The sequence below is a fragment of the Enterobacter sp. RIT418 genome, assembly GCF_003057745.1.
GTDB lineage: Bacteria > Pseudomonadota > Gammaproteobacteria > Enterobacterales > Enterobacteriaceae > Enterobacter.
This window is the reverse complement of sequence record NZ_QBJD02000023.1, coordinates 1-55130: the sequence shown is the minus strand read 5'-3', so window position 1 is coordinate 55130 and position 55130 is coordinate 1. Positions and strand designations below refer to the sequence as shown.

56 protein-coding genes, 1 other RNA gene and 1 other annotated feature are annotated in these 55130 nt (G+C 56.5%); of the genes, 40 read left to right on the top strand and 17 right to left on the bottom strand.

Translation table 11 applies throughout. The features are described 5' to 3' along the window. The 23 genes from DBY73_RS20685 to DBY73_RS20575 all read left to right on the top strand — a co-directional run. The coding region (locus tag DBY73_RS20685; RefSeq protein ID WP_181573267.1) for an AAA family ATPase at window positions 1–686 on the top strand (686 nt) is incomplete at its 5' end. Further along, window positions 683–3061 (top strand): type VI secretion system Vgr family protein, encoded by a 2379-nt coding sequence (gene vgrG, locus DBY73_RS20680; RefSeq protein ID WP_112013087.1) that lies wholly within the window; start codon window positions 683–685, stop codon window positions 3059–3061. The genes DBY73_RS20685 and vgrG, both read left to right, overlap by 4 nt. After that, window positions 3062–3838 carry a DUF4123 domain-containing protein gene (locus DBY73_RS20675; protein WP_112013086.1) on the top strand — a complete coding sequence of 259 codons (777 nt, stop codon included), beginning with the start codon at window positions 3062–3064 and terminating at the stop codon, window positions 3836–3838. It abuts the gene before it with no gap. Window positions 3839–3886: 48 nt separating this feature from the next. After that, window positions 3887–4396, top strand: coding sequence for a DUF3304 domain-containing protein (locus DBY73_RS20670; RefSeq protein ID WP_112013085.1), 510 nt, complete (start codon window positions 3887–3889; stop codon window positions 4394–4396). Between the two features lie 107 nt (window positions 4397–4503). After that, the gene (locus DBY73_RS20665; protein ID WP_112013084.1) at window positions 4504–5010 is read left to right on the top strand and encodes a DUF3304 domain-containing protein; all 507 of its coding nucleotides are present in this window, start codon (window positions 4504–4506) and stop codon (window positions 5008–5010) included. 107 nt (window positions 5011–5117) lie between these two features. Next, complete coding sequence (locus DBY73_RS20660; protein ID WP_112013083.1) at window positions 5118–5624, top strand: DUF3304 domain-containing protein; 507 nt, start codon at window positions 5118–5120, stop codon at window positions 5622–5624. Window positions 5625–5733: 109 nt separating this feature from the next. Continuing rightward, window positions 5734–6243 carry a DUF3304 domain-containing protein gene (locus DBY73_RS20655; RefSeq protein ID WP_112013082.1) on the top strand — a complete coding sequence of 170 codons (510 nt, stop codon included), beginning with the start codon at window positions 5734–5736 and terminating at the stop codon, window positions 6241–6243. Beyond that, window positions 6231–8693 carry a DUF2235 domain-containing protein gene (locus DBY73_RS20650; RefSeq protein ID WP_112013081.1) on the top strand — a complete coding sequence of 821 codons (2463 nt, stop codon included), beginning with the start codon at window positions 6231–6233 and terminating at the stop codon, window positions 8691–8693. The genes DBY73_RS20655 and DBY73_RS20650 overlap by 13 nt, the downstream gene beginning before the upstream one ends. An 18-nt stretch (window positions 8694–8711) precedes the next feature. Continuing rightward, window positions 8712–8969: a PAAR domain-containing protein gene (locus tag DBY73_RS20645; RefSeq protein WP_112013080.1), complete on the top strand. Its 258-nt coding sequence runs from the start codon at window positions 8712–8714 to the stop codon at window positions 8967–8969. Further along, window positions 8966–10105, top strand: coding sequence for a hypothetical protein (locus tag DBY73_RS20640; protein WP_112013079.1), 1140 nt, complete (start codon window positions 8966–8968; stop codon window positions 10103–10105). Before DBY73_RS20645 ends, DBY73_RS20640 begins: the two co-directional genes overlap by 4 nt. Continuing rightward, window positions 10089–13526: an ImcF-related family protein gene (locus DBY73_RS20635; RefSeq protein ID WP_112013078.1), complete on the top strand. Its 3438-nt coding sequence runs from the start codon at window positions 10089–10091 to the stop codon at window positions 13524–13526. Before DBY73_RS20640 ends, DBY73_RS20635 begins: the two co-directional genes overlap by 17 nt. Further along, window positions 13526–15121, top strand: coding sequence for a type VI secretion system protein TssA (gene tssA, locus DBY73_RS20630; protein WP_112013077.1), 1596 nt, complete (start codon window positions 13526–13528; stop codon window positions 15119–15121). Before DBY73_RS20635 ends, tssA begins: the two co-directional genes overlap by 1 nt. Before the next feature lie 45 nt (window positions 15122–15166). Next, the gene (locus DBY73_RS20625) at window positions 15167–15850 is read left to right on the top strand and encodes a CDP-alcohol phosphatidyltransferase family protein (RefSeq protein WP_112013076.1); all 684 of its coding nucleotides are present in this window, start codon (window positions 15167–15169) and stop codon (window positions 15848–15850) included. Then, entirely contained in the window at window positions 15843–16496 is a 654-nt protein-coding gene (locus DBY73_RS20620) for a lysophospholipid acyltransferase family protein (RefSeq protein WP_112013075.1), read from the top strand. Before DBY73_RS20625 ends, DBY73_RS20620 begins: the two co-directional genes overlap by 8 nt. Beyond that, window positions 16493–17428: a phosphatidate cytidylyltransferase gene (locus tag DBY73_RS20615; RefSeq protein ID WP_112013074.1), complete on the top strand. Its 936-nt coding sequence runs from the start codon at window positions 16493–16495 to the stop codon at window positions 17426–17428. Before DBY73_RS20620 ends, DBY73_RS20615 begins: the two co-directional genes overlap by 4 nt. A gap of 35 nt (window positions 17429–17463) precedes the next feature. Continuing rightward, window positions 17464–19218 carry a type VI secretion system baseplate subunit TssF gene (gene tssF, locus DBY73_RS20610; protein ID WP_112013073.1) on the top strand — a complete coding sequence of 585 codons (1755 nt, stop codon included), beginning with the start codon at window positions 17464–17466 and terminating at the stop codon, window positions 19216–19218. After that, complete coding sequence (gene tssG, locus DBY73_RS20605; RefSeq protein ID WP_112013072.1) at window positions 19182–20267, top strand: type VI secretion system baseplate subunit TssG; 1086 nt, start codon at window positions 19182–19184, stop codon at window positions 20265–20267. The genes tssF and tssG overlap by 37 nt, the downstream gene beginning before the upstream one ends. Next, on the top strand, window positions 20245–20790 hold the full coding sequence (gene tssJ / locus DBY73_RS20600) for a type VI secretion system lipoprotein TssJ (RefSeq protein WP_112013071.1): 546 nt from the start codon (window positions 20245–20247) through the stop codon (window positions 20788–20790). Before tssG ends, tssJ begins: the two co-directional genes overlap by 23 nt. Then, entirely contained in the window at window positions 20790–21245 is a 456-nt protein-coding gene (gene tssE, locus DBY73_RS20595) for a type VI secretion system baseplate subunit TssE (RefSeq protein ID WP_112013070.1), read from the top strand. The genes tssJ and tssE overlap by 1 nt, the downstream gene beginning before the upstream one ends. Window positions 21246–21268: 23 nt before the next feature. Continuing rightward, window positions 21269–22594: a VasL domain-containing protein gene (locus DBY73_RS20590; RefSeq protein ID WP_112013069.1), complete on the top strand. Its 1326-nt coding sequence runs from the start codon at window positions 21269–21271 to the stop codon at window positions 22592–22594. A gap of 39 nt (window positions 22595–22633) precedes the next feature. Beyond that, window positions 22634–23122: a hypothetical protein gene (locus DBY73_RS20585; RefSeq protein WP_112013068.1), complete on the top strand. Its 489-nt coding sequence runs from the start codon at window positions 22634–22636 to the stop codon at window positions 23120–23122. A 262-nt stretch (window positions 23123–23384) separates the two neighbouring features. Further along, the gene (locus DBY73_RS20580) at window positions 23385–23612 is read left to right on the top strand and encodes a DUF1272 domain-containing protein (protein WP_112013067.1); all 228 of its coding nucleotides are present in this window, start codon (window positions 23385–23387) and stop codon (window positions 23610–23612) included. A gap of 232 nt (window positions 23613–23844) precedes the next feature. Then, on the top strand, window positions 23845–24528 hold the full coding sequence (locus DBY73_RS20575; protein ID WP_112013066.1) for a hypothetical protein: 684 nt from the start codon (window positions 23845–23847) through the stop codon (window positions 24526–24528). 39 nt (window positions 24529–24567) lie between these two features. Here DBY73_RS20575 and DBY73_RS20570 read toward each other — a convergent pair whose 3' ends face one another. Together DBY73_RS20570 and DBY73_RS20565 are read right to left on the bottom strand one after the other, a co-directional pair. Then, the gene (locus DBY73_RS20570; RefSeq protein ID WP_112013065.1) at window positions 24568–25533 is read right to left on the bottom strand and encodes a helix-turn-helix domain-containing protein; all 966 of its coding nucleotides are present in this window, start codon (window positions 25531–25533) and stop codon (window positions 24568–24570) included. Window positions 25534–25605: 72 nt separating this feature from the next. After that, complete coding sequence (locus DBY73_RS20565; protein WP_112013064.1) at window positions 25606–26382, bottom strand: MBL fold metallo-hydrolase; 777 nt, start codon at window positions 26380–26382, stop codon at window positions 25606–25608. A 345-nt stretch (window positions 26383–26727) separates the two neighbouring features. Between DBY73_RS20565 and DBY73_RS20560 the strand changes: the two genes are divergently transcribed. Beyond that, a complete protein-coding gene (locus tag DBY73_RS20560; RefSeq protein WP_112013063.1) occupies window positions 26728–27504 on the top strand; it encodes an alpha/beta hydrolase in 777 nt (258 codons plus the stop codon). A 278-nt stretch (window positions 27505–27782) separates the two neighbouring features. Here DBY73_RS20560 and ssrA read toward each other — a convergent pair. Together ssrA and smpB are read right to left on the bottom strand one after the other, a co-directional pair. Then, window positions 27783–28146: a transfer-messenger RNA gene (gene ssrA, locus DBY73_RS20555) on the bottom strand. 89 nt (window positions 28147–28235) lie between these two features. Then, entirely contained in the window at window positions 28236–28718 is a 483-nt protein-coding gene (smpB, locus tag DBY73_RS20550; protein ID WP_112013062.1) for an SsrA-binding protein SmpB, read from the bottom strand. Window positions 28719–28874: 156 nt separating this feature from the next. Here smpB and DBY73_RS20545 point away from each other — a divergent pair, with 156 nt between their 5' ends. Then, complete coding sequence (locus DBY73_RS20545) at window positions 28875–29312, top strand: type II toxin-antitoxin system RatA family toxin (RefSeq protein ID WP_220092934.1); 438 nt, start codon at window positions 28875–28877, stop codon at window positions 29310–29312. Then, window positions 29302–29589: an RnfH family protein gene (locus tag DBY73_RS20540; RefSeq protein ID WP_112013060.1), complete on the top strand. Its 288-nt coding sequence runs from the start codon at window positions 29302–29304 to the stop codon at window positions 29587–29589. Before DBY73_RS20545 ends, DBY73_RS20540 begins: the two co-directional genes overlap by 11 nt. A gap of 96 nt (window positions 29590–29685) precedes the next feature. On the opposite strand, the gene bamE is transcribed toward DBY73_RS20540, so the two are convergent. From bamE to nadK, 3 genes are all read right to left on the bottom strand, one after another. Further along, window positions 29686–30024 carry an outer membrane protein assembly factor BamE gene (bamE, locus tag DBY73_RS20535; RefSeq protein ID WP_112013059.1) on the bottom strand — a complete coding sequence of 113 codons (339 nt, stop codon included), beginning with the start codon at window positions 30022–30024 and terminating at the stop codon, window positions 29686–29688. Between the two features lie 138 nt (window positions 30025–30162). Further along, window positions 30163–31824 carry a DNA repair protein RecN gene (gene recN / locus DBY73_RS20530; protein ID WP_112013058.1) on the bottom strand — a complete coding sequence of 554 codons (1662 nt, stop codon included), beginning with the start codon at window positions 31822–31824 and terminating at the stop codon, window positions 30163–30165. An 85-nt stretch (window positions 31825–31909) separates the two neighbouring features. Beyond that, window positions 31910–32788 (bottom strand): NAD(+) kinase, encoded by an 879-nt coding sequence (gene nadK / locus DBY73_RS20525; RefSeq protein ID WP_042717523.1) that lies wholly within the window; start codon window positions 32786–32788, stop codon window positions 31910–31912. A 122-nt stretch (window positions 32789–32910) separates the two neighbouring features. On the opposite strand from nadK, the gene grpE reads away from it, so the two are divergent. Continuing rightward, window positions 32911–33504, top strand: a complete 594-nt coding sequence (grpE, locus tag DBY73_RS20520) for a nucleotide exchange factor GrpE (RefSeq protein ID WP_146745797.1) — start codon at window positions 32911–32913, stop codon at window positions 33502–33504. Between the two features lie 47 nt (window positions 33505–33551). Here the strand turns inward: grpE and DBY73_RS20515 are convergent, their stop codons facing one another. Together DBY73_RS20515 and DBY73_RS20510 are read right to left on the bottom strand one after the other, a co-directional pair. Then, window positions 33552–34838 (bottom strand): HlyC/CorC family transporter, encoded by a 1287-nt coding sequence (locus DBY73_RS20515; protein WP_112013056.1) that lies wholly within the window; start codon window positions 34836–34838, stop codon window positions 33552–33554. Between the two features lie 19 nt (window positions 34839–34857). Beyond that, window positions 34858–35649, bottom strand: coding sequence for an inner membrane protein YpjD (locus DBY73_RS20510; protein ID WP_112013088.1), 792 nt, complete (start codon window positions 35647–35649; stop codon window positions 34858–34860). 166 nt (window positions 35650–35815) lie between these two features. Here DBY73_RS20510 and ffh point away from each other — a divergent pair, with 166 nt between their 5' ends. The 7 genes from ffh (at window position 35816) to DBY73_RS20475 (ending at window position 41366) form a co-directional block, all read left to right on the top strand. Then, entirely contained in the window at window positions 35816–37177 is a 1362-nt protein-coding gene (gene ffh / locus DBY73_RS20505; RefSeq protein WP_112013055.1) for a signal recognition particle protein, read from the top strand. A gap of 249 nt (window positions 37178–37426) precedes the next feature. Next, the gene (gene rpsP / locus DBY73_RS20500) at window positions 37427–37675 is read left to right on the top strand and encodes a 30S ribosomal protein S16 (RefSeq protein ID WP_003863133.1); all 249 of its coding nucleotides are present in this window, start codon (window positions 37427–37429) and stop codon (window positions 37673–37675) included. A gap of 15 nt (window positions 37676–37690) precedes the next feature. Beyond that, complete coding sequence (gene rimM / locus DBY73_RS20495; RefSeq protein WP_112013054.1) at window positions 37691–38230, top strand: ribosome maturation factor RimM; 540 nt, start codon at window positions 37691–37693, stop codon at window positions 38228–38230. A gap of 31 nt (window positions 38231–38261) precedes the next feature. Next, window positions 38262–39029, top strand: coding sequence for a tRNA (guanosine(37)-N1)-methyltransferase TrmD (gene trmD, locus DBY73_RS20490; RefSeq protein ID WP_003863138.1), 768 nt, complete (start codon window positions 38262–38264; stop codon window positions 39027–39029). A gap of 43 nt (window positions 39030–39072) precedes the next feature. Further along, window positions 39073–39420, top strand: coding sequence for a 50S ribosomal protein L19 (gene rplS, locus DBY73_RS20485; RefSeq protein ID WP_002914145.1), 348 nt, complete (start codon window positions 39073–39075; stop codon window positions 39418–39420). Window positions 39421–39553: 133 nt separating this feature from the next. Next, window positions 39554–39958 carry a DUF2946 domain-containing protein gene (locus DBY73_RS20480; RefSeq protein WP_112013053.1) on the top strand — a complete coding sequence of 135 codons (405 nt, stop codon included), beginning with the start codon at window positions 39554–39556 and terminating at the stop codon, window positions 39956–39958. Between the two features lie 40 nt (window positions 39959–39998). Then, window positions 39999–41366 (top strand): PepSY-associated TM helix domain-containing protein, encoded by a 1368-nt coding sequence (locus DBY73_RS20475; RefSeq protein WP_112013052.1) that lies wholly within the window; start codon window positions 39999–40001, stop codon window positions 41364–41366. Window positions 41367–41368: 2 nt separating this feature from the next. On the opposite strand, the gene DBY73_RS20470 is transcribed toward DBY73_RS20475, so the two are convergent. The 4 genes from DBY73_RS20470 to DBY73_RS20455 form a co-directional block, all read right to left on the bottom strand. Next, window positions 41369–41851 carry an OmpA family protein gene (locus tag DBY73_RS20470; protein ID WP_112013051.1) on the bottom strand — a complete coding sequence of 161 codons (483 nt, stop codon included), beginning with the start codon at window positions 41849–41851 and terminating at the stop codon, window positions 41369–41371. Between the two features lie 18 nt (window positions 41852–41869). Beyond that, window positions 41870–43084, bottom strand: a complete 1215-nt coding sequence (gene dgcN, locus DBY73_RS20465) for a diguanylate cyclase DgcN (protein ID WP_112013050.1) — start codon at window positions 43082–43084, stop codon at window positions 41870–41872. Then, window positions 43077–43613 (bottom strand): YfiR family protein, encoded by a 537-nt coding sequence (locus tag DBY73_RS20460; RefSeq protein ID WP_258458756.1) that lies wholly within the window; start codon window positions 43611–43613, stop codon window positions 43077–43079. Before DBY73_RS20460 ends, dgcN begins: the two co-directional genes overlap by 8 nt. A 152-nt stretch (window positions 43614–43765) precedes the next feature. Next, entirely contained in the window at window positions 43766–44140 is a 375-nt protein-coding gene (locus DBY73_RS20455) for a DUF2799 domain-containing protein (protein ID WP_112013047.1), read from the bottom strand. A gap of 213 nt (window positions 44141–44353) precedes the next feature. Between DBY73_RS20455 and aroF the strand changes: the two genes are divergently transcribed. The 3 genes from aroF to DBY73_RS20440 are packed head-to-tail and all read left to right on the top strand — an operon-like array spanning window position 44354 to window position 47488. Next, entirely contained in the window at window positions 44354–45424 is a 1071-nt protein-coding gene (aroF, locus tag DBY73_RS20450; protein ID WP_112013045.1) for a 3-deoxy-7-phosphoheptulonate synthase AroF, read from the top strand. A gap of 10 nt (window positions 45425–45434) precedes the next feature. Next, the gene (tyrA, locus tag DBY73_RS20445; RefSeq protein ID WP_112013043.1) at window positions 45435–46556 is read left to right on the top strand and encodes a bifunctional chorismate mutase/prephenate dehydrogenase; all 1122 of its coding nucleotides are present in this window, start codon (window positions 45435–45437) and stop codon (window positions 46554–46556) included. A 59-nt stretch (window positions 46557–46615) separates the two neighbouring features. Then, window positions 46616–47488 (top strand): SMP-30/gluconolactonase/LRE family protein, encoded by an 873-nt coding sequence (locus DBY73_RS20440; protein WP_112013041.1) that lies wholly within the window; start codon window positions 46616–46618, stop codon window positions 47486–47488. Here the strand turns inward: DBY73_RS20440 and pheA are convergent. The 4 genes from pheA to bamD form a co-directional block, all read right to left on the bottom strand. Further along, window positions 47485–48645 (bottom strand): bifunctional chorismate mutase/prephenate dehydratase, encoded by a 1161-nt coding sequence (gene pheA, locus DBY73_RS20435; protein ID WP_112013038.1) that lies wholly within the window; start codon window positions 48643–48645, stop codon window positions 47485–47487. The genes DBY73_RS20440 and pheA overlap by 4 nt on opposite strands. 29 nt (window positions 48646–48674) lie before the next feature. Next, window positions 48675–48800: a sequence feature (Phe leader region), on the bottom strand. Further along, the gene (gene pheL / locus DBY73_RS22235) at window positions 48752–48799 is read right to left on the bottom strand and encodes a pheA operon leader peptide PheL (protein WP_220092935.1); all 48 of its coding nucleotides are present in this window, start codon (window positions 48797–48799) and stop codon (window positions 48752–48754) included. It overlaps the preceding feature by 48 nt. A gap of 103 nt (window positions 48801–48903) precedes the next feature. Continuing rightward, complete coding sequence (gene raiA / locus DBY73_RS20430) at window positions 48904–49245, bottom strand: ribosome-associated translation inhibitor RaiA (protein ID WP_112013036.1); 342 nt, start codon at window positions 49243–49245, stop codon at window positions 48904–48906. Window positions 49246–49527: 282 nt separating this feature from the next. After that, a complete protein-coding gene (gene bamD, locus DBY73_RS20425) occupies window positions 49528–50265 on the bottom strand; it encodes an outer membrane protein assembly factor BamD (protein WP_112013034.1) in 738 nt (245 codons plus the stop codon). A gap of 131 nt (window positions 50266–50396) precedes the next feature. Between bamD and rluD the strand changes: the two genes are divergently transcribed. From rluD to clpB, 3 genes are all read left to right on the top strand, one after another. Further along, entirely contained in the window at window positions 50397–51377 is a 981-nt protein-coding gene (rluD, locus tag DBY73_RS20420) for a 23S rRNA pseudouridine(1911/1915/1917) synthase RluD (protein WP_112013032.1), read from the top strand. After that, window positions 51374–52105: a purine nucleoside phosphorylase YfiH gene (yfiH, locus tag DBY73_RS20415; RefSeq protein ID WP_112013030.1), complete on the top strand. Its 732-nt coding sequence runs from the start codon at window positions 51374–51376 to the stop codon at window positions 52103–52105. The genes rluD and yfiH overlap by 4 nt, the downstream gene beginning before the upstream one ends. A gap of 129 nt (window positions 52106–52234) precedes the next feature. Further along, window positions 52235–54808 carry an ATP-dependent chaperone ClpB gene (clpB, locus tag DBY73_RS20410; RefSeq protein ID WP_112013028.1) on the top strand — a complete coding sequence of 858 codons (2574 nt, stop codon included), beginning with the start codon at window positions 52235–52237 and terminating at the stop codon, window positions 54806–54808. Window positions 54809–55130 lie beyond the last annotated feature (322 nt).

The window sequence follows — 55130 nt, the reverse complement described above, 5'->3', positions numbered from 1 at the left end:
CGGTTTCCCAGCTGAAGGGTTCCCCGCCGGGCTACGTCGGCTACGGCCAGGGCGGCATCCTCACCGAGGCGGTGCGCAAGCGCCCGTACAGCGTGGTGCTGCTCGATGAGGTCGAGAAGGCGCACCGGGACGTGATGAACCTGTTCTACCAGGTCTTTGACCGCGGGTTTATGCGCGACGGCGAGGGGCGCGAAATCGACTTCCGCAACACGGTAATTCTGATGACCTCCAACCTCGGCAGCGACCACCTGATGCAGCTGCTGGACGAACAGCCTGACGCCAGCGACGGCGACCTGCACGAGCTGCTGCGCCCGATCCTGCGCGACCACTTCCAGCCCGCGCTGCTGGCGCGCTTCCAGACGGTGATTTACCGCCCGCTGGGCCAGGCGGCGATGCGCACTATCGTCGGCATGAAGCTGAACCAGGTGAGCAAACGCCTGGCGCGCCACTACGGCATGAAGACCGCGATCGCCGACGGCCTGATGGACGCGCTGACGGACGCCTGCCTGCTGCCGGACACCGGGGCGCGCAACATCGACAGCCTGCTGAACCAGCAGATCCTGCCGGTGCTGAGCCAGCAGCTGCTGACGCACATGGCGGCGGGGCAGAAGCCTGAGTCGCTGAGCCTGGGCTGGGACGAGGAAGAGGGGATTGTGCTTGAGTTCAGCGCGGGAGAGGCACCATGAGCACAAATCCCGTAACCCGTTTCACCCACAGCCACCACCTGCTTTCGGTAAAGGACTGCCCGTCCACGACGGACGTGCTGGCCTTTACCGGCAGCGACGCGCTGAGCGTGCCGTTCAGCTACCGCATTGAGTTCACCAGCGATAACCACGCCATCGGCCGGGAGATGATGCTGATGAAGCCCGCGTCGCTGACCCTGCAGGCGCCGGTAGACCAGGGCTTCGGCATCAGGATGCAGCAGCCGGTGCGGGTGATTCAGGGGGTGGTGAGCGGGTTCGAGCGGCTCGGCACCTCGAAGGACGAGACGCACTACGCGCTGACCCTGCAGCCGCGCCTAGCGCTGCTGTCGCGCTCGCACCAGAATGCGATTTACCAGGACATGTCGGTGCCGCAGATAGTGGAGAAAATCCTGCGCGAGCGCCACGGCCTGCGCGGGCAGGACTTCCTGTTCTCGCTTTCAAAAGAGTATCCGCGCCGGGAGCAGGTGATGCAGTACGGCGAGGACGACCTGCGCTTCATCACCCGCCTGCTGGGCGAGGTGGGCATCTGGTTCCGCTTCACCACCGACACGCGGCTCAACATCGACGTGGTGGAGTTCTGCGACGGGCGGCAGGGGTATGAGAAGGGGCTGACGCTGCCGTCGGTGCCGCCGTCGGGCCAGCACGCGCAGGGCGCGGACTCGGTGTGGGGCATGCAGTGCCGCCACAGCGTGGTGCAGAAGCAGGTCAGCACGCGGGACTACAACTACCGCCAGGCGAATGAGGACATGAACGCCCTCGCGGACGTGACGGGCGGCGACGCCACCACCTACGGCGAGGCGTACCACTACGCGGACAACTACCTGACGGCGGGCGGGGCGTACGACCGCAGCCCGGCGCCGGAGACGGGGGCGTTTTACGCCCGGCTGCGCCACGAGCGCTACCTGAACGGGCAGACGCGGCTGTCGGGGGTGACCGGCAGCCCGGCGGTGGCGCCGGGCCAGGTGCTGACCGTGACGGGCGGGTTTGAGGTGCCGGAGGCGTTTGCGCGCGGGGCGGTCATCACCGCGACGGAGAGCGAGGCCCGCCGGGACCGGGACTTTGAGGTGCGCTTTACGGGGATACCGGACGGCGCGGAGACGGCCTTCCGCCCGGAGCCGGGAAAACGCCCGGTGATGGCCGGGACGCTGCCGGCGCGGGTGACCAGCACCACGGAAAACGACGCCTACGGGCATATCGACAAGGACGGGCGCTACCGGGTCAACATGCTGTTTGACCGGGACGGCTGGGAGACCGGGTTCGAGAGCCTGTGGGTGCGCCAGTCCCGCCCGTACGCGGGGGACACCTACGGGCTGCATCTGCCGCTGCTGGCGGGTACCGAGGTGGCGATAGGCTTTGAGGACGGCAACCCGGACCGGCCGTACATTGCCGGGGTGCTGCACGACTCGGCGCACGGGGACCACGTCACCATCCGCAACTATAAGCGCAACGTGCTGCGCACGCCGTCGAACAACAAAATCCGCCTCGACGACGAGCGCGGGAAGGAGCACATCAAGGTCAGCACGGAGTACGGCGGCAAGAGCCAGCTGAACCTGGGGCACCTGGTGGACGGCAGCAGGCAGCCGCGCGGGGAGGGCTTCGAGCTCAGGACGGACAGCTGGGGTGCGATACGGGCGCAGAAGGGGCTGTTCATCACGGCGGACGGGCAGGCGAAGGCGCAGGGCGAGGTGCGGGAGATGGCGGCGGCCATCAGCCTGCTGAAGGGGGCGGTTAACCAGGTGAGCGGGTGGGGAAGCATCGCGCAGACGCACCACAACGCGGCCCCGGACGCGGAGCCGCTGAGCGCGCTGGCCTCCGGCGCGGGCGAGCTTAAAGAGCCTGCGCTGCTGATGTCCGCGCCGAAGGGCATTGCCGCGGTGACGCCGGAAACGACGCTGCTGCACAGCGGAAAAGGGCTGTATCTGCAGAGTCTGGGGGAGGTGAACGTCAGCACGGCGCAGCGTTACTCGGTGAACGCGAGCCAGGGGATATCGGTGCTGGCGCACCGGGAGGGGATGCGGCTGGTGTCGGCAAAGGGCCCGCTGGCGGTGGAGTCGCATGCGGACACGCTGTCGCTGACGTCGCTGAAGGACGTAACGGTGCAGTCGACGCAGGGGCATCTTCAGCTGACGGCGAAAAACGGCATCACGCTGGCGTGCGGAGGTGCGTACATTCAGCTGACGCCGGAGGGCGAGGTGAAGGTGCACAGTCCGGGGCTGCTGAGCCTGAAGGGGCAGCACCAGTGGACGAGCCCCGCGAGCCAGGACTATCCGCTGCCGGAGCTGCCCTCGTCGGTGTGTAAAGAGTGTCTGAAGAAGGCGCAGCGGCTCGCGCAAGGCTTTGTGCCGAGGGAGGCATAAATGAACATTACCGGTTGGATAAATTGGCTTCAGCAGACCTGCGCTGATATTGAAACGAACCATCTCGATTTCATTATCGATCAGTGCGGTATCGATTTTTCCGTTATTCCCGCGCTGCGGGAGTTTTCTTCCCGGCTTCAATGGCAGTCTCTTTATCAGGGGCTACCGGAGGATGCCCTGCCCGAAGAGGCTCCGGTCCTGGTGCGTATGACGCTCAGCGATCCCCAGCAGATGCAGTGGCTTAGCGAGCTGGTGCTGAAAACGCAAGACACCGCTCCGCTGATGGCGATATGTTCCCCATGGGCTTTTTCTGCGCTGGCGGAGTGGCTTACTGACTGCGTTGATGCAACGCACGAAGGGCGTGAGGGGCTGTTTCGGTACTTTGATGCGCGCATTTTCCCTTTCCTGTTCTCCGATATTCTTACGCCAGAGCAGCAGGTTCAGCTGCAGCGCCCGGCGCTGTTCTGGAGCTGGCTGGATCACGACGGCAATCCGGCCCTGCTGATGGGGAACGGCGCGCAGCCAGCGAAAGATGAAAAATGCAGCAAAATTGCCTTCAGCGACAACCAGTTCGAGCGCCTGATGTGCATTTGCGACGTTAAGCTGCTCCTTCGTCACCGGGACGTTCCGGCTGAGTGGTTTGCTTCTCTGGAAGAACGATTTTCAGCCTGCTATACGGCAATGGTTACCGCAACAGAAAAAAGGATCATGCTGGATAAAGCGCGAGAGGATTGGGTGATCGATTCGCTGAGAGAACGTCAGCATATCGAATCCTGAATGACCGTCTTGCGCCCGGCTGTCTCATTATTATTAATGGAATGCAAAATGAAAAAAGGACATTACGTTGCGGCAGTGGGCGCGTTATTTTTGACGACGATTTGTCAGACAGCTCTGGCCGGAACGATAGAGGCGGTCAACCACACCAAATGGGCGATCAATTATTTCAGCGTTGACGGCCAGTCTGGGATCGATGTAATCGGGCCTTATCAGGGTGGTGGTGGTGGATGTTGCTACCGCGTGCCTTCAAAGTGGCAGCCGGGAATGACGGTCAGGGTCGACTGGGAAACAGGTGTGGGGGGATCGAAAGGTTTTCCTGGTTTTGCTGATTGGGAAAATTACAAAGCATGGGAAAAAAAGATGAAGGCTCAGAATAAACAGCACAGCAAAATCGTGCCGGTTCCGGACTATACGGGGCAGGAGACCTGCGGAATCACGTTACATTTTATGCCCTGCGATGAGGTGAAAGTGACGACAAGCTGTGCAAACTATGGTCGACCGGGCTACCCGATCAAGGAGCCGATTAGAATGGCGGAGCCGAAGGTCTGTCCGAAATGATTGCCACCCGGCGTTTATTATTCCTCTGTAATGCTTAGTCATGCCAGCCGGAAGGATATAGCTAAGCAAGATGTACGTTATCTGTTTATTCATTAAGGGAATGAAATATGAAAAAAGGAATTTACGTTGCGGCAGGCGCGTTATTTCTGGCGACGACTTGCCAGACAGCTCTGGCCGGAACGATAGAGGCGGTCAACCACACCAAATGGGCGATCAACCATTTCAGCGTCGATGGGCAGTCGGGGATTGACATTATCGGGCCTTATCAGGGAGGCGGTGGCGGCTGCTGCTACAGCGTGCCTTCTAAGTGGGAACCGGGAATGACGGTCAGGATTGACTGGGAAACGGGGGCTGGCGATACAGAAGGATTCCCGGGTTTTGACAAATGGGATGAATATCTAAAATGGAAAAAAAAGATGAAGGCCCAGAATAAGCAGCACAGCAAAATCGTGCCTGTTCCAGACTATACGGGTCAAGAGACCTGCGGGATCACGGTGCATTTTTTACCCTGTGATGAGGTAAAAGTGACAACGAGCTGCCTGACGTACAACAACCCCAATCACCCTATTAAAGAGCCGATTAAGATGGCGGAGCCGGAAGTCTGTCCGAAATGATTATCACCCTGTGTTTAATATTCCTCTGCAATGCTTAGCCATGCCAGCCGGAAGGATATAGCTAAGCAAGATGAACGTTATCTGTTTATTCATTAAGGGAATGAAATATGAAAAAAGGAATTTACGTTGCGGCAGGCGCGTTATTTCTGACGACGACTTGCCAGACAGCTCTGGCCGGAACGATAGAGGCGATCAACCACACCAAATGGGCAATCAACCATTTCAGCGTCGATGGGCAGTCTGGGATTGACATTATCGGGCCGTATCAGGGCGGTGGTGGCGGCTGCTGCTACAGCGTGCCTTCTCAGTGGCATCCAGGAATGACGGTCAGAGTGGATTGGGAAACGGGTGCCGGAGATATGGATGGTTTTCCTGGGTTTGGAGATGATGCTAAATACCTGACATGGGAAAAAAAGATGCAGACCCAGAATAAGCAGCACAGCAAAATCGTGCCGGTTCCAGATTATACCGGGCAGGAAACCTGCGGGATCACGGTTCATTTTTTACCCTGTGATGAGGTAAAAGTGACAACGAGCTGCCTGACGTACAACAACCCCAATCACCCTATTAAAGAGCCGATTAAGATGGCGGAGCCGGAAGTCTGTCCGAAATGATTATCACCTTGTGTTTAATATTCCTCTGCAATGCTTAGCCATGCCTGCCCGGAAGGGCATAGCTAAGCAAGATGCACCTTATCTGTTTCATTCACTAAAGGAATGCAAAATGAAAATACGACATTACCTTGCGGTTCTGGGCACGTTATTTTTGGCAACCCTCAGTCAGGCATCTCAAGCCGGAACCATTGAGGCGGTCAACCACACCAAATGGGCAATCAACCATTTCAGCGTCGATGGGCAGTCGGGAATTGACATTATCGGGCCATACCAGGGGGGCGGTGGTGGCTGCTGCTACAGCGTACCCTCTAAGTGGAAACCGGGAATGACGGTCAGGGTTGACTGGGAAAGCGGGGAGGCGTCTACAGATGATTTTCCAGGATATGAAGATAGGGCTAAATATTTAGCGTGGGAAAAGAAAATTGATAAAAGTAATAGAAATCACAGCAAGATTGTACCTGTACCAGATTATACCGGACAGGAGACCTGCGGGATCACGGTCCATTTTTTACCCTGTGATGAGATAAAAGTGACAACGAGCTGCCTGACATACAACAATCCAAATCACCCCATTAAAGAGCCGATTAAGATGGTGGAGCCAAAAGTATGTCCGAAATGATTACCGATCTGGCCTGGTATCCACCCCCTTTTCCGGCACAGGGACGTCTTCCTACCCATACGGCGTTGATTGGCGAAAACTGCGCTAAGCAGGATAGTCACGAGCTGGACTACCGACAGCAGCTGTGCGAGGCCGCCAACCGCCGCGTAGAGCCGCCATGCTGTAAGACCCTGCATATCAGCCTGTTTTTTGATGGCACCGGGAATAATTTAAACAACGATCTGTTTGTGGCGCGGCAGGAGAAGCAGATTCCCCACCCAACCAATATCGCCCGCCTGTTTCGCGCCACCATCGGGCAGGGGGCTGCCGGTGGACTAGGCATGAATAGCGCTGAGCTGTTTGATGCAAGCGGCAGTGGAGAGGATAAATACTATAAGTATTATCTTCCCGGCGTCGGCACCCCTTTTCCTGAGGTAATGGATCTGGACTTCAGCATGATGGGGCTGGCGGCGGCAACGCATGGTGAAGACCGCATTAACTGGGGTCTATTGCGGCTGATTGATGCCCTGAAGCGGACGTTAACCAATAGTATGCTGTCCGAAAGCGACTGTTGGGACGCGCTTGAAAAGATGGCTACCTCACTGCCATCGTTTGGATTAACCGGAAGCGCAAATCGCTACGAAACCTTTCAGAGCCTGCTGAAAGATATGTCTACAAAGTTGCAACAGGTGTTGAACCCTACGGGCCCCGACAAACCGAAGCTGCTGGGCATCAAGCTCTACGTGTACGGCTTTTCTCGCGGTGCCGCGGCGGCCAGGACGTTTGTGAACTGGCTGAGCGAGCTGCTGCCAAAGCCCGAGGAAGGAAAGGATAAGCCCGAACAGTGCCTGGCCGTTGGCGAGCTGAAAATCCCGTTAAGCGTCGAGTTTCTCGGCATCATCGATACGGTTGCTTCTGTAGGCGTAGCGCATATTGCCCCGGTTGCTGAGGGGCATATGGGGTGGGCGGACGGCACCCAGGAACTGCCCAAGGAGGAAATCTACGGTGGGCTGATTAAGCACTGCGTTCATCTGGTCTCGTCTCATGAACAGCGCCTGTGCTTCCCGATGGACTCAATCCGCCGTGCGAACGGGCACTATCCTACTAATAGTGTGGAGGTGGTTTATCCAGGGATGCATTCGGATTTGGGGGGCGGGTATCCGCCAGGAGATCAGGGAAAGGCGAATGGACATGGAGACAGTTTGTTACTATCACAAATAGTTTTGCATGATATTTACTCTTCAGCTTTTGCAGCTGGTGCACCATTTAAAGTTTTAAAATCTTCATTACCAGACGATCTAAAACACCACCAATGGCGTATTTTGGATGCCGCTCAAATCAAAGAATTTGATATTGATACTATATTAATCAACCGCTTCAACGCCTGGCGAGAAATCACTCTTGGCGAAAAAACGCCCCTTGAGCCCATTTCCCCGGAGCAGGCCGCAAAATACGATCCACCGCGCGCGCCTGTGAGCCTGGAGAAAGCCCTTGAGAATCAGCAGGGTTGGATAACCGCCTGGCGTATTAATCGCTATGCTGGCGGTACGTACAAAACCCAGCGCTTTTACGTCGATTCAGCGGCAAACGGGCTGGATAAAGACAGCGACCCTATCGTCAGACAAGAGTCTGAAGCCGCTCGAGATGAGAAGCAAAAGGCTATTGAAGCCGAACGTCGTAAAATCAAAGACGACAAAGGCTATACCAGGGGCTATATAGAGCTTCCTCAGGGCCCGAAAGATTTTGACGCCGCCCTTGGGCAGACGCAGCTTCGTCAGGCCGCCGAGGAGTTCAGGGAGGATTATCACGATATCTCCCGAACCGGAACGGGTAACTGGCTGTTTAACGCGTTAGACGTAATGAGTAACGCTGTTTTTCTTCTGAATAATGACGATGAATACGGCGAGTGGCTGAGAATCAAAACGGCAGGTGAAACCCGTCTAAAAGTGCTCTTCCCGGATGCCGGAGAGGCAAGCAATGCTAACCTGCCGGGCGGGCTGGTGCGGGCGCTGTTCGACGATCAGGTCCACGATTCCCGCGCATGGTTTATGCATAACGCCTTTGGTGCCCGCGAGCCGTGGGGCAGCTACTTCCTTTACCGGATGATCTATTTTGGCAGCCGAAGCAGCAAGCCGATGACGCCGCTGATGATTGCTGGCGCGGTCGTGGGGGCGGCAACCCTCGTCGGCGGCGCGGCCATTATCATCAAACAAAAGAGCCTGAAGGGAAAACTGGCGGGGCTTGCCGGCACGGCGGGCGCGGTCTATCTGGAAACCCAGGCTATCGATCTGCTTTCCGGCAAACCTCTGCCGATGCTGCCAAATGCTGCACTTTTGCAGGCCCCAACGATGGAGCCGGGCGCGGTAGTTGCCCGGCAGAGTCAGGAGGTCAATGAACAGCGGCTGGCGCTGGCGAAATCGGTGGTTGAATCCAGCTGGGCAGAAAGGCTTCAGTCGACGATTACGGCGTAGGCCAGGGAAGGGAACAAAATGAAACAGGTTATTCGCGAAGGCGATACGCTGCGGGAGTACGGCGGCAAGGTGCTGGGCGGGCACTATCTCTGCTTCGGCAAGGGTATCGCCTGCAAAGGGGATGCCGTGAAGTGCAATGAACACGGCATGACCGTCATCAGCGAAGGCAGCTCGCTTTCGCAAGTGGACGGCAAACCCATCGCCCTGCACGGGCACCGGTGCGCCTGCGGGTGTACGTTAGTCAGCTCTTTCCCCGACTGCGGGGTTGAGCTGTGAGGCCGCTGCCGGCCTATCCTCCTTACCGCTCTGCCCGAACCCCAAATAATAAACGCTGGTTGTCAGCTTGCGCGCTGCTGGTGCTGCTTGCCAGTGGCGGCATGGCAATGCTTCACCCTGCAGGCGCGAGCAGCGGAAGAGTGATTTGGGGGATGGTGGGCGCGGTAATGCTGACGGGAGGACTATGGCTTATACGTCAGCTTTACTACCGGCTATCGGTTCACAATGCCCAGCTTTATGAGCGACTGGTTGAACGGCAGCAGCAAGAGTGGTGGACGCGTCACCAGCGATTTTTTGCCCTCAGCGAATGGGTGCTGCTGGGCCCCGCCGGAGCCAACAGCGCAAACTGGCAGCGGCTGCTCAGACGAGAGCATCGTCCTCCAGAAGTAAAGAACGAAGCGAGCGGAAAGGCGCTGCGCGTCGTGATGACGATGATTGACCATGCTGAAGGGCGCGAGGCCCAGCTGGCAAAAATGCTGGTGCTGCAGTGGCAATTGCAGAGAGTCGATTCGCCGATTCCGCCCATCGCGCACTGCTACTGGCAGGGCTCGACCATCGCCTGGAAGGCATTCTGTGCACAAATGCAGGCGACTTTTCCCCAGGTCTTACTACCTGATAAACCACATGAGTGGCGCGGTGAGGAGAGCCTGTCGGCACTCGTTGAGGCGACCAGCTCGCTTTCTGGTGATGAAGCCATTCTGGTGGCGGGGTGCCACTCGGCGGTGGCCGCGTTTCATGCTGAGCTGCCTGCCGGTGAATCTGCCGCGCTGTGGCTGGTGGGGCAAAATGGCCCGGTCTGCATGACCCGGGGTGAGTTTTACGATAGCGCGGACGCGGAGACATTAGCGGACGTGTGTGAACGAGCAGAGCGGCAAAGCGAGCTTGAAGAGCCGCCACAGGCCTGCATGCTGTTCTCGCATCCGGCGCTGCCTGCGTTGGCGCAAAGCGGCTGGAATGTGACCCACCATTTACAGGATCTCAACTGGGGCGATCCTGGTGAAATGGAACTGCTGATCGTCCTGACCCTGGCCGCTATTTCTGCCAATTACTCTAAAGAACCCTGCGGCTGGATAGCCAAAGACACTCTACACACTCTCGCATTTGGGATCGTTAAACCATATGGTCAAGGAAAATAAACCCGCTGAAATTTCTGTTTTTCCGACAGCGGTGTTGTTCATTGCCATCGTGACGCTGATTGTATTATTCGGCGGGCTGGCCTGGTGGTACTGGGGTGAGGATCTCACCACCGACTGGACCGTGCTTCGCCAGCTCGCGATGGTCTGTTTTATCATCTGGAGCGCGTTGCTCAGCGTGCTGGTGCTGAGCGTGATCGCCTATCGTTTAGTTATTCGCGATAAGGTGGTGCGAGACTCTTCTTCTGGCACGGCGAAGAAGAAGAAAACAGCGCTCCTGCCGCTAAAAGATGCCCTCAGCAGCCACCTACGCCGCCGTTACAGCTGGCGCTGGCGCAGTAAGGTCCGCCTGCTGCTGGTGACCGGCGACGACGCCGCGATCGAACAGCTGGTACCCGGCCTAAAGCAGCAGCAGTGGCTTGAAGGCAACCGCACGGTGCTTATCTACGGCGGCAGCCTCAGCGCTGAACCGGATGAGGCGGTATTCACGGCCCTGCGCAGATTGCGCCGCGGTCGCCCGCTTGATGGCATTGTTCGCGTTGTGCCGCATTCGCTGGACCTTACGTCTGAGGTGAGCGATGACGATTTGCGCGGGCTGGAGAAAAGGGGGGCGCTGCTGCATTACCAGGCGCCGGTCTGGCTATGGCATCTGTGCGACAGCGCCTGGCCGCAGGACGGACGAATCGGGCAGTCGGTGTGTGCCTTATTCCCCCTTCGTGCAAATCAGGACGACATCAGCCGCCAGTTGGAAAGCCTGCTTCCTCAGCTGACCCGGCAGGGCGTGAGTCAGGCAGTCGTCAACAGCCGGTATGACTTCATGTTGCGGCTGGGCCAGGAGCTTCGCGACGGCGGCATCAGCCGCTGGGCGCAGCGGCTGTTGCCGTGGCTCTATGAAAGCCAGCAGTCGGTGCCGCTGCGCGGGCTTGTGTTTAGCCAGGTAGAAAGCCCCGACGTAGAGGCTAAACCGCATGCTGCAAAAGATCCCGGCAGCGCGGTGCCACAAAGCCGATCCCATGCCCTGACGCTGCCTGAAACCTGGCAAGGCATCCTCACCGACTGTACCCGCATTCGCGGCCGTCGGGTTGGCATGGCCTGGGAGCAGACGCTGGCGTGGGTCATCATGGCGGTACTCGGCGTCTGGGGCGCCGGGCTGCTGCTCTCCTTCGCGCTGAACTACAGCCAGATTTCCTCGGTTGCCGACAAGGCCCGCACCCTGGTCGATCACCCTTCGGTATCGGACTACCAGCTGACGGCGCTCCACGATCTGCGTAACGACGCAGGCCGCCTACAGCACCGTATCCAGCACGGCGCGCCGTGGTACCAGCGCTTTGGCCTGGACCATAACCAGCAACTGCTAGCGGCCATGCTGCCGTGGTACGGCGTGGCAAACAGCCGCCTGATCCGCGATCCGGCTAATGCGGCGCTGATGCAGAAGCTGCACGCGCTGGCAAACTCGGCCCCCAACAGCGACCAGCGCGCGCAGCTGGCGAAACCGGGCTACGACCAGCTGAAGGCCTGGCTGATGATGGCCCATCCGGACAAGGTCGACGGCGCGTTTTACGCGCAGACGATGAAAACGGTACAGCCAACGCGGATGGGCATCTCCACTGCGCTGTGGCAAAGCCTGTCGCCCGACCTGTGGGCGTTTTATATCACCGGGCTTCCGGCGCAGCCGCAGTGGAAAATCACGCCGGACGCATCGCTCGTCGGCCAGAGCCGCCAGGTGCTGCTCCAGCAGATTGGGCGGCGCAATGCGGAAGGAACGCTCTACGAAAACATGCTCAAATCGGTACGCCGCAACTTTGCGGACGTCTCGCTGGAAGACATGACCAGCGGCACCGATGCTCGCCGCCTCTTCACCACCGATGAGACGGTGCCGGGCATGTTCACCCGCCAGGCATGGGAAGGGGGCATTCAGCAGGCGATTGAGAAAGCCGCGAAGTCCCGCCGGGACGAGATTGACTGGGTGCTGAGCGACAGCCGCAGGACCGTTTCTGCCGATCTCTCCCCGGAGGCGCTGAAGGCGCGCCTGACGCAGCGCTACTTCACGGACTTCGCCGGCAGCTGGCTGAACTTCCTCAACAGCCTGCAGTGGAATCCGGTGCAGAACATTGCCGACGTGACCGACCAGCTGACGCTGATGAGCGACGTGCGCCAGTCTCCGCTGATTGCCCTGATGAACACCCTGGCGTGGCAGGGGCAGACCGGAGAACAAGATGAAGGTCTGTCCGACTCGATCATCAAGTCGGCAAAAGATCTGATCGGCAGTAAAGACAAGCCGGTAATCGATCAGCAGGCCGCCGGGCCGCAGGGGCCGCTGGATGAAACCTTCGGGCCGCTGCTGACCCTGATGGGGAAAAACAAAGCCAGCAGCGTGATGTCGGCGGATAACTCACTTAGCCTGCAAACGTATCTGACCCGCATCACCCGCGTGCGTCTGCGCCTGCAGCAGGTGGCGAGCGCGTCGGATCCGCAGGAGATGATGCAGACGCTGGCCCAGACCGTTTTCCAGGGCAAAAGCGTCGATCTGACCGATACCCAGCAGTACGGCAGCCTGGTGGCGGCAAGCCTCGGGGAGGAGTGGAGCGGGTTTGGCAACACGATGTTCGTGCAGCCGCTGACCCAGGCTTGGGAAACGGTATTGCAGCCGTCGGCGGCCAGCCTGAACGAACGCTGGAGCCGCTCGGTGGTGGCGAACTGGCGCACGGCGTTTGACGGGCGCTTCCCGTTTGCCGACAGCAAGAGCGATGCGTCACTGCCGATGCTGGCCGAGTTTATCCGCAAGGACAGCGGCCGCATTGACCGCTTCCTCACCACGGAGCTGAGCGGCGTGCTGCACAAGGAGGGCAGCCAGTGGGTGCCGGACAACGCGCACAGCCAGGGCCTGACGTTCAATCCCGCCTTCCTGAAGGCCGTGAACCAGCTGAGCCAGCTGTCGGACATCCTCTTTACCGACGGCAGCCAGGGGATCACCTTCGAGCTGCAGGCGCGTCCGGCGCCTCAGGTGGTAGAAACGCAGCTGACCGTTGACGGGCAGAAGCTGCACTACTTCAACCAGATGTCGGACTGGCAGTCCTTCCGCTGGCCGGGCGAGACCTACAAGCCGGGCACCATGCTGACCTGGACCTCCACCAGCGCGGGCGCGCGCCTGTTCGGAGACTACACCGGCACGTGGGGCTTTATTCGCTGGCTGGAGCAGGGCAAGCGTCAGCAGCTCGACCGCAGCCAGTGGATGATGAGCTTTACCGCCCCGGATGGCCGCACCCTGCAGTGGGTGCTGCGTTCACAGCTGGGCAGCGGTCCGCTTGCGCTGCTGGGGATGCGTAACTTTAGCCTGCCGGACAACATATTCACCGTGGATGCCTCTGCCGCCGCGCAGGCGCTGGCCGCCACGGATATTACCCCCATGGATGAGATGGAATAATGGCCGCATTACAGAATGTTATCCACGCCTGCGGCGTGGATGAAAATACCCTCCTGAATCAGGCCCGGGCGCGCTGCGCCGACTGGGAGCGCTGGCTGGTGCCCGTGCAGGAAAATCAGCCTACGGGCGACGATCCGGGCTATGACGATGACTTTCAGCAAATCCGTGAAGAGGTTAACAAGCTCTCCGGCATTGATACCGCGCTGATTTGCGAGCTGGCAGAAAAGCTGTTGACCACCACCTGCAAGGATTTGAGGGTGGCCGGTTTTTACGCGTGGGCGCGCCTGCATCAGGACGGCGAGGCCGGGCTGGCGCAGGGCGTTGAGCTGCTGGCGGCAATGCTGGTGCGGTTCGGCAACGATCTGCATCCCCTGCGCGCCCGCAGCCGCAAATCGGCCCTGGAGTGGCTGGGCAGCAGCCGCATGCTCGACAGCCTATCTCTCTATCCTGAGGTAGATATGTCGCTCATGCAGCGCATTGCAGGCGCGCTGCTGCTGGCGGAGCAGGCGTTTGAGACGCTTGATGAGGCGTCCCGCCCGGAGCTGGGCGGGCTGTATCTGGCCCTGGATAACCGGCTGATTCAGAGCGGCGGCGCGAACTCGATGGTGCCGCAAACCAGCCGCGAAGAGAGCGCGACGTCGCCCTCGGCGGCATCTTCCGCGCCGATAATGAATGCGGTGACGTCGGGGCGGGATCTGCTCGACCAGGCCAAGGTGCTGGCGAAATACCTGCGCGACCAGCCCGGCGGCTGGCTGGCGGGGCATCATCTGCTCAAAAGCGTCCGCTGGGACACGCTGACGGAACTGCCCCCGCTGGACGCCGCGGGGCGCACTCGCCTGGTTCCGCCTAAGCCCGACAACAAGGCGCATCTTAAGCGCCTGTATCTGCAGAAAAGCTGGTCTGAGCTGCTTGAGCACACCGACACGCTGCTGGCGCAGGGCGTTAACCACCTGTGGCTGGACGTGCAGTGGTACGCCTGGCAGGCGCTGGTCAAGCTGGACGCCGACAGCGTGCGCGCCGACATCATCTGTCGCGACCTCAAGGGGCTACTGGCCCGCCTTCCGGGTCTCGAAGCGCTGGCCTTCAACGACGGCACGCCGTTTGCCGACGAGGTGACGCTGGCCTGGATCAACGAAAGCGTGCTGGACGACATCTCCGGCTGGCAGGATAAGCCGGTTTCAGCCGCGGCCGCGGGCAGCGATGACGTGCTGGCCCTTGAGCCTGAGGTGCTGGCGAAAGCCGACAGCGAGGGCATTGAGGCCGCGCTCGGCTGGCTTCAGGGGCAGCCGGGCTACGCCACGCCCCGCGACCGGTGGCTAATGCGCCTGCTTATGGCGCGGGTGAGCGAACAGTACGGTAAAAACGACATGGCGCTGCATTTGCTGCGCGAGCTCGACGACAGCGCCCGCTCGCTGACGCTTGAGCAGTGGACGCCGGAGCTGATGTTTGAGGTTAAGGCCCGCAGCCTCAAGCTGCTGCGCGGCCGGGCCGCTCGCGGTGAGGTCGATAAAACGCGGCTGCAGGCCGACATGGATACGCTTCTTTCCGGCCTTATCGCGCTGGATCCTGCACGCGCGGCGGTGCTGTGCGGGTAACCCCTCCTTAATACCAAAACTACAATCTTTAACGAGAATGGAATCATGGCTGTAAATACAAACGATCGTCGCCCCATCACGACGCGGGATAAAACCTGGGCCAAGCACAGCGCGCTGTGGCTAAAAAACAAAGGCGTTACGCCGAATCAGATTTCGCTGGCAAGTACGGGATGCGCGCTGCTTTCCGGCCTCTGCTTTTTGTTCGCCTTCAGCTTCTCCTCGCTCATCATCCGGGATGGCCTATTGCTGCTGGGCGCGGCGCTGATTCAGGGCAGGCTCATCTGCAACCTGCTTGACGGCATGGTGGCCGTGGAGGGCGGGCTGGCAACGCCCGCCGGGCCGGTCTACAACGAATTGCCGGACAGGGTGTCCGACACGCTGATTCTGGTGGGCGTGGGCTATGGCCTGAGCGCGATCCCCTTCGCCGGCACGCTCGGCTGGATAGCGGCGCTGCTGGCGCTGATGACCGCGTACCTGCGCCTGCTGGGCGGAACCTGCGGCTTACGTCAGCATTTCCTCGGGCCGATGGCCAAACAGCACCGGATGGCGCTCCTCTGCGGCGGCGCGCTGCTGGCGCTTTTCCTGCCCGCGGCCTACGGCCAAAGGCTGCTGTTTCTGTGCCTGATGGTAATCAGCATTGGGGCGCTTTTCACCTGCTGGCGGCGCGGGAAACGCATTCTGGACGAGCTGCACCTTAACGCGGTGACGCAGGAGGCCGCGGATGAATAACGTACCAGAGACAACCCTGAGCAGCCGCCTGGTGAGCGGGTGCCTGATTCGGATATGCCGGCTGCTTACCGGCGTGCGTGCGCGCTGGCTCGCGCCGGTGCCCGACAGCGCATCGGTCAGAATTTACTACGCCAACCACTCCAGCCATCTTGACGGCATTGTGATTTGGGCCAGCATGCCCGCTCGGCTGCGGCCTACCGTTCGCCCCGTGGCGGCGGCGGATTACTGGGAGGCTTCGCCGCTGCGCCGCTACATCGCCCGACGCATTTTTAACGCGGTGCTGATTAAGCGTCGGCCTTCCGCGGAGGAGGGGAGTCAGCCAAATAACGCGCTTGAGCTGATGAGCGAGGCCCTGAACCACGCACAGTCGCTGATTATTTTTCCCGAGGGGACGCGGGGAAACGGTGAAGATATCTCCGCATTTAAGAGCGGCCTCTGGCATCTGGCGCGAATGAATCCCGGCGCTCAGCTGGTGCCTGTCTACCTTGAAAACCTCAACCGCGTTCTGCCGAAAGGCTCTCGTCTGGTGGTGCCGGTTTTATGCTCCGCGACCTTTGGCGAGGCGATCTCTCCCCCGCAGGACGGTGAAGAAAAACAGGCATTTTTACAACGCGCCAGGGAAGCGCTGGAGGAACTTAAGTCATGAATTTTCAGGATCACGCCCTGATCGCGCTGCTGGTCGGCCTCTTTGGCCTCCTGCTTTTTGCCAGCATTACGGGCTTCATTATTGAAAAAGCCAAAGGCCGAACGCCGGTCATTATTAACCTCAACGCCCGCATCCGCGCCTGGTGGGTGATGTGCCTGCTCTCCGTGGCGGCGATGCTGTGCGGCCCGGTTGGCTCAACGCTGCTGTTCGCGATGATGTCGCTGCTGGCCTTAAGAGAGTGCATCACGCTGACGCCTACGCATCGCGGCGATCACGAGGCGCTGTTCTGGTGCTTCTTTATTCTCCTGCCGCTGCAGTACGTGCTGGTGGGGATACAGTGGTACGGCACCTTTGCCATTTTTATTCCGGTCTTCGCCTTTTTATTCATTCCAACCCGCATGGCGCTGTCCGGGGATTCAAAAAACTTTCTCGAACGCAGCGCCAAAATCCAGTGGAGCATGATGATTGCCGTGTACTGCATTAGCTATGCGCCGGCCCTGCTGATGCTCCCCATTCCGGGCTATGAGCATCAGAACATTAAGCTGCTGCTGTTCCTGATGATCGTCGTACAAATCTCAGACGTGCTGCAGTACGTCTTTGGCAAGCTGATGGGCAAACGCCCCATTGCGCCTCGGCTGAGCCCGAACAAAACCGTTGAAGGGTTTGTGGGCGGCATCGGCACGGCGACGCTGGTGGGGACGCTGCTCTGGTGGATCACGCCCTTCGCGCCGTGGCAGGCCGCGCTGATTTCACTGGCGATCACGCTGCTCGGCTTTGCCGGCGGTCTGTGCATGTCTGCAATTAAGCGCGACCGCGGCGTGAAGGATTTTGGCGCCACGATCGAAGGCCACGGCGGCATGATGGACAGAATTGATTCCCTGTGCTTCGCCGCACCCGTTTTTTTCCATATCGTTCGGTTTTGGTTTACCTGAACCGCGACAAACCCTAAGCCTCGCACAGAGAAATTATGGACGACTTAACCCTGCGTTATTACGACGCCGAAATGCGCTACCTGCTTGAGGCGGGCGAAGAGTTTGCCCGCGCGCATCCCGAGCAGGCGGCGATGCTTAACCTGGATAAAGCGGGCGCGCGCGACCCGTACGTAGAACGGCTGTTTGAGGGCTTTGCCTTCATGATGGGGCGGCTTCGCGAAAAGCTTGATGACGATCTTCCCGAGCTGACGGAAGGGCTGGTCAGCCTGCTGTGGCCGCACTACCTGCGCACCATTCCGTCGATGTCCATCGTGGAGTTCACCCCGGACTGGCGCGGAATGAAAGAGCCGATGCGCATTGCGAAAAGCTTTGAGGTGCTCTCGCGCCCGCTCGGCGAAAAGGGGACGCGCTGTCGCTACACCACGACGAAAGCGATCGACCTGCAGCCGCTGGCGCTGGAGCAGGCGCGTCTTACCACCGATCCCGATGGGCGCTCGGTGGTGACGCTGCGCTTCACCTGCAGCGAGCTGGCAGACTGGAGCCGCGTCGATCTCAGCAGCATTCCGCTGTACTTCAACGCCGACGCGCCGCTGGCCTGCGCCATGCACGAAGCCTTTACCATGAACACGGCGCGGATGTGGCTGCGCCTCCCCGGCGATCGGGACAGGCGCCCGCTTGACGGCCGCTTTACCGCGCTGGGCTTTGGTGACGACGATACCCTGTGGCCAAAGGGCAGCAGCAGCTTCAGCGGCTACCAGCTCCTGCTGGAATATTTCACCTTTCGCGAGAAATTCATGTTTACCGCGCTGCGTGGCCTGGAGGCGAGCGCGCTCCCGGCGCAGCTGCCGTGGTTTGAAATTGACGTGGTGCTGTCGACGCGCTGGGAGCATGACTTCACCTTTACCGAAAAAAACTTACGCCTTAACTGCGTCCCGGTGATTAACCTGTTCCCGCTGGAGTCCGACCCGCTCACCCTGAATTCGCTGCAGACCGAGTATCTGCTGCGGCCGATGCGCGTGCAGGACGGGCACACGGAAATTTATGCCGTGGAATCGGTGATGTCGTCCAGCCAGCACGTCTACGTGCCGTTTTCCAGCTTCCGCCACAAGGGCGGGATGATGCGGCACGACGCGCCGGAATATTACTACCACACCCGCGTGCGCCGCGGCCCGTCGGGGCTGCACAATACCTGGCTGATCCTGGGCGGTGAAGCCTTTGACAACCATACGGTGCCGGAGGATGAAAGCCTCTCTCTGACGCTAACGGGCACCAACGGCCAGCTGCCGCGCCGCGCGCTGCAAAGCACGATGCTGGACACCGTGATGAAAACCACGTCCGCCAGCATTGCCGTGCGCAACCTCTGTGCGCCAACGCTGCCCTGCTATCCCCCGGCCCGGGATCGCTTCCACTGGCGCGTGTTGAGCCACCTTGGCAGCGGCTTCCTCTCGATGATGGACAACGCCGAGGTGCTGCGCGGCACGCTGGCGCTGTATGAGTGGACCGACAGCGAGATGAACCGCCGCCGCCTGGAGGCCATCATCGACGTGAAGCACAGCGAAACGGAGCGTTTCGAACAGGGGTATCTGGTGCGCGGCGTGCAGATTGAGGTGACGCTCGATAGCCACGGCTTCGCCGGACGCGGGGACATCTGTCTGTTTGGCGAAATGCTGAGCCGATTTTTTGCCCTTTATACCGATATCTATCTATTTAACCGACTGATTATCATCCTGCAACCCACCGGAGAACGCCTTGAATGGGAAGAGAAACACAGCCGTCGCATTCCCGGCTGACCCCGCGGCTGGAAGCCGACCTGCATCGGATCAACTTTTACCGCTTTTGCCAGCTGCTTGAAAAGGGCCGGCCCGGTAAGGCCCTGCTAGGCGCGACCAGCCATCCCGCTGACGATCCGGTCCGCTTTTGCCCGCACCCCGGCATGGGTTTTCCCGCCAGCGAGCTTAAGGCGGTGGAGTACGATGAAGAGGATGACGGCAGGCCGCCCGTTGTTCGCACCACCTTTATGGGCATGTACGGCGTCGACTCGCCTCTGCCGACGGCGTATCTGGATGACATCACCCAGCGCCGGGAAGGGCACGAGGCGCTGCAGGGCTTTCTGGATATTTTCAGCCACCGCATTTTGACGCAGTTTTATCGCATATGGCGCAAATACTCCTACCCGGCCTCGTTCGAACCCGGCGGTTCGGACACGATTTCGCAGTCTCTGCTGGGGCTGGTGGGGCTGGGCATTCCCGGCACCGCCGAGCATATCGCCACGCCGGTCTCGCGCTTTCTGGCGCTGCTCGGCGTGCTGCGCCAGCCGGGTAAAACGCAGGAGGGCATGCAGGCGCTGGTTAGCCTGCTGGCGCCGAACACCCGCGTGAACGTCAGTCCTTACTGTCTGCGGCCGATAGAGATCCGCCAGCCGCTGGGTTTTTATGCCGATGCGGACTTTATGCTCGACGGCAATACGCCGCTCGGCGACGAGGCCATGGACGCCAGCAGCCAGCTGCTGATCGCGCTATCCACGGACGATGAACGGGAAGCGCAGGGCTGGAAGCCGGATGGCCTGCTGTATCAGGATTTTCTGGTGATGCTGCGCGTCTATCTGGGCTGGCGGTTTAAGGCGCGCATCACGCTCACGGCCCCCACTCCTCTGCTGACCGCCCCTCCGCTGGGGGAGGGGGCGTTCTGGCTGGGCATGAACGGCGTGCTGGGCGCGGAAAAGGAACCGCTTTCGGACGATATCCCGCCAACCTTTACCACAGAGCTGGGCTACTACACGGGCCTGGAGCCTGCTATTACACAACAAGGAAATCGACGTGTTACGTACAAGTTTGACTAAAACCGCCCGCTGGCTGCTGCCCGCGTTGGCGCTCGGCCTGACGGGCTGCGGGCTGACGCAGAGCGTCACGGACGGTACAAAATCGGCCTTCACCTCTGTTTTTTATAAAAAAATTAAGACGCTGCATCTGGATTTTACCGCGCGCGAAGCGCTGAACACCGACGCGCGGGAAAACAACTCGCTGTCGGAGTCCGTTGTGCTGCGCGTGTATCAGCTCAAAGACCGCAAGTCGTTCGATAAATCTGTCTACCAGCAGCTGCTGAAGGATGACGATGCGGCGCTGAAGGGCGATCTCCTGGCGAGCCGGGACGTTATCGTGAAGCCGGGCGGAGATGCGACCCTCGATATGCCAATGGAGGCGGACGCGCAGTTTGTCGCCATCGTCGGGTTATTTCGCCATCCGGACATGGAGAACAACACCTGGAAAGTGGTGTTACAGCGTGAAGAGCTCGATCCGGACGACGCGCGCGTTCTCGAAGCCGGGAATAACCAGCTCACGCTACAGCCTGTTAAGGAAAAATGATGCCGCAGGGATATAACACGCCGTCGCTGTATGAAGTTCTGTATGGCAATTTTGCAGGCGGCCTTGAACTGAACCAGGTCAGCGAGGCGAATCAGGTGATTCTGTCCGTGCTGGACAACATGCAGCGCATCCTGAACTGTCGGGCGGGGACGCTGGCGCACCTGCCGGACTACGGTCTTCCGGACATGACCCGGATCCTCCAGGGCATGCCGGGAACGGCGCACCAGCTAATCACAACGCTTTCGGCGGTGCTGCTGAAGTACGAGCCGCGCCTGAGCAAAATCATGGTCGTGATGCTTGAACAGACCCAGCCCGGAGAGCTGCGCTACGCTATCGACGCCGAGCTCAAAGGCATCGGCCTCGTGCGCTACGGCACCGAGTTTATGCCGGAGGGACGGGTGCTCATCCGGCACATGAAACAGCAGCAGTATCTCGACGCCCGTTCTGCAATTTAACGCCCACTCTGGCGGATATCATCATGACGACACAACCTGAACGCAGCCTGAAAACCGGCGGCGACCCGCGCACGCTTGCGGATTACGCGCGCCTTCGCGATGAAATCAATAAACTCGCCCACCCGGCGCGCCCGGACGTGGACTGGCACTTAGCCGAGACGCTTTGCCTGTCGCTGTTTGAGCAAAACGGCGTTGAGCTGCAGACCGCGGCCTGGTATACGCTGGCCCGCACCCGGCTTGCGGGGCTGTATGGCCTGAATGAAGGGCTGGCCATTTTGTCTGCGCTGGTCTCCAGGCAGTGGGGCAGCGTCTGGCCCCAGCCGATTCATGCGCGAATGGAGATCCTGAGCGCGCTCAGCAAGCGTCTTCAGCAGCTCATACGCACGCAGACCTTGGCGTACAGCGATCTGAGCCAGCTTTACCAGGCTGAAGAGCACCTGAAGGCGCTCGATGACGTTTTGCAGCGTCTGGAGCTGAAGCATGCAGGGCAGTTGGAGGCGCTGCGCACGCTGCTGCACAACGCGTCGGTGAGGCTGGAAAATAGCGCGCAGGACGCACCGAACGGCGGGCACGGGGTCGCGCTTCCTGCGGCAGCTGGCGGCCCGCCTGAAGGCGCGAAGTGGGTTTACGTAGCGCAGCCGGAGCCGCAGCCTAATATTGCCGTGCAGGAGTCGATGCCGCCGCCGGCAAAGCCCTGGAAGCCGTTCGCCGCAGGGATGCTGACCATGCTGGTGGTCGCGGGCGCGTCAGCGTGGGGCTGGCAGTATCTGCATCAGCCCGATCCGCTGCGGGAACAATTTTCCGCATCGATCTCCCCTCTGCCCGCGCCGCTTTCTATGGCGCAAATTCAGTCCGCTAAAGAGAACGCATTGCCAGCGGAGGAGGGGATTACCGAGACGCAAAGGCAGCTGGCGCGGCTCGCTCAGCTGAAGCCAGACTGGGCGATACGCTACGGCGACGGCCTGGTGCAGCAGGCCCAGGCCCTGTGGCCCGAGCAGGCAAAACCGCTTGCGCAGCAGTGGCAGCAGCAGGTGGCCGCACAGGCATTGCCGGAGGAAAACCTGAACGGCTGGCATCAGGGAATGGCGCAGCTTGAGCGGCTGGCTAACCGCCTGAACGCGCTGGACGAGCAGAAGGGGAAATACATTACCGTGAGCGAGCTCAAATCCACGGTGTTCACCACGATGCAGTCTTTTAACCGCGCGGTTCCGGCAGAAGAGCAGCTTCGCCAGCTGGCTATACTGCCTGACGAGAAGCCCTGGCCTGCGGGGCAGAAAAGCCAGCTTGAGCAGCACCTGAGGCAGTTAATGGTTCGCTATGCCCTGTTGGATCGGAAAACAGCGGACTAACGCAGTAGATTAAATATCACCATGACACAGGGAGGAAAAGTGTCGGCAAGAGAGCGTTTTTTTGAAAAAGTGAAGCAAAACCAGGATGCTGTTCCGCCAGGGAAAAATACCGTCGAAGCGGAAATTCAGACGTTCCGTTTAAGGATGGACGCTCTGGCGCAGCAGATTGACGAGTGGTTCGCGGGCTCCGGAATTGAGATCGTACAGACGGTCAAAAATATCCATGACATGAGCACCGTTGGCTATAGCCTCAGCAGCGGTATCTGCCGCTACGGTATAACAGCCATCCATTTGCAAAATGGAGAACGCAGCGTCAGCATTTCGCCGGAGAGGCTTTGCTGCGGCGCGGAAAGAGGCTACGTCACCCTGCGCGTGGTGGACGCCAGCGGAGCGCTAAGCGACCTTGTGTTCAATATGAGCATGGCGCCCGACGCTGGCTGGTACATATGGGGAGAGCATCAAATACCGGAGGCAAAGGTTCTTATGACGGAAGACGTGTTTTTCCGGGCGGTGGAGAGGCTGGCCTGACCTTCTGATGACGCGTCGATAACATAAGTCATTGGTCACAAAAAAGCCCGCAAGGTTTGCGCCCTGCGGGCTTTTTGCTGGGAGCCGAGCGTGCCTGCGTTCGTTTCCGGAAGCGAGCCTTGTGTCCAATCATTCACTCTCTTGATTTTTCCCGTCTGTAGACCATGCTCTTCTGAAATGCGCAAAGCATAATCACGTCATCCAGTGCCGAAGGCGAAAAAGGTAGATGGCCTTCAATGCCCCTTAATAATAGGAGTGTGCCATGCTTGAACTTCGTCCTAACTGCGAGTGCTGTGATACAGATTTGCCACCTGAATCAAAAGGGGCGTACATCTGTTCATTCGAATGCACGTTTTGCGTTGATTGCGTGACCCAACGACTGAATGGCCAGTGTCCGAACTGCGGAGGGGAGCTGGTGCGGCGCCCCATCCGCCCCGAAGCATTACTTCTGCGCTATCCAGCATTAGTTCAGCGTCACTATAAGCAGTAGACCTGCAAATTCTGCGCGTTCCTTGCTTACAAAGGCCCTGGCGATCCAGCTAGTTGTCCGCTATGCGCAAGAAGCGGAAGTGGAGGGCGTCCCGCATGTTCGCGAAGTTCACCAATCAGGGATAAAAATCTGTCTTAAGTTCTGATAAGCGCTAAGGTATTAATATAATACCCTGAAATATCAGATTAAACTGCATTTCCTGGCCTGTATTTATTATCTCCTTGGGACGATCATGAAATCCTATAGCTTGCCTGACATTTATCGTTCTACAAATTTAAACACCATTAGAATGTGGGAAAATAATGCTGAAATCGGGGATATAAGAGAGGAAAACTACTACGATCCGTTAAAACTCGCTCTGGCAACAGGCATAAAACCGCGTATGCCAATATTGGTCTCGCAGCTGATTGATGAATTAAACGAGCTCACAAGGGATGATTCACTTGCCGACACCCTGCCTGAACACAGTTTCCATTTCACCTTCTTACCCCTGACTCTCCCTCTCTATGAGGAAAACGAGCGATTGCCCTCGAAAGTAGAGCAATTGAAAAGCCTCTGGGCTGGATATCATTCGAAAAAGATTGCGATCAGGAACCTTCGTTTAATCGCTTTGTCCAGCCAGTTGTTACTGGCGGGTATCCCCGATGAGCCAGCAATAGCGATGCGTCAGTCATTCTGCAAGAAAATTCTGGAGTCAAACTGGAAAAATGAGTTGCTGATGCGGCACAGCAGCAGCCCATTACCGGCGCCATTCTGGCACAGCACGATCCTGCGTTACAGCGCTGCTTTTATACCCGCAACGGTGCGGGAGTTTTTTTTGGAACGCCAGGAAATTGATTACGGGGATGTCGTCGGAGAATTGACGCTAGCGAGGATAAGTTATAACTGGGAAAAATTTTATCCATTTGAGATTTAATAATGGCGATATAGCTATATGCCAGCTGTAGCTACGATGCTATATCAGACCGGGACCACGGAAGGTCCGGCGCCACTCGCTGGGGCTGACGTTAAAGCGGGCCTTGAAGCTCTGCCGAAACGAGACCGGTGACTGATATCCCGCCAGCGACGACACGGTTTCAATGCTGTGATCGGTGGTTTCAAGCAGCTCCTGGCTGCGCCGGAGGCGCTGGGCGCTGAGCCAGTCCCCCACCGTCATCCCTGTTGCCTTGATGAAGTGCCGCGTCAGCGTGCGTCGGCTCATGCCGGAGAAGCCCGCAATGGAGTCAATGTCGTGTCGCTTATCCAGGTTACGGCGCAGGTAGTCGATAAGATCGTTTATCTGTTCGTCGCGCGTTGTCTCCGGCACCGCATGCTCAATAAACTGAGCCTGCCCGCCTTCCCGATAGGGAGGGATAACCATCCGTCTGGCTACGCGGTTAGCCAGCGCGCTTCCGTAATGTTCGCGAAGAATATTCAGGCAGCAGTCGATGCCTGCCGCCGTCCCGGCCGACGTAATCAGGCGCTCGTCGCTGGTGTAAAGCGCGTTGCTGTCAAGCCGCACCTCTGGAAAGCGCGCGGCGAAATCCCGCTCAAACTCCCAGTGTGTGGACGCTCGGCGGTTGTTCAGCAGTCCGGCGTAGGCTAGCACGTACGCCCCAAGGCACAGCCCCACGACTTCCGCTCCGCGCTGCCAGGCGTTGCGCAGCGCAACCAGTAATGCCGCATCAGGCCGGGTTTCGGGATGCTCCCAGAACGGTACAACGATGATGTCCGCCGTATCAAGCTTCTCAAGCCCGTGCTCCACGTTGATGGAAATACCGATATCGGACGTCACGATCCCGGGCTTTTCAGCGCAGATATCCACGCTGAACGGGCCCGGCTCCGGCATCGCCTTGTCGAAAACCATGGACGGCACGGAAAAGTGAAACGGGCTGAAGCCCGGCGTAGCAATAACGGCAACGTGCAGAGTAGAAGTAGACATGACCTGAACCTTTACTTATTTAAACCAAACCGCGATGGTTATCCTGTTTTTTCGCCCTGGCGCGCTTGTGCGTCAGAAATTCAGCGTCTCGCCATCTTCCGGCACCAGTACCCGATCCTGAATGCCGTTTTCCGCTACAAAGGCACGCAGTTCGTCCCGGCTCAGCAGGCAGTGGTTAACGGCCTCCATGTGCGACGCCACCACCGTGGCCGACGGCAGCACCTCTAGCGTGCGCAGTGCGTCCTGCTTACCCATGATGATGGCACCGATTCCGTCTACCGTCGCCAGGCCCATGTTAAGCACGACAACGTCAGGCGTGTATTTTTCCAGGCTTTCCGCGTACGGCGGGACCCAGATGGTATCACCGGCCACGTACAACGTCTTTTCATCTTCCTGTGAAAACACCAGGCCGCACGCGTCGCCCAGGCGCTCGGCAACCTCAGGAATGACGTACGCCTCGTCGCTGCCGTGCTGGCCGTCGGTTTTTGCAACGCTGACTCCTGCAATGACGTTAGCGTCTGCCAGCACGCTGACCGCAGTGAAACCCTGCGAGCGCAGCAGCGCCGCATCGCTCTCATTTTGAGTGTAAATCACCCGGTCCTTCGGGATAAGCTGCTGCGCTGCCTCGTCCCAGTGATCCTGATGCGTATGCGTCACGATAATCACGTCAACATCCAGCAGCTCGTCAACGGAGACCGGCAGCGAGACCATGGGGTTGCGCAGGTGCGAACGCGCGGTGCCGGGAAAACCGGGCCAGGTCTCTTTCTCAGAAAGCATCGGATCGATAAGGAAGCGGACGCCGGCATAGTCAAGCTTCAGCGTGGCGTTACGTATTTGAGTGAGTTGCATTCTTTACTCCTTAAGAGAAACCGCAGCCGTGCGGTCTGTACAGTGAGCAGGCAGTATATGAAGGCTGCGGACTGGGCGTGAGTCACGCACAGGTCAATATTCGATGGAATAGGGTCAAATATATATTTCCGGAAACCTTATGCTTCTTGTGGTGCTGCATGCAGCGTTTATATCCGGCATGGCCGCCAGTAGATACTGGTAATACCTCATGTCGTGCTTTCCTCACAATCTGGCGGCTACAGTTAACTTGACCCGAAATCATCGCATTTTGACTTTTCTGCCCCTCACGGAGCGCGCCGTACACTCTTTACACTTTCCAGACGGTTAATACACGAGGAATAAAGAATGTCTTACGCAACTACCGATGACGGCATTGAGATTTATTTTGACGCAAAGGGCCAGGGTATGCCGATTGTTTTTGTTGCCGGCTACTTTGGCATTAGTGATATCTGGCAGGCGCAGACTGACGCGCTGTCTGAAAAATTCCACACGGTGGCGTTCGACAGCCGCGGCTACAGCCGCTCGGCCAAACCGCTACAGGCTGAGGCTTACAGCATTCCCCGCCACGCTGAAGATCTAAAGGCCGTGATTGATGCCGCTGGCATCAGAGGCCCGGTCGTGCTGGTGTCTCATTCCATCGGCTGCAACATTATTTCCACGTTTGCGGTGAACTATCCGCAGCAGGTTGCCGGACTGGTGTATACCGCCTGCTACGTGGACGGTAAGCAGATGCGTGACGCGGGCATGACGGTCGAGATGGTCTGTGAGGCGGTATCAACGCCTTCCGGCGCCGTGGCTTTTTATCAACCGTTTGGCGTGACCGAAAGCGTTGGCGCAGAAGCGGCCAAATGGCCCGCCCATTCGATGCAGGCCAATGCCGCCGCGTTCCTGAATCATGAAATGGCCGATCGGTATGATGCCATCACCGCGCCTGCGCTAATTCTCCAGGGGGAAAATGACGCGCCTAACCCGCTTCCGTTTGCAACGGCGCTGCAGCAGGCGCTTGGCGGTGGTGCGGAGCTGAAAATCCTGAAAGGCGTAAACCATTTCCCACCGCTAGAAGCCCCGGAAACCGTCACGGCGTATGTGGAAGAGCATGCCTGCAAGTGTTTTGCTGAATAACCCTTTATGACGTTAAGGCGCATTGAACAGGCCACTTGATGAGGTGGCCTTTTATTAAACGGTTTGGCGGCTGCGATCTCGGTATTGGTTAGTGATTTCAATACCTTAGGAATGTTTTTGCACCTTGTTTTTTAGCGTTCTGGCAACGCGGTGCAAAACAAGATACGTAATGCTCAAGATTCATACAGAGATTATGACCACACATGCAACAAAAAAGCCTGTAACTAGTTGAAGTTACAGGCTTTTTTAAGGTTCATGATGCATCATGAATGAATGTTTGGTGGAGCTGGCGGGAGTTGAACCCGCGTCCGAAATTTCTACATCCTCGGTACTACATGCTTAGTTTGTCTTTACATTCGCACGTCAGCTGCGAACAAACACGCCACTAACGAACTAGCCTGATTAGTTTTAACGCTTCAACCCCAGGCAGGGCTTCCACGCGATCTCTTTTGGGTTTGACCTCTCTTTGATCCCCGTCTTAAGAGCGGAAGCTAGGGAGAGAGGGCTCAGAGCAGGTTATTAAGCTGCTAAAGCGTAGTTTTCGTCGTTTGCGACTATTTTTTTGCGGCTTTTTACGAGGCAAACCGCCCCTCGGCATGCACCTTGGGTTTCGCAAATCCCGTCGAATCCAGAATCAGCCCCAATAGTGTTGAACTCAGTATACCAGATTTCACTTCCGGGATACCAGCCCGAAACGCTAACTTATTGAATAGTACAATAAGTGCGCAGAATCAACGTCCTGCATTTTTCATAATGCGTGCTTTATCCAGCTGCCATTCGCGTTCTTTCAGATCCGTACGCTTGTCGTGCTGTTTTTTACCCTTCGCGACGCCGATTTTTACTTTGCACCAGGCATTTTTCCAGTACATAGAGAGCGCAACTACGGTGAAGCCTTCACGGTTAATACGTCCGTAAAGGGATTCCAGTTCACGTTTGTTTAGCAGCAATTTACGGGTGCGCGTAGGGTCACAAACGTAGTGTGAAGAGGCGACGGTCAGCGGCGTAAAGTTGGCGCCAAACAGGAAGGCCTCGCCGTCTTTCAGGAGCACGTAGCTATCGCCAATGTTTGCCTTTCCGGCGCGCAGCGATTTTACTTCCCAGCCCTGCAGTGCAAGGCCAGCTTCGAATTCTTCTTCAATGAAATACTCGTGGCGAGCACGCTTGTTTTGCGCAATGGTCGCCGAGCCTGGTTTATGTGCTTTTTTCTTCGTCATAAGTGTCGTAAAGCCGTCGGTAATCTGATTTCAAAAAGTCACCTCATTGCGTCCCGTGAGGTCTAACGCGCTATATTAGCACGAGATAAGCCTGAGCGTTTTTTTAACAGGTGATAAATGTTATTATTTATCGGTTGTGTGACCATGGAAAACGCTATGCCTCAGATTAGCCGTACCGCGCTCGTGCCTTACAGCGCGGAACAAATGTATCAGTTAGTGAACGACGTTCAGTCCTATCCAGAGTTCATTCCTGGATGTACCGGAAGCCGGGTGCTTGAATCCGGCCCGACGCAAATGACCGCTGCGGTGGACGTCTCTAAAGCGGGTATTAGCAAGACGTTTACCACGCGTAATACGCTGACCGATAATCAGAGCATTTTGATGCATCTGGTGGATGGCCCGTTCAAGACGCTGATGGGAGGATGGAAATTCACTCCTCTGAGCGCTGACGCCTGCCGCATCGAATTTCATCTGGACTTCGAGTTCACCAATAAGCTGATTGAACTTGCGTTCGGCCGCATCTTTAAAGAGCTGGCCTCGAATATGGTTCAGGCGTTCACGACCCGCGCCAAAGAGGTTTACAGTGTCGCATAAGATCGCTGTGGAAGTGGTGTACGCCCTGCCGGAGAAACAATATCTTCAACGCGTAAACCTGGAGGAAGGGGCAACGGTTGAAGATGCCATCCGCGCTTCTGGCCTGCTTGAACTTCGCCGTGATATCGATCTGGCTAAAAATAAAGTAGGGATTTATAGCCGTCCCGTGAAGCTGGCGGATGTGCTGAAGGATGGCGATCGGGTTGAAATTTATCGCCCGCTGATTGCTGACCCGAAAGAGTTGCGTCGTCAGCGAGCGGAGAAAGCGAGTAAGTAGTACGTTCATCCCTGCTGGCGAGTTTACATGTCTGTAATTGCGTTTAGATACAAAAAAGGTGCTCATTGAGCACCTTTTTGCGTTTCTGACGCCTGATTATTTGGTCAGGGCAGGTTTGTTGTCGATGTTAGTCAACACGCCGCTGCTGTTAAAGGTCAGCGTCAGGGTTTGCTGGGTCACGTCTTCATGGCCTGGCTGCTGACGGAATACATAGAACCAGGTGTTGGTGCCGAACGGATCGGACATCATCGGGGTTCCTAGTGCATAAGCGACCTGCTGTTGCGTCATACCCACGCGGATTTTTGACACATCGTTAGGGGTAAGGTAGTTCCCCTGGTTGATGTCAGGACGGTAAACCACTTTCTCCAGAGTGGAACAGCCTGCGGTCAACATCAGAAGAACCGCTGCGGCAGCGGTCAGCATTTTACAACGCATAGTGATTTGATTCCTTTTCGGGCCCGAGCAGAACGCGGCTCATATGTAATATGCCGATGATAATAGACCTTGCCCCACTTTGAAACCGGTCTGGCGGCGTTTTTATTGTTCTGTATGACCCTGAGATCCCGAAAAAGTTTACGCTGCCAGCAGTTCTTTCGCGTTTGCGAGGGTGTTGCGAGTGACTTCGCTTCCGCCCAATAGGCGTGCCAGCTCCTGCAGGCGAGCTCGTTTATCCAGCGGCTTCATGTGCGTTTCGGTCATTTCACCATCGGTTTCTTTACTGACGATAAAGTGATGGTGGCCACAGCCAGCAACCTGCGGCAGGTGGGTCACGCACATTACCTGGGTCGACTCGCCCAGCTGGCGCAGCAGTTTACCCACCACGGCAGCGGTTGGGCCGCTGATGCCGACGTCCACTTCATCGAAGATGAGCGCTGGCGTTTCCATTTTACGTGCGGTTATCACCTGGATGGCCAGGGCAATACGCGAAAGCTCACCGCCGGAGGCCACTTTAGAGATCGGCTGCAGCGGCTGGCCCGGGTTCGTTGTGACGCAAAACTCAATGCGATCCGCCCCTTCCGCCGTCAGGTGATTTTCCTCAAAGCGAACGTCAATAGTGAATACCCCGTGCGGCATCGCCAGCGTGCGCATGCTGTCTGTGATGTGCTGACTGAGCTCCTGGGCCTGCAATGCCCGGACATCATGGAGCTGTCTGGCCGTTGCCAGCGCCTGCTGATGATGGAGATTTACCGCCAGCGATAATGTTTCAAGTGAATCAGCCTGATCGTCTAGCTGCTGCTGTTCTTCCAGCAGAGACTGATAATAGACAGGCAGCTCTTCTGGCGTAACGTGGTGCTTACGCGCCAGCGAAATATGCCGGGAGATGCGTTGTTCGAGTTCGAACAGACGGTTCGGATCGAGATCCAGACGCTCACAGTAGTGACGCAGTTCATCCCCGGCTTCGGAAATCTGAATGGCGGCCTCCTCCAGCATATCCAGTACGCCGGAGAGTTTACTGTCCATGCCCACCAGTTCGGTTACAAGCTGGCGCACATTGTAAAGCTGGCTCTGCAGGTTCACATCTTCACCATCCGCCAGCATGTTAAGCGCAGTCTGGCTGGTTGAGAGCAAATGGCCGCTATTCGCAAGACGTTTGTACTCTTCATCGATTTGCTCAAACTCGCCCGGCTGTGGGTTGAACTCGTTCAGCTCTTTCAACTGATATTCCAGCAGTTCGGCCCGCGCGGCGCGCTCCTGGCTTTGCTGCTGGTGCTGCGCGAGTTCGCGGCAGCTCTGGTGCCACTGGCGGTAGTGGTCAGCCATCAACTGAGTAAGCGCATACTCACCCGCGTAACCATCGAGCAGGGCCTTTTGGTGTTCTGGCTTAATCAACTGCTGGTGAGCGTGCTGGCTGTGAATCTGGATAAGCAGTTGGCCGAGTTCGCGAAGCTGAGAGAGTGGAACCGCGGTGCCGTTGATGAAACCGCGGGAGCGCCCATCACTGTTGATTACGCGGCGAAGTAAACACTCACGCCCATCCTCAAGCTGATTCGCTTCGAGCCAGCGCTGTGCGGCAGGTGTATCTTTCAGGGAGAAACGCGCGCAGAGATCCGCGCGCGTTGCGCCGGCACGGACCATATCGCCCTCTGCACGGCTGCCGAGGCACAGGCCGAGGGCATCGATAGCGATAGATTTACCTGCGCCGGTTTCCCCGGTGATGGCCGTCATGCCGTTGAGGAAGTCGATCTCGAGCTCGCGAACAATGGCAAAGTTGCTGATGGTCAGTTGTGCCAGCATAACTGTTTTCCTGTATGAAAAACCATAACTGTGTTTTCATACAGTATAAACTGGTTTTTTATACAGTAAAGTGCTGGATGTAAAATTAGAATAATTTTTTTGACCAGCCAAGCTTTGAGCTTAACGTATTGAAATAGCTGTAATCTTTAGGGTGAATGAGATTCAGATGGTAGTCGCAGCGGCGGATTAACACGTCTTCGCCTTCCTGGATTGGCAGCGCTATTTGGCTGTCGCAGCTGATCTCCAGGTCGTTACGGCGGTGCGAGAACCGCAAACGTATCGTGCTGTCGCCGTTGATGACCAGTGGGCGGGCAGAGAGCGTGTGCGGGAACATCGGCACCAGCGTGATCGCATCCAGCGAAGGCGTCAAAATTGGGCCGCCCGCCGAGAGCGAGTAGGCGGTCGAGCCGGTGGGCGTGGAGATAATCAGCCCGTCGGAGCGCTGGGAGAAGGCAAAGATTTCGTCGATATAGACTTCGAACTCAATCATGTGCGCCACTTTTCCGGGGTGAAGTACCACCTCGTTTATTGCGGTGCTGATGCGTTTCTGGCAGTCCTGCTGGCATACCTGAGCTTCCAGTAAAAAGCGCTTTTCGCTGATGTAGTGGCCCTCCAGTACGTCTGCCAGCTGCTGCTGCGCGTTGTCAGGGTCGAGGTCCGTCAGAAAACCAAGGTTGCCGCGGTTGATGCCGATGACTTTGATATCGTAGCGCGCCAGCGTCCTCGCTGCGCCCAGCATATTCCCGTCGCCGCCGACCACAACGGCGAGATCCGCCTGCTGACCAATCTCCGCCAGCGTGCCGGTTTTTACGCCCTTGAGCTGTAGCTCCTGGGCAATTTGTTGTTCGACCATCACTTCATAGCCTTTGCCACACAGCCAGCGATACAACATTTCATGTGTCGTCAATGCGGTAGGGTGACGCGGATGCCCGACGATCCCAATACACCTGAAATGATTATTCATTTTCTGGAGGTCCTTGTGCCTGATGAATGATGACAATCTGTCTTGTTCCCTTGAATCCCGGAAACTGATCCCCATAATAAGCGAAGTTAGCGAGATGAATGCAGAAAAACGCGGAGAAATTCATGAGTAGTAAAGAACAGAAAACGCCTGAGGGGCAAGCCCCTGAAGAAATTATCACGGAACAGCACGAGGAAGTTGAGGCTGTAGAGCCTGACGCTTCTGCTGAGCAGGTGGACCCGCGCGATGAGAAAATTGCGAATCTGGAAGCTCAGCTCGCTGAAGCACAGACTCGTGAACGCGACGGCGTGCTGCGTATCAAAGCGGAGATGGAAAACCTGCGTCGCCGCACCGAGCTGGACGTTGAGAAGGCGCACAAGTTTGCGCTGGAGAAATTCGTCAACGAACTGCTGCCGGTGATTGATAGCCTCGATCGCGCGCTGGAAGTAGCGGATAAAGCCAATCCGGACAACGCGGCGATGATCGAAGGTATCGAACTGACGCTGAAATCTATGCTGGACGTCGTACGTAAATTCGGTGTGGAAGTGATTGCCGATACTAACGTTCCGCTGGATCCAAACGTTCACCAGGCGATTGCGATGGTTGAATCTGAAGAGATTGAAGCCGGTAAAGTACTGGGCGTGATGCAGAAAGGCTACACCCTGAACGGCCGTACCATTCGCGCAGCGATGGTTACCGTGGCAAAAGCGAAAGCGTAATTGCCCGTAGTGCCGGGTGGCGGCGTTCGCCTTACCCGGCCTACATTTTACTCGGCAATACTTTCTCGAAGTGGCTTAACGGGCAGGACTTTCACCTGCTTAATCATGTTGTCCTGCACGTCCAGAATATCAATATCGTATTGCTCAATACGGACCCGCGTTCCCGCTGCGGGGATCTCTTCCAGCGCCTCTAGAATCATGCCGTTAATGGTGCGCGCTTCCTCTTCTGGCAGATGCCAGTTAAAGGCTTTATTCAGCTCACGAATGTTTGCGCTACCGTCGATGAGCACTGAACCGTCGTTCTGCGGAGTGACCTCTTCCGCCAGGGACGGGGACATTGACGTCGTAAAGTCGCCTACGATCTCTTCCAGAATATCCTCGACCGTCACCAGCCCCTGAATATCGCCGTATTCATTGACCACCAGACCGACTTTCTTCTTATTACGCTGGAATTTCACCAGCTGCGTGCTGAGCGGCGTGCCTTCCGGCACGTAGTAAATCTCGTCGGCGGCGCGCAGCATCACCTCTTTTGTGAACTCTTTTTTCTCCGTCATCAGGCGATAGGCTTCCCGCACGCGCAGCATGCTGATGGCATCGTCGAGCGAATCACGGTACAGCACGATGCGGCCGTGTGGGGAGTGCGTCAGCTGGCGAACAATCGCCTTCCAGTCATCGTTGATATCGATACCGACGATTTCATTGCGCGGCACCATGATGTCATTCACGCTGACCTTTTCCAGGTCCAGCACGGACAGGAGCATATCCTGATTGCGGCGGGATATTTGCGAGCGGGATTCGTTCACGATGGTGCGAAGCTCGTCTTTGCTGAGCGCGCTGCTGATGGTGACGTCTGCTTTGATCCCCACCATCCGCATCAGCAGGCGGGTGACCATATTCAGCAGCCAGACCAGCGGCATCATCAGGATCAGGAGCGGTGCCAGAAGAAAGCTGCTCGGGTAGGCGACTTTTTCGGGATAGAGCGCGGCGATGGTTTTGGGCAGCACTTCGGCAAACACCAGCACCACGAACGTCAGCACGCCGGTGGCGATGGCGACCCCGGCGTTACCGTACAGCCGCATGCCGACGATAGTCCCGAGCGCGGAGGCAAGAATGTTGACCAGGTTGTTGCCGATAAGCACCAGGCTAATCAGCCGATCCGGTTTTCGCAGCAGTTTTTCAACGCGGCGAGCGGCACGGTTGCCCTGCTTAGCGCGATGGCGTAACCGATAGCGGTTGAGCGTCATCATGCCGGTTTCCGAGCCGGAGAAATAGGCGGAGATGACCACCATGACGATCAGCGTGACGATCAGCGCGGTGGTTGAGATGTGTTCCAGGGGGAACTCCTTTTATAACTTAGCCAGCAAATTGCTGTATGAAGCGGCTGCCGAAATAGGCAAGGGTGAGAATGCCTGCGCCCGCGACGTTGAACCAGACGACGCGACGACCGCGCCAGCCCTCGTGATAGTGGCCCCATAGCAGCACAATATAGACAAACCATGCGATGATAGAGAGCACCGCTTTGTCGATATTTTCAACGCTGAACAGGTTTTTCATATAAAACAGACCGGTGCAGAGCGTTAACGTCAGCAGTACCACGCCCACCTGGGTGATGTGGAACATCTTACGCTCAATGACCATCAGCGGCGGCATCTCATGGTTAAACGCCAGCTTCTTGTTTTTCAACTGGTAGTCAATCCAGGCCAGCTGCATCGCATAGAGCGCGGCGATGATAAGCGTGGCATAAGAGAACAGCGACAGGCCGATATGTACCAGCATGCCGGGCGTCGCCTCCAGGTGCGTAATAAATTCGTTGGGCATGAAAGTGGCAAGCGCCAGGTTGATCAGCGCAAAGGCGTAAACAATCGGCAGCAGCAGCCAGCCGCGGTTTTTGGATGCAACGATGGTCATGACCGTACAGATCATCAGGCTGACCAGCGAGCCAACGTTGAGCACGCTCAGGTTTTGCACGCTGCCGTCGCCCGGGATAATGCGTGATTCCAGCGCAAACGCGTGGCTTATCAATGCTATCACCGCCGAGAGAACAGCCATGCGCCGCCAGCCGCTGTTTTTTTGCAGCAGTCCAGGAACGATCAGCGCGAGGCTGACAGAGTAGGCAACAAGGGCGATCAGTGCGAAAACAGGCATATAGGCGTCGACGGTTGTCTTAATAAGAAAGAGAAGCAGTATAACGTTACGCGACGCCTGCTCCAACCGTTGCATAACAACAAAGCTGCCTTCATGTTATACTCCGGCAAAATTCTGTGTATGTGTCGCTTAAGCGACCCAACGTTTCTACCCCAGGCGAGAGACAATGTTTGATAATTTAACCGATCGTTTGTCGCGCACGCTGCGCAACATCAGCGGCCGCGGACGCCTCACCGAAGAGAACATCAAGGAAACGCTGCGCGAAGTGCGCATGGCGCTGCTCGAAGCAGACGTCGCGTTGCCGGTTGTACGTGATTTTATCAACCGCGTGAAAGAGAAAGCGGTTGGCCATGAAGTCAACAAGAGCCTGACTCCGGGTCAGGAGTTCGTCAAAATCGTTCGCAGCGAACTGGTTTCGGCGATGGGCGAAGAGAACCAGGTGCTTAATCTGGCCGCGCAGCCGCCGGCCGTCGTGCTGATGGCCGGCCTGCAGGGTGCGGGTAAAACGACCAGCGTCGGTAAGCTGGGTAAATTCCTGCGCGAGAAGCACAAGAAGAAAGTGTTGGTCGTTTCTGCGGACGTCTATCGCCCGGCGGCGATCAAACAGCTGGAAACGCTGGCCGAGCAGGTCGGCGTGGATTTCTTCCCATCGGACGTGGCCCAGAAGCCTGTCGACATCGTTAATGCCGCGCTGAAAGAAGCGAAGCTTAAATTCTACGACGTGCTGCTGGTGGATACCGCCGGTCGACTGCACGTTGACGAAGCGATGATGGACGAAATCAAGCAGGTGCATGCTTCTATCAACCCGGTAGAGACCCTGTTTGTTGTCGATGCTATGACCGGTCAGGATGCGGCAAACACCGCGAAAGCGTTTAACGAAGCGCTGCCGTTAACCGGCGTAGTGCTGACCAAAGTGGACGGCGACGCCCGCGGCGGTGCGGCCCTCTCGATTCGCCATATCACCGGTAAGCCGATCAAATTCCTCGGCGTGGGCGAAAAAACCGACGCGCTGGAGCCGTTCCACCCGGATCGTATTGCCTCCCGTATCCTCGGCATGGGCGACGTGCTGTCGCTAATCGAAGATATCGAGAGCAAGGTTGACCGCGCGCAGGCCGAGAAGCTTGCCAGCAAGCTGAAAAAAGGCGACGGTTTCGATCTGACCGACTTCCTTGAGCAGCTGCGCCAGATGAAAAACATGGGCGGCATGGCTAGCCTGATGGGCAAGCTGCCGGGCATGGGCCAGATCCCTGACAACGTGAAATCACAGATGGATGACAAAGTGCTGGTGCGTATGGAGGCGATCATCAACTCGATGACGCTGAAAGAACGTGCGAAGCCTGAAATCATCAAAGGTTCTCGTAAGCGCCGTATCGCAGCCGGTTGCGGTATGCAGGTGCAGGACGTAAACCGCCTTCTGAAGCAGTTCGACGACATGCAGCGCATGATGAAGAAAATGAAGAAAGGTGGCATGGCGAAGATGATGCGTGGGATGAAAGGCATGATGCCGCCAGGATTCCCCGGCCGCTGATCGGCCTGGCTTGTTTGCCATTTCGGCACCGGGGTGTGCTCGCCATCCTCACGTACTGCGTGTACGCTCCGGTGGCTGCGCGCACGCCGGCACCGAACTGGCCGCACCGCCGACGGCCTTTTACAGCAGACTTATCAACTGCTGATTGCAATTTCCCCAGAAATCAGTAAAATTTTCGGGCTTTTAATATGACACCCGGGCTCCGTTCCTCGATGGGGCCCGGTTGTTTTATTCACACAAGAGGATGTTATGGTAACTATTCGTTTAGCTCGTCACGGCGCTAAAAAGCGTCCGTTCTACCAGGTTGTTGTAACCGACAGCCGTAATGCACGCAACGGTCGCTTCATCGAGCGCGTTGGTTTCTTCAACCCACTGGCCGCTGGCGCAGAAGAAGAAACCCGTCTGGATCTGGATCGTATCGCTCACTGGGTTGGCCAGGGCGCTACTGTTTCCGATCGCGTTGCTACGCTGATCAAAGCAGCAAACAAAGCAGCTTAATCTGTCACGGTGGTCATGATGAGCAATAAAGCACCTGTTGAACCGATCGTATTGGGAAAAATGGGTTCTTGCTACGGTATCCGTGGTTGGCTCAGAGTGTTTTCCTCCACTGAAGACGCTGATAGCATTTTTAATTACCAGCCCTGGTTTATCCAGAAAGCCGGTAAGTGGGAAGAGGTCGAGCTGGAAAGCTGGCGTCACCACAATCAGGACATCATCATCAAGCTGAAAGGCGTTGACGATCGTGATGCCGCGAATGCGCTGACTAATTGTGAAATTGTCGTGGATTCGTCGCAGTTGCCGCAGCTGGAAGAGGGCGACTATTACTGGAAAGACCTTATGGGTTGCCAGGTAGTCACTACCGAAGGCTACAGCCTGGGGAAAGTCATCGATATGATGGAAACCGGGTCAAATGACGTTCTCGTCATCAAGGCAAACCTGAAAGATGCATTTGGCATCAAGGAGCGGCTGGTTCCGTTCCTCGATGGACAGGTTATCAAGAAAGTCGATCTCACTACTCAAATGATTGAAGTAGATTGGGATCCTGGTTTTTAAATTCTCCGGATAAACGGTAAAAGACGGCGCTATGTGGATTGGCATAATTAGCCTGTTTCCTGAAATGTTCCGCGCGATTACCGATTACGGGGTAACTGGCCGGGCAGTAAAGAATGGCCTGCTGAGCATCCAGAGCTGGAGTCCTCGTGACTTCACGCATGACCGGCACCGTACCGTGGACGATCGTCCTTACGGCGGCGGACCGGGGATGTTAATGATGGTGCAACCCTTACGGGACGCCATTCACACAGCAAAAGCCGCGGCAGGTGAAGGCGCAAAGGTGATTTATCTGTCACCTCAGGGACGCAAGCTTGATCAAGCGGGCGTGAGCGAACTGGCGACGAATCAAAAGCTGATTCTGGTCTGTGGGCGCTACGAAGGGATAGATGAGCGCGTAATTCAAACCGAGATTGACGAAGAATGGTCTATCGGCGATTACGTTCTTAGCGGTGGTGAGTTACCAGCGATGACGCTGATTGACTCCGTCGCCCGGTTCATTCCGGGTGTGCTGGGCCATGAAGCTTCGGCAACGGAAGATTCCTTTGCCGATGGATTGCTGGACTGCCCACACTATACTCGTCCTGAAGTGTTAGAAGGGATGGAAGTACCGGCAGTGTTGCTGTCTGGAAACCATGCCGAGATACGTCGCTGGCGTTTGAAGCAGTCGCTGGGCCGAACCTGGCTTAGAAGACCTGAACTTCTGGAAAACCTGGCTCTGACTGAAGAGCAAGCAAAGTTGCTGGCCGAGTTCAAAACTGAACACGCGCACCAGCAGCATGAACATGATGGGAAGGCGTAGTACGCTCCCGAATATCAGTTTACCCAGGATAAGAGATTAAATTATGAGCAACATTATTAAGCAACTTGAACAAGAGCAGATGAAGCAGGACGTACCTTCCTTCCGTCCAGGTGACACCGTGGAAGTGAAAGTATGGGTTGTTGAAGGTTCCAAAAAACGTCTGCAGGCATTCGAGGGCGTGGTTATCGCTATTCGTAACCGCGGTCTGCACTCTGCATTCACTGTTCGTAAAATTTCCAACGGCGAAGGCGTTGAGCGTGTCTTCCAGACTCACTCTCCGGTAGTTGACAGCATTGCTGTTAAACGTCGTGGTGCTGTACGTAAAGCTAAACTGTACTACCTGCGTGAGCGTACTGGTAAGTCTGCTCGTATCAAAGAGCGTCTTAACTAAGATTCGCTTAAGCGACATCCTGTTTAAAGGGGCTGGCCGAAAGGCTGGCCCTTTTTTTTATTCCATCGCTCCTCTCGCATTAACCCTTTTGTCATAAATCATTTACAATGCTTGCCTCTTGAGTGGAGGGGACGTGGATAACGCACTGCATCAGCATAAACGGAAACGCGCAGCGGCATTGACCGCGCTGTTTGCGATCCTGCTGATCGTCATTGCGCCGCTTATCTCCGTCTCTCTGCAAAAAGATCCCATGAGCGCCATGCCGGGTATGCATCATGATATGAGCATGATGTCGATGGATGAGCATCACGGCGTCATGCAGCACTCGCTCCCCGTCGATCATGCCGAAGCGTGTGGCTATTGCGTGCTGCTGGCCCATGTGCCGGGCGTGATGCTGGCGCTTATCGTCCTGCTCAGCGCGGTGCTATTGAGAACACGCGAAAACTCGCCTCGCCAGACGGTCATCCACTGGCATTTTTTCCCCTGGCTTTATCCCGATACCCGCGCGCCGCCGCGGCAGTCTGCTTTTTCCCTTTAAAAAACAACATCGATAACTTTTTGCCTTAAAAAGGAAAAGTATGACTACCTGCACTCCGCGCGCGGCATGGGGAAACCTGCTGCGTCGACTTCATTTCTATGTCGGGCTATTTGTTGGTCCGTTTATCTTCTTCGCCGCGCTGACCGGCACGCTGTACGTGGCGACTCCACAGCTGGAAAATGCGCTCTATCGGCACGCGCTGCACACGGATAACGTGGGTGAACCTCAGACACTGGCGGCGCAAATTGCCGTGGCGGAAAACGTCGTGGGTGAAGATCTGCGTTTGCACGCCGTTCGCCCGGGGCTGGCCGATGGCGACACTACCCGGGTGATGTTTGCCGACCCAACGCTTGGGCCATCTGAAAACCGGGCTCTCTTTATCGATCCGGTTAGCCTGGCGGTGCTGGGCGATATAACGGTGTACGGCACCAGCGGGATTTTGCCGCTGCGTCAGACCATTGATTATCTGCATACTTCGCTGATGCTGGGGGATGCGGGTCGTCTCTACAGCGAGCTGGCTGCCTCATGGATGTGGATCGCCGCGCTCGGCGGGATCGCGCTGTGGTTTTACACCCGACCGAAGCGTCGCATTAACAGCCGTTTTCAGAACCGTCGTCGCCTGCACGTGACGCTAGGCTGGGTTTTGCTGGGCGGAATGCTATTGTTCTCTGCAACCGGATTGACCTGGTCCCAGTGGGCTGGGGGGAACGTTGATAAGCTGCGGGCCGAGATGAACTGGCTAACCCCGCAGGTAAACACCGCGCTTTCTGGTCTGCCACAAAATATGGACGAACATGCCGAACACCGTGGTCATCACGGCGATACGTTGATGCCTGCATCACTGGCACTCTCGCAGTTTGATAGCGTTCTGATCGCCGCGCGCAACGCTGGCATTGATGCTAACAAGCTTGAGATCCGCCCGCCGAAAGCCGCCGATCGGGCCTGGACGGTAACGGAAATCGATCGCAGCTGGCCGACTCAGGTGGACGCCGTGGCCGTCGATCCGCACTCCATGCAGATCCTCGACAGAACCCGCTTTGACGATTTTCCGCTAATGGCAAAACTCACCCGCTGGGGCGTAGATTTCCATATGGGCATTCTGTTTGGCCTCGTGAATCAGCTGCTGCTGATCGCCTTTGGCGCAGCGCTGTGCGTGCTGATTATCTGGGGTTACCGGATGTGGTGGATGCGTCGCCCTGCGGCATCTGCCGGAAGTCCCGTACAGACGCTGTGTCAGTGCTGGCTGGGGCTATCAGGCTGGGGAAGGACAATCACGGTGTTGGGCAGCGTGCTGTTAGGGGGTGCGCTTCCGGTCATGGGCGCAAGCCTGGCTGTGTTTGTGCTTGTTGACTGGCTGCGCTGGCGAGCGGCATCCGCTGTGTCGCTCGCAGAGTCAGCGAAAGAATGACGTTAAGGCGTGCTGATCACAACTGCGACGCGGCGGTTTTCGGCGCGCCCTTGCGCGGTGCTGTTGCTGGCAACAGGATATTTTTTACCTAACCCCTGCGTGATGAGATTCGTGCGGGGGATATTCGCGCCTTTGGCCCAGGCATCCGCAACGACGTTAGCGCGCTTTAGAGAGAGCGCTTCGTTATAGCTCTCTTCACCGTAGTTATCCGTGTGTCCATCCATGCGCGCATGGTTTAAACCGGTCGCCGCCAGGCGAGATGCCATGGTCTGGATCTGCGTTTCGCTTTCCGGGCGCAGCCTGGCATCGTTTTTATCGAACAGGATCTTATCTGACAGCCCGAGCGTCCAGTCGCCGTTCAGTTCGTTAAAGCCATAGGACTTCATTGCCGCGACTTGTTCTGGTGTAAACTTGCCTTTAGGCGCCTGGCAGCCGGCCAGGAGCAGTGATGCCAGTAAGCAAGGAGCGAGGTATCGCTTTAACATGGTCTCTTCCTTTTGAGGTTATTGTTTTGAGCGCAGGTTTTTCACCTGATACATATTGCGATCGGCTTGCTCCAGTAATGCTTCAAGAGAGGCATTTTCCCACGCCAGAGCAAAACCAATGCTGAGTGACATCGTTGCCGTGTGTCCGTTGTGCAAATCGAACGGACGGATAAACTGCTGCGAAAGCGCAGCGCAAATATGCTGGACTTCACGCTCTGAATGGACGCCATGCAGGACCATGGCAAACTCATCGCCACCAAGGCGGTACGACTGGTGGCGCTTATTGCCAAACTCGACCATTCTGCTTGCAACTTCGATAAGTACGCTGTCTCCCGCCGCGTGCCCCCAGGTATCGTTGATATACTTGAAGTTATCACCGTCAAGGAAGAGCAGGGCGGAATGCGTTTTTGCCGTCGAATTTTCCATCAATGCCGCAATGCTGTTGCGGAACGCGGCGCGGTTTGCGAGACCGGTCAGCGGATCGTGCATGGCCGTGCGGAGTAGCTGCGCATTTTTAGCCTGAAGCTTCAGCTGCCACTCCTCCATTTCGTCCAGCAGGCTGTTAAAGTCCTCGCCAAAATGATGAAACTCTTCAATTTGTCCTTCCGTCACCCGGCGCGAGAAGTTACGGTTGGTACGAACATCGTGAACCACATCGGTGATATTTTGCAGCGCTGCCGCCACGCCGTTATGCAGTGAGCGCGTTAGCGTGAGCGCAACGGCGGACGCGAGCAAAATACAGCCGGTGAGTACGGCAAAAGAGAGCCAGATAAAGTGGCTTATCAGGCTGTCACGCGCGGTAAGGCGAATTTCGCCGATGGCATTGCCGTTATGCATAATGGGCTGTGAAACCGGAACCGGGAACAGCCAGCGGCTGACCAGCGTTCCCAGCGTATCCGTGTTGTCCTGCGGGTTCCACGACCAGTAGGCAAATCGTTTATTATGCGCGTTTAACACTTCCGCTACGGCAAATTGCCCCTGCTTACCGAGCGTGGAGAGGGTTTCGTTTGCCGCCATGGAATCATTAAAGACCAGCGAGGCCTCAAGACTGTGGCTCATTGTGGCGCCCGTTAATTCGAGGTTTTTTTGCGCATACTGTTTTAACGTCACCACGGATGCAAAACAGAGCAAAAGCCATATGAACGTCATCGTTATTACGACGCTTATCATGCTGATGCGTCGCAACGTTCTTTTAAACGTTGGGCGCGGTGTAGACGTGAAGTCCTTATTCATGCTTCGTATTCCGTGCAAGCATTAATACATCCGGATTGACTCTCACGCCGCTGCGTGAAAGCGCATCCAGATTGACGGAAAATCTGACCCGGCTGTCTTCTATTATCAGGCAAAACGCACTTCCAATTAGACACTCTGGGTTTCGCTCAGAGATTAATAACAACGCCCGGCCCTGAAACTGGTTTATTAATTCAACCTGGCTTGCTGGGGATTCGGTACCAAAATAAAGGGCATTACATTGTGCAGACAGCGCATCCTGATTATTGCGAATCACCACTGGGCGATAGGGGAGAGAGCTTTGCGGGTCCTGGCGGCTGAGCGCTGAGACATAGCGTGATGAGGCAGAAATGCAGAGCGTGGGTTGGCCGGAAAGGACGGGCCAGCGGGTATAGCTGACAATACCAGAAACGATTGAGCGTACTGATTTATCGGTTTCCGTGAGCGCACCTGCGGCCGTCTGACCCGTAATAAGGAGCAGGATGAGCACCAGAATAAGTCGAGGCAAAGAGATCAAGAATGTCGTTCTCACCAGAATTCGCCATACCGCTCTGGAAATAGCCGTCCTTAAGAGTTGATGGCAGAATATCATTGTTTATCAAAACCGTCATTATGTCAGAAAGGCTACTTTCTGGACTTAGGCAAAATCTTACAGTTGCTTTACCCGATGGATAAGTGACGAAATTAATTAAGCCTGCTGGCTCTCATGCTTTCATTCATCCCTTGTTGCCATGCCTCGCGCAGCTTTACCTCGTTTTCCGTGCCATCACAGCTCACTGGAAAAGATTTACCCGCCAAACCCCAGGCGTGAATAAATCCTGCTTCACAGACTTTCTTCTGCCCATCGGCATAGCCGCGAAGATATTCTTCCCGATCAACGTTTTGGCCGGGATAATTATCGGCAAGCGTCTGGTTATCTTTAACCGAAATACCGTTCATGGCGTCCTCTTTACCGACAGTGAACCCGTCAGGGTCAGTCCAGTTCGGCTGGAACGTGTATGGATTAATTTGACAGCCGGATATGAGCATTACCAGAAGTGCAAGCGGAAACGGTCGCATGGCTTTTCTCCTGTTTTGTTCAGCATAGCCTGATAAAAATAAATTGGTTGTAATATTTTATTTACGATTTTTGCAGCATATTTTGGTAATAAATTGATTTGTGTAAAGTAATATTTACGTATTTTGGATTGAAATCTTTACTTGTTATGATATGGTGGTTTCACCTCTTTGAGGAAAAACACTATCGCAAACAGGCTTTACAGGATCGCAATCATGCAAAAAGACGCGCTGAATAACGTACATATTTCCGATGAACAGGTTTTGATCACGCCGGAGCAGCTAAAGGCTGAGTTTCCGCTGAGCGTGGCGCAAGAGGCTCAAATCGAGCAGTCTCGCCAGACGATTTCGAACATCATCGCCGGTCGCGATCCGCGCCTGCTGGTGGTTTGCGGCCCTTGCTCTATTCACGATCCTGAAACCGCCATTGAATATGCTCGTCGATTTAAAACATTAGCGGAGGAGGTCAGCGATAGCCTCTATCTGGTAATGCGCGTCTATTTCGAAAAGCCACGCACCACCGTAGGCTGGAAAGGATTGATTAACGATCCGCACATGGATGGCTCGTTTGACGTGGAGGCTGGCCTGAAGATTGCGCGTCGCCTGCTGGTAGAGCTGGTCAGCATGGGGCTGCCGCTGGCAACCGAAGCGCTGGATCCCAACAGCCCGCAGTACCTGGGCGATCTGTTTAGCTGGTCGGCAATCGGTGCGCGCACCACGGAATCACAAACCCACCGCGAGATGGCGTCTGGCCTGTCTATGCCGGTCGGTTTTAAAAACGGCACTGACGGCAGCCTGGCAACGGCAATCAACGCCATGCGCGCCGCCGCTATGCCGCACCGCTTTGTCGGCATCAACCAGGCGGGCCAGGTGTGTCTGCTGCAAACCCAGGGTAATCCGGATGGGCACGTCATTCTGCGCGGCGGGAAAGCGCCTAACTACAGCCCGGCAGATGTGGCTCAGTGTGAAAAAGAGATGGAACAGGCGGGACTGCGTCCAGCGCTGATGATAGATTGCAGTCATGGTAATTCAAATAAAGATTACCGTCGCCAGCCTGCGGTTGCTGAATCTGTCATAGCGCAGATTAAAGACGGCAATCGTTCTATTATCGGGCTGATGATTGAAAGCAATATTCATGAAGGCAATCAGTCATCTGAACAGCCGCGTAGCGCAATGAAGCACGGCGTATCCGTAACGGATGCCTGCATCAGCTGGGAAACCACCGATGCGCTGCTGCGAGAGATCCACAAGGATTTGAACGGCCAGCTGGCGGCGCGTCTGGCTTAAGAGGTTAGGTATGGTTGCTGAATTGACCGCATTACGCGATCAAATTGATGAAGTAGATAAGGCGCTGCTGGATCTGCTGGCGCGCCGCATGGCGCTGGTTGCCGAGGTCGGAGAGGTGAAAAGCAAATACGGCCTGCCGATTTACGTGCCGGAGCGCGAGGCCTCTATGCTCGCTTCCCGGCGCAAAGAGGCGCAGGCGCTGGGCGTTTCTCCGGATTTGATTGAGGACGTTCTGCGCCGCGTGATGCGCGAGTCGTATTCCAGTGAAAACGACAAGGGCTTCAAAACCCTCTGTCCGTCGCTGCGCCCGGTAGTAATCGTTGGCGGCGGCGGTCAGATGGGCCGCCTGTTTGAGAAAATGCTGACGCTTTCCGGCTACCAGGTGCGCATTCTGGAAAAAGAGGACTGGGCGCGTGCGCCTGAGATCGTGAGCGATGCGGGCATGGTGATCGTCAGCGTACCTATTCACGTGACAGAACGGATCATCGAGAAGCTGCCGCCGCTGCCGAAGGATTGCATCCTGGTTGATTTAGCGTCCGTTAAAAACGGGCCGCTGCAGGCAATGCTGGCAGCGCATAGCGGTCCCGTACTTGGCCTGCATCCCATGTTTGGCCCGGACAGCGGCAGCCTGGCAAAGCAGGTCGTGGTCTACTGCGATGGTCGTCAGCCGGAAGCGTACCAGTGGTTCCTGGAGCAGATTCAGGTGTGGGGCGCGCGTCTGCATCGCATTAGCGCGGTCGAGCACGATCAGAACATGGCGTTTATTCAGGCGCTGCGGCACTTTGCAACCTTCGCATATGGCCTGCATCTGGCGGAGGAGAACGTTCAGCTTGAGCAGCTGCTGGCACTCTCTTCGCCAATCTATCGCCTTGAGCTGGCGATGGTGGGGCGTCTGTTTGCACAAGATCCGCAGCTCTACGCCGACATTATTATGTCGTCCGAGAATAATCTGGCGCTGATCAAGCGCTACTACCAGCGGTTTGGTGAGGCAATCACCCTGCTTGAACACGGCGATAAGCAGGCATTTATCGACAGCTTCCGCAAGGTTGAACACTGGTTTGGTGACTACGCGACGCGCTTCCAGAGCGAAAGCCGCACGCTGTTGCGCCAGGCAAATGACAGTCGCCAGTAACGCGATGATGTATATACTGAAAGCCAGCATTGCTGGCTTTTTTTATTTGGGGAACTGTCATGGCTGAACCACAGCTGCTGTTGAACTACACCGGTCATCTACCGGAGTGCCCGACGTGGAGCGAGGAAGAGAACGCGCTCTACTGGGCGGATATTCTGGAAGGGGAAATCCACCGTTATCACCTGCCCAGCGCGGAACACACGGTGCTGTCTTTCCACGAAGAGGTTGGCTGTTTCGCCCTGCGCGAACGGGGCGGGTTTATCGTCGCGATGCGTAACGCTATCTGGCTTGCCGACAGGCACGGCCTGCTTCAGCGCAAGGTCTGTGATAACCCTTCCAACCCGCAGCTTGCGCGCTTTAACGATGGGGGAACCGACCAACGGGGGCGTTTTTATGCCGGTACGTTCTGGGGGCCAGGAGATTACAACGGTGCCATGTTGATGCGTATTGATAATGACCTCACGCCTAAAGTCATTCAGTGCGATATTCACGGCCATAACGGCCTGGCGTTTAGCCCGGACGGACAGTGGATGTTTACCTCAGATACGCCAAACGGCGTTATCTACCGTACGCCGCTTGACGAACAGGGCGAACCCGGCACCCGCGAGATCCTTCGCCGCTTTAACGAGGGGGAGGGGATTCCCGATGGCGCCGCCGTGGACGTTGAGGGCTGTTACTGGAGCGCACTGTTTGACGGCTGGCGCGTCGCGCGGTTTTCACCGCAGGGGGAACGGCTGGAAGAGTATCGGCTACCCGTTCGTTGCCCGACGATGGTGTGCTTCGGCGGAGAGGAGATGAAAACGCTGTTTATCACCACCACGCGAGAAAATATGGACGCAGAGGAGGTGGCTGAATATCCGCTTTCCGGCGCCATCTTCACCCTGCCCGTTAGCGTGGCAGGGATGAAGAAAAGCCGCTTTATCGAACGCTAGGCGGGATCGACCGGCACCACGTTTTCGCTTGGATAGCAGCCCAGCACTTTCATTGAGCGGGTTATTTCGCCCAGTTCGCGCAGGGCCTTCTGCATGGATGCAGATTCCAGGTTGGCCTGGACATCAAGATAGAACATCTCTTCCCACGGATTGCCGTGAATCGGGCGGGATTCCAGCTTCGTCATGATCAGGTTGTGGTTGCGCAGGACCAGCAGCGCTTCAACCAGGGCCCCCGCCTGCTGGCCGGTCGCCATCAGCAGCGTCGTTTTAGCCGGTACCTGCTCGGAAACGTTGATGGCCTTGCGCGCCAGCACAACGAAACGGGTAATGTTCTGCGTCTGGTTTGCCAGGTTACGCTCCAGCACCTGCAGGCCATACAGCGCGCCGCCCGCTTCGTTGCCAAGTGCGGCGACGGTCGGGGAATTTATCTGCGCCACTTTCTCCATCGCGGCCGACGTGCTTTCGGTGTACTCAATTTTCCAGTGCGGGTAGCGGTTCAGGAACTGGCTACACTGCTGGAAGGGCTGCGGGTGGCTGTAGACCGTCTCGATTTTGCTTAAATCCGTTGAGCCGGAGACCAGCACGCAGTGATCGATAGGGAGCGTCATCTCACCAACCAGCGACAGGCTGGTGTGCTGCAGCAGATCGTAGACGTCATTGATGGCGCCCGAGCTGGTGTTCTCGATCGGAACCACGGCGTAATCTGCCTGGCCGGTTTCAACCTGATTAAAGATATCTGCGAACTTTGCGCAGCCGCTCTCAATGAATTCGTCAAAATGGCGGGCCGCGTACTGGCGGGCGGCCAGATGAGAATATGAGCCTTTAGGGCCCAGGAAGGCGATGCGCGCCGAATGCGGGTTGGTCTTATTCAGATGCTGCTGGAGCAGCGCCTGCTGGGTTAAAACCGAGTCTTCGATGATGAGCTGAAACAGGCGGGTGATGTAATGGGCATCGAGGTGGTGCGCCTTGCCGAGCTGAATCAGACGCTCCAGTAAATCACGCTCGCGGTCGATATCACGTACGGGTCGATGCGACTCCAGCTTGGCTTTACCAACTTCAACGGCGAGCAGGCGGCGTTCTGCCAGCAGCGCCAGCAGTTTTTCATCCAGGGCGCTGATCTTTATGCGCAGATCCAGTAAGGGGTTTTCCGGGGTCATAATGTTGTCTGTCTCGTTTATCGTTATCAATAAAAAAGGCCTCCCGCTGTGGGAGGCCTTGTTGTTCGTCTTCGCATTCTTTATCACACGACGAAACGCCTCCCAGTCAGGGGAAGGTAAAAAAGAATGCGAAGAAAAACGGCGTACGTATCATTGATTCATCCTGTGATTGATAACCTTAAAGTACCCGCACTGTTTTCACCCTGTCAATAAAAAACGCGCCCGAAGGCGCGTTGGCGGTACACTCAATTTAAAGGATTACTCTTCTTCAACTTCTTCCGCGAAGCTGGCGTCTTTCACCGATGCTGCGGCGCGACGGGCTTCACCTTTGTGTTGCACTTTATTGAGCTGCCGTTCCAGCTTGTTGATCAAATCGTTGATAGCCGTATACATATCTTCATGTTTCGCGCTGGCGACCAGATGGCCGTTTGGAGTATTGATAGTTGCGTCAGCGATGAAACCCTGCGGCTCCTTGGACAGAATGATATGAGGATTAATCAGATGGGTTTGCCATTTATCCAGTTTGGCGAGACGGTCTGCGACGTGCTGGCGAATTGCCGGAGTAATTTCCATTTGTTTACTGGTAATGTTCATTGTCATAAATTTTACCTCTTGTCTTTCCGTCTTGGTGATTCCAGCATACCTCTTCGAATGTCAAAATGTGTGATCTAAATCACGTATTTTTGTCACTTTTTGTCAACCACACATTTTTGTGAGAAAGGGCATGAAGAGGGGATTTTTACCTTGTCGAAAGGTGTGTTTCGGGTCATAGTTGACGGGTTGTGTTGGCGCTACCTTACTCGAGCGCGACGATAAAATGGATACAAAAACGGCAGCCCTTGGGCTGCCGTTTTGCTTATGTTCTTTTGCTGAAAGTCGGTATCAGGTATTGCTGCTGTTGGCTGCGATGATCTTCGCAACCTTGTCAGCCTGAGCGGTCATTTGCATCTGACGGTATGCGTTCTCCATCAGCTTCAGGCCATCACGCGTTGCCTGAGTATCCGGGTAATCGCGCAGCATACCTTCTACACGGTTCACCACGGCAACCCACGCGCCGCGGCGAGTGTAGTAGTCTGCAACGGAATATTCATACTTCGCCAGACGGTCTTTCAGGAACACCAGACGCTTAGTGGCATCGGTAACGTATTGACTGTTTGGATAACCACGGACCAGTTTAGAGAAGTCGTTGAAGGCATCACGGGCGTGCTGAGGATCGCGGTCAGAACGATCGACACCGAAGAAGCCCTGCAGCGCACTGTCGTCCAGCGCCATGTTGGTCAGGCCGCGCATGTACATGACATAATCAATATTAGGGTGAGTTGGATTCAGACGCATGAAGCGATCGATGGTCGCCTGAGCCAGCGGCAGATCGGCATTTTTATAGTAGGCATAGATGAGATCTAACTGTACCTGCTGCGAATAGGGGCCAAATGGATAGCGATTATCCAACGCTTCCAGTTGCGTTATCGCCTGTTTCCAGTTACCGTCCTGCAACTTTTGTTGTGCAGTCGCATAGATTTCATTCGGCGGATTGTCAGGGACCTGTTCATTTGAACCGGAGCAGCCCACCAAAGCCAGGCTCAACGTGGCCGCTGCCACCAGATATTTCATGCGCGTCATGACGTTTTGACTTTCCTCAAATGTTTGTCCGGGAGAATCTCTGTTCCTGCTCCCGATTAAGACCAGCTACAATAGCACACTATATTAAACGGCAAAGCCGTAAAACCCAACGTTAAACAAAGAAGCAGTTTATGGCACAACGAGTAGAACTCACCGCAACAGTCTCCGAAAATCAGCTAGGCCAACGCTTAGATCAGGCTTTGGCCGAATTGTTCCCTGATTATTCGCGTTCACGCATAAAAGAATGGATTTTAGACCAGCGCGTGCTGGTCAATGGCAAGATCTGGGACAAGCCAAAAGAGAAAGTGTTAGGTGGAGAAGCCGTCGCCATCAATGCTGAAATCGAAGAGGAAATGCGCTTCGAGCCGCAGGATATTCCATTGAACATCGTCTATGAAGACGATGACATTCTGGTGATCAACAAGCCTCGCGATTTTGTCGTTCATCCGGGGGCGGGCAATCCAGACGGCACGGTGCTTAACGCACTTCTTCATTACTATCCCCCGATTGCCGACGTTCCGCGCGCCGGTATCGTTCACCGCCTGGATAAAGACACCACCGGCCTGATGGTGGTGGCGAAAACGATCCCAGCTCAAACGCGCCTGGTGGAGTCGCTGCAGCTGCGCGAAATCACCCGCGAATACGAAGCGGTTGCGATTGGTCACATGACGGCGGGCGGTACGGTTGAAGAGCCAATCAGCCGTCACCCGACGAAGCGTACGCACATGTCCGTGCACCCAATGGGTAAACCGGCGGTGACGCACTATCGCATCATGGAACATTTCCGTATTCATACGCGTCTGCGTCTGCGTCTGGAAACCGGGCGTACCCACCAAATTCGCGTGCATATGGCGCACATTACCCATCCGTTGGTCGGGGATCAGGTTTACGGCGGTCGTCCGCGTCCGCCAAAAGGCGCATCGGAGGAGTTCATCAGCGTCCTGCGTAAGTTCGATCGTCAGGCGCTTCATGCCACTATGCTGCGTCTTTATCACCCTATCAGCGGTATCCAGATGGAGTGGCATGCGCCGATCCCGCAGGACATGGTGGATCTTATCGACGTAATGCGCGCAGACTTTGAAGAGCATAAGGATCAAGTGGACTGGTTATGACCAAGCTGATTGTCCCGGAGTGGCCGCTGCCGAAAGGCGTAGCCGCCTGTAGTTCGACCCGTATCGGTGGTGTAAGCCAGGGGCCGTGGGCGTCATTGAACCTTGGAGCCCATTGTGGCGACAGCCCGGAGCATGTCGAAGAGAACCGCAATCGCCTGTTTGCCGCGGGGAATTTGCCATCGAAACCGGTCTGGCTGGAGCAGGTTCACGGTAAGGACGTTCTGAAGTTAACAGGTGAACCCTATGCTTCAAAACGCGCCGATGCCTCTTACAGTAATACTCCGGGAACAGTGTGTGCCGTCATGACGGCCGATTGTCTGCCCGTTCTGTTTTGTAACCGGGCGGGTACAGAGGTCGCTGCCGCGCATGCGGGCTGGCGCGGCCTGTGTCAGGGCGTGCTGGAAGAGACCGTGGCCTGTTTCGAAGATCAGCCTGCCAATATCCTTGCCTGGCTTGGTCCGGCAATTGGCCCACGCGCGTTTGAAGTCGGGCCTGAAGTTCGCGAAGCGTTTATGGAGAAAGATCCGCACGCGGTCGAGGCGTTTACGCCCGCGGGTGATAAATATCTGGCCGATATTTATCAGCTTGCACGCCAGCGCCTCAATAATATCGGCGTGACGCAGATCTTCGGCGGCGATCGTTGTACCTTCACCGAAAAGGGTGATTTTTTCTCTTATCGCCGCGACAAGACGACCGGCCGTATGGCAAGTTTTATTTGGCTGATATAACCTAAAGAATCAAGACGATCCGGTACGTGCCGTTTTCTTTTCACATAATTCAGGTCATTAACCTTGAATAATTGAGGGATGACCTCATTTAATCTCCAGTAGCAAATTTGACCTGTTATGGGAGGAGTTATGCGTCTGGATCGTCTTACTAATAAATTCCAGCTTGCTCTCGCCGATGCCCAGTCTCTCGCACTGGGGCACGACAATCAGTTTATCGAACCTCTTCATTTAATGAGCGCCTTGCTGAATCAGGAAGGGGGCTCGGTACGTCCGTTATTAACGTCTGCCGGTATTAATGCCGGGCAGTTACGCACGGCCATCGATCAGGCCCTGAGCCGCTTACCGCAGGTAGAAGGTACCGGCGGCGACGTGCAGCCGTCGCAGGATCTGGTGCGCGTGCTGAACCTTTGCGACAAGCTGGCGCAAAAACGCGGGGACAATTTTATCTCGTCAGAACTGTTTGTTCTGGCGGCGCTTGAATCACGCGGTACCTTGACCGACCTGCTGAAGTCTGCCGGTGCAACCACCGCCAACGTGACCCAGGCGATAGAAAACATGCGTGGAGGTGAAAGCGTGAACGATCAGGGAGCCGAAGACCAACGTCAGGCTTTGAAGAAATTTACGGTCGATCTGACCGAGCGCGCCGAGCAGGGCAAGCTTGACCCGGTTATCGGCCGTGACGAAGAGATCCGCCGTACCATTCAGGTACTGCAGCGTCGCACCAAAAATAACCCGGTGCTGATCGGTGAGCCTGGCGTCGGTAAAACCGCCATCGTCGAAGGCCTGGCGCAGCGTATTGTGAACGGTGAGGTGCCGGAGGGGCTGAAAGGCCGCCGCGTACTGGCGCTGGATATGGGCGCGCTGGTGGCCGGGGCAAAATACCGCGGCGAGTTTGAAGAACGGCTGAAAGGGGTACTGAACGACCTCGCTAAACAGGAAGGCAACGTCATTCTGTTTATCGACGAGCTGCATACCATGGTCGGTGCGGGTAAAGCCGACGGCGCGATGGATGCCGGTAACATGCTTAAACCAGCCCTGGCGCGCGGTGAGCTTCACTGTGTTGGTGCCACGACGCTGGATGAATATCGCCAGTACATTGAAAAAGATGCTGCCCTGGAGCGTCGTTTCCAGAAAGTGTTTGTTGCTGAGCCAAGCGTTGAAGATACCATCGCGATTCTGCGTGGCCTGAAAGAACGCTATGAGCTGCATCACCATGTTCAGATCACTGACCCGGCGATTGTTGCAGCCGCCACGCTTTCGCATCGTTATATTGCTGACCGCCAGCTGCCGGATAAGGCAATTGACCTGATCGATGAAGCGGCATCCAGCATTCGTATGCAGATCGACTCCAAGCCGGAAGAGCTGGACCGACTCGACCGTCGTATTATACAGCTCAAGCTGGAACAGCAGGCGCTGATGAAAGAGGCTGATGAAGCCAGTAAGAAACGCCTGGATATGCTTAACGAGGAGCTGGACGATAAAGAGCGCCAGTACTCTGAGCTGGAAGAAGAGTGGAAAGCAGAGAAAGCATCGCTTTCCGGTACGCAGACGATCAAAGCCGAACTTGAGCAGGCGAAAATTGCCATTGAACAGGCGCGTCGCGTGGGCGATTTGGCGCGGATGTCTGAGCTACAGTACGGCAAAATTCCCGAGCTGGAAAAACAGCTTGAGATCGCCACGCAGTCGGAAGGCAAAACGATGCGCCTGCTGCGTAACAAAGTAACGGATGCAGAGATTGCCGAAGTGCTCGCGCGCTGGACCGGTATTCCTGTGGCTCGCATGATGGAAGGCGAGCGCGAAAAACTGCTGCGCATGGAGCAGGATCTGCATCATCGCGTTATCGGTCAGAATGAGGCGGTCGAAGCGGTTTCTAATGCGATTCGTCGTAGTCGTGCCGGGCTATCCGATCCGAACCGCCCGATTGGTTCGTTCCTGTTCCTTGGGCCAACCGGGGTGGGTAAAACCGAGCTTTGTAAAGCGCTGGCTAACTTTATGTTCGACAGCGACGACGCAATGGTGCGTATTGATATGTCCGAGTTTATGGAGAAACACTCCGTCTCGCGTCTGGTGGGGGCGCCTCCTGGATATGTTGGCTATGAAGAGGGCGGCTACCTGACTGAAGCGGTGCGCCGTCGCCCTTATTCCGTCATCCTTCTGGATGAAGTGGAAAAAGCGCATCCGGATGTATTTAACATTCTGCTGCAGGTTCTGGACGATGGACGTTTGACGGACGGGCAGGGGAGAACGGTCGACTTCCGCAATACGGTCGTCATCATGACCTCTAACCTGGGTTCCGATTTGATTCAGGAACGCTTCGGTGAGCTGGACTACGGTCATATGAAAGATGTGGTCATGGGGGTAGTTAGCCAAAGCTTCCGCCCTGAGTTCATCAACCGTATTGATGAAGTGGTGGTATTCCATCCTCTGGGTGAGAAACACATTGCGTCAATTGCGCAGATTCAGCTGCAGCGTCTGTACAAACGTCTGGAAGAGCGTGGATATGAAATTCACATCTCTGACGATGCGCTGAAGCTGTTAAGCGAGAATGGTTACGATCCGGTGTACGGTGCGCGTCCATTAAAACGCGCCATCCAGCAGCAGATCGAAAACCCGCTGGCGCAGCAGATACTTTCCGGAGAGTTGATTCCTGGCAAAGTTATCCGTCTGGAGGCCAACAACGATCGCATTGTGGCAGTGCAGTAAGTCACAAAACGCAAAAACGAGTCGCTTGCGGCTCGTTTTTGTTTAAAAACCAGGCGAAAACTGAGGTCTGGACTCTGGGTTGCCTGGAAAGTGAGCGGTTGGTAAATTATTTTCACTTTGGGCTTGCACGTTCGGAATTACTCCCTATAATGCGCCTCCACTGACACGGAACAACGGCTTACAGACCGCCGGGTTAGCGGAGAAAAGCGAAAATAAGCGCTTGACTCTGAATGAGGAAAACGTATTATACGGGACCTCGCGACGGTGAGCGAAAGCCGCGTTGCACTGCTCTTTAACAATTTATCAGACAATCTGTGTGGGC

Bases quoted from the DNA above. Each gene is read 5' to 3' on its own strand.
- DBY73_RS20590 (WP_112013069.1), top strand. From the start codon at position 21,269: ATGACGACACAACCTGAACGCAGCCTGAAAACCGGCGGCGACCCGCGC.
- DBY73_RS20645 (WP_112013080.1), top strand. From the start codon at position 8,712: ATGAAACAGGTTATTCGCGAAGGCGATACGCTGCGGGAGTACGGCGGC.
- DBY73_RS20475 (WP_112013052.1), top strand. From the start codon at position 39,999: ATGACTACCTGCACTCCGCGCGCGGCATGGGGAAACCTGCTGCGTCGA.
- DBY73_RS20650 (WP_112013081.1), top strand. From the start codon at position 6,231: ATGTCCGAAATGATTACCGATCTGGCCTGGTATCCACCCCCTTTTCCG.
- tssE (WP_112013070.1), top strand. From the start codon at position 20,790: ATGCCGCAGGGATATAACACGCCGTCGCTGTATGAAGTTCTGTATGGC.
- rluD (WP_112013032.1), top strand. From the start codon at position 50,397: ATGGCACAACGAGTAGAACTCACCGCAACAGTCTCCGAAAATCAGCTA.
- tssA (WP_112013077.1), top strand. From the start codon at position 13,526: ATGGCCGCATTACAGAATGTTATCCACGCCTGCGGCGTGGATGAAAAT.
- rpsP (WP_003863133.1), top strand. From the start codon at position 37,427: ATGGTAACTATTCGTTTAGCTCGTCACGGCGCTAAAAAGCGTCCGTTC.
- DBY73_RS20575 (WP_112013066.1), top strand. From the start codon at position 23,845: ATGAAATCCTATAGCTTGCCTGACATTTATCGTTCTACAAATTTAAAC.
- DBY73_RS20665 (WP_112013084.1), top strand. From the start codon at position 4,504: ATGAAAAAAGGAATTTACGTTGCGGCAGGCGCGTTATTTCTGGCGACG.
- trmD (WP_003863138.1), top strand. From the start codon at position 38,262: ATGTGGATTGGCATAATTAGCCTGTTTCCTGAAATGTTCCGCGCGATT.
- DBY73_RS20570 (WP_112013065.1), bottom strand. From the start codon at position 25,533: ATGTCTACTTCTACTCTGCACGTTGCCGTTATTGCTACGCCGGGCTTC.
- pheA (WP_112013038.1), bottom strand. From the start codon at position 48,645: ATGACCCCGGAAAACCCCTTACTGGATCTGCGCATAAAGATCAGCGCC.
- recN (WP_112013058.1), bottom strand. From the start codon at position 31,824: ATGCTGGCACAACTGACCATCAGCAACTTTGCCATTGTTCGCGAGCTC.
- DBY73_RS20675 (WP_112013086.1), top strand. From the start codon at position 3,062: ATGAACATTACCGGTTGGATAAATTGGCTTCAGCAGACCTGCGCTGAT.
- clpB (WP_112013028.1), top strand. From the start codon at position 52,235: ATGCGTCTGGATCGTCTTACTAATAAATTCCAGCTTGCTCTCGCCGAT.
- DBY73_RS20670 (WP_112013085.1), top strand. From the start codon at position 3,887: ATGAAAAAAGGACATTACGTTGCGGCAGTGGGCGCGTTATTTTTGACG.
- ffh (WP_112013055.1), top strand. From the start codon at position 35,816: ATGTTTGATAATTTAACCGATCGTTTGTCGCGCACGCTGCGCAACATC.
- DBY73_RS20580 (WP_112013067.1), top strand. From the start codon at position 23,385: ATGCTTGAACTTCGTCCTAACTGCGAGTGCTGTGATACAGATTTGCCA.
- bamE (WP_112013059.1), bottom strand. From the start codon at position 30,024: ATGCGTTGTAAAATGCTGACCGCTGCCGCAGCGGTTCTTCTGATGTTG.
- rimM (WP_112013054.1), top strand. From the start codon at position 37,691: ATGATGAGCAATAAAGCACCTGTTGAACCGATCGTATTGGGAAAAATG.
- DBY73_RS20655 (WP_112013082.1), top strand. From the start codon at position 5,734: ATGAAAATACGACATTACCTTGCGGTTCTGGGCACGTTATTTTTGGCA.
- smpB (WP_112013062.1), bottom strand. From the start codon at position 28,718: ATGACGAAGAAAAAAGCACATAAACCAGGCTCGGCGACCATTGCGCAA.
- DBY73_RS20565 (WP_112013064.1), bottom strand. From the start codon at position 26,382: ATGCAACTCACTCAAATACGTAACGCCACGCTGAAGCTTGACTATGCC.
- nadK (WP_042717523.1), bottom strand. From the start codon at position 32,788: ATGAATAATCATTTCAGGTGTATTGGGATCGTCGGGCATCCGCGTCAC.
- DBY73_RS20615 (WP_112013074.1), top strand. From the start codon at position 16,493: ATGAATTTTCAGGATCACGCCCTGATCGCGCTGCTGGTCGGCCTCTTT.
- grpE (WP_146745797.1), top strand. From the start codon at position 32,911: ATGAGTAGTAAAGAACAGAAAACGCCTGAGGGGCAAGCCCCTGAAGAA.
- DBY73_RS20545 (WP_220092934.1), top strand. From the start codon at position 28,875: ATGCCTCAGATTAGCCGTACCGCGCTCGTGCCTTACAGCGCGGAACAA.
- raiA (WP_112013036.1), bottom strand. From the start codon at position 49,245: ATGACAATGAACATTACCAGTAAACAAATGGAAATTACTCCGGCAATT.
- tyrA (WP_112013043.1), top strand. From the start codon at position 45,435: ATGGTTGCTGAATTGACCGCATTACGCGATCAAATTGATGAAGTAGAT.
- DBY73_RS20560 (WP_112013063.1), top strand. From the start codon at position 26,728: ATGTCTTACGCAACTACCGATGACGGCATTGAGATTTATTTTGACGCA.
- vgrG (WP_112013087.1), top strand. From the start codon at position 683: ATGAGCACAAATCCCGTAACCCGTTTCACCCACAGCCACCACCTGCTT.
- DBY73_RS20635 (WP_112013078.1), top strand. From the start codon at position 10,089: ATGGTCAAGGAAAATAAACCCGCTGAAATTTCTGTTTTTCCGACAGCG.
- yfiH (WP_112013030.1), top strand. From the start codon at position 51,374: ATGACCAAGCTGATTGTCCCGGAGTGGCCGCTGCCGAAAGGCGTAGCC.
- DBY73_RS20440 (WP_112013041.1), top strand. From the start codon at position 46,616: ATGGCTGAACCACAGCTGCTGTTGAACTACACCGGTCATCTACCGGAG.
- DBY73_RS20470 (WP_112013051.1), bottom strand. From the start codon at position 41,851: ATGTTAAAGCGATACCTCGCTCCTTGCTTACTGGCATCACTGCTCCTG.
- rplS (WP_002914145.1), top strand. From the start codon at position 39,073: ATGAGCAACATTATTAAGCAACTTGAACAAGAGCAGATGAAGCAGGAC.
- DBY73_RS20455 (WP_112013047.1), bottom strand. From the start codon at position 44,140: ATGCGACCGTTTCCGCTTGCACTTCTGGTAATGCTCATATCCGGCTGT.
- DBY73_RS20625 (WP_112013076.1), top strand. From the start codon at position 15,167: ATGGCTGTAAATACAAACGATCGTCGCCCCATCACGACGCGGGATAAA.
- DBY73_RS20510 (WP_112013088.1), bottom strand. From the start codon at position 35,649: ATGCCTGTTTTCGCACTGATCGCCCTTGTTGCCTACTCTGTCAGCCTC.
- bamD (WP_112013034.1), bottom strand. From the start codon at position 50,265: ATGACGCGCATGAAATATCTGGTGGCAGCGGCCACGTTGAGCCTGGCT.
- tssG (WP_112013072.1), top strand. From the start codon at position 19,182: ATGGGAAGAGAAACACAGCCGTCGCATTCCCGGCTGACCCCGCGGCTG.
- DBY73_RS20660 (WP_112013083.1), top strand. From the start codon at position 5,118: ATGAAAAAAGGAATTTACGTTGCGGCAGGCGCGTTATTTCTGACGACG.
- dgcN (WP_112013050.1), bottom strand. From the start codon at position 43,084: ATGAATAAGGACTTCACGTCTACACCGCGCCCAACGTTTAAAAGAACG.
- tssF (WP_112013073.1), top strand. From the start codon at position 17,464: ATGGACGACTTAACCCTGCGTTATTACGACGCCGAAATGCGCTACCTG.
- aroF (WP_112013045.1), top strand. From the start codon at position 44,354: ATGCAAAAAGACGCGCTGAATAACGTACATATTTCCGATGAACAGGTT.
- DBY73_RS20620 (WP_112013075.1), top strand. From the start codon at position 15,843: ATGAATAACGTACCAGAGACAACCCTGAGCAGCCGCCTGGTGAGCGGG.